Origin of the sequence: Pseudomonas pharyngis (assembly GCF_021602345.1) — a bacterium.
Taxonomy (GTDB): Bacteria; Pseudomonadota; Gammaproteobacteria; order Pseudomonadales; family Pseudomonadaceae; genus Aquipseudomonas; species Aquipseudomonas pharyngis.
Map to the genome: position 1 here is coordinate 461,374 of NZ_BQID01000002.1, position 57,671 is coordinate 519,044.

46 protein-coding genes and 2 pseudogenes (2 of these 48 only partly in view) are annotated in these 57,671 nt (G+C 55.7%); 20 read left to right on the forward strand and 28 right to left on the reverse strand.

What is annotated here, in order from left to right; all coding sequences use genetic code 11:
• The 10 genes and pseudogenes from L6D74_RS30310 to L6D74_RS05655 all read right to left on the reverse strand — a co-directional run.
• Window positions 1–263: the start of a methyl-accepting chemotaxis protein gene (locus L6D74_RS30310; protein ID WP_445009180.1), read on the reverse strand. The gene continues 526 nt to the left of window position 1, outside the view; 263 of the gene's 789 nt are visible here — the first part of the coding sequence; it begins with the start codon at window positions 261–263; its stop codon lies beyond the left edge, outside the window.
• Window positions 264–332: 69 nt separating this feature from the next.
• A pseudogene (locus L6D74_RS30315) lies at window positions 333–1,202 on the reverse strand (MCP four helix bundle domain-containing protein); the annotation flags it as partial.
• 12 nt (window positions 1,203–1,214) lie between these two features.
• Entirely contained in the window at window positions 1,215–2,771 is a 1,557-nt protein-coding gene (locus L6D74_RS05620; RefSeq protein ID WP_236184328.1) for an acetolactate synthase large subunit, read from the reverse strand.
• Window positions 2,772–2,902: 131 nt separating this feature from the next.
• Window positions 2,903–3,073, reverse strand: a complete 171-nt coding sequence (locus L6D74_RS05625) for a hypothetical protein (RefSeq protein ID WP_158275423.1) — start codon at window positions 3,071–3,073, stop codon at window positions 2,903–2,905.
• A 54-nt stretch (window positions 3,074–3,127) separates the two neighbouring features.
• Window positions 3,128–4,135, reverse strand: coding sequence for a WD40/YVTN/BNR-like repeat-containing protein (locus tag L6D74_RS05630; protein ID WP_108538191.1), 1,008 nt, complete (start codon window positions 4,133–4,135; stop codon window positions 3,128–3,130).
• Between the two features lie 9 nt (window positions 4,136–4,144).
• Window positions 4,145–6,508: an efflux RND transporter permease subunit gene (locus tag L6D74_RS05635; protein ID WP_236178712.1), complete on the reverse strand. Its 2,364-nt coding sequence runs from the start codon at window positions 6,506–6,508 to the stop codon at window positions 4,145–4,147.
• A gap of 84 nt (window positions 6,509–6,592) precedes the next feature.
• Entirely contained in the window at window positions 6,593–8,443 is a 1,851-nt protein-coding gene (locus L6D74_RS05640) for a DUF1302 domain-containing protein (RefSeq protein WP_236184330.1), read from the reverse strand.
• A gap of 39 nt (window positions 8,444–8,482) precedes the next feature.
• Window positions 8,483–9,829, reverse strand: a complete 1,347-nt coding sequence (locus L6D74_RS05645) for a DUF1329 domain-containing protein (protein ID WP_236178710.1) — start codon at window positions 9,827–9,829, stop codon at window positions 8,483–8,485.
• Between the two features lie 170 nt (window positions 9,830–9,999).
• Window positions 10,000–10,770 carry a class II aldolase/adducin family protein gene (locus L6D74_RS05650; RefSeq protein ID WP_370694802.1) on the reverse strand — a complete coding sequence of 257 codons (771 nt, stop codon included), beginning with the start codon at window positions 10,768–10,770 and terminating at the stop codon, window positions 10,000–10,002.
• 92 nt (window positions 10,771–10,862) lie between these two features.
• Window positions 10,863–11,390, reverse strand: coding sequence for a VOC family protein (locus tag L6D74_RS05655; RefSeq protein ID WP_108538195.1), 528 nt, complete (start codon window positions 11,388–11,390; stop codon window positions 10,863–10,865).
• Window positions 11,391–11,916: 526 nt separating this feature from the next.
• On the opposite strand from L6D74_RS05655, the gene L6D74_RS05660 reads away from it, so the two are divergent.
• Entirely contained in the window at window positions 11,917–13,269 is a 1,353-nt protein-coding gene (locus L6D74_RS05660) for an MFS transporter (protein WP_236184338.1), read from the forward strand.
• Window positions 13,270–13,634: 365 nt separating this feature from the next.
• On the opposite strand, the pseudogene L6D74_RS05665 reads toward L6D74_RS05660, so the two are convergent.
• The 3 genes and pseudogenes from L6D74_RS05665 to L6D74_RS05675 form a co-directional block, all read right to left on the reverse strand.
• Window positions 13,635–14,011 (reverse strand): annotated as a pseudogene (locus L6D74_RS05665) (IS630 family transposase); the annotation flags it as partial.
• A 141-nt stretch (window positions 14,012–14,152) separates the two neighbouring features.
• Window positions 14,153–15,328, reverse strand: coding sequence for a sensor histidine kinase (locus L6D74_RS05670; RefSeq protein WP_236184340.1), 1,176 nt, complete (start codon window positions 15,326–15,328; stop codon window positions 14,153–14,155).
• Between the two features lie 5 nt (window positions 15,329–15,333).
• Window positions 15,334–16,023 (reverse strand): response regulator, encoded by a 690-nt coding sequence (locus L6D74_RS05675; protein WP_236184342.1) that lies wholly within the window; start codon window positions 16,021–16,023, stop codon window positions 15,334–15,336.
• Window positions 16,024–16,120: 97 nt separating this feature from the next.
• On the opposite strand from L6D74_RS05675, the gene L6D74_RS05680 reads away from it, so the two are divergent.
• From L6D74_RS05680 to L6D74_RS05695, 4 genes are read left to right on the forward strand one after another with little or no spacing between them, the layout of a single operon-like run.
• On the forward strand, window positions 16,121–17,602 hold the full coding sequence (locus tag L6D74_RS05680; RefSeq protein ID WP_236184823.1) for an efflux transporter outer membrane subunit: 1,482 nt from the start codon (window positions 16,121–16,123) through the stop codon (window positions 17,600–17,602).
• Complete coding sequence (locus L6D74_RS05685; protein ID WP_236188135.1) at window positions 17,599–18,411, forward strand: MipA/OmpV family protein; 813 nt, start codon at window positions 17,599–17,601, stop codon at window positions 18,409–18,411. Before L6D74_RS05680 ends, L6D74_RS05685 begins: the two co-directional genes overlap by 4 nt.
• 16 nt (window positions 18,412–18,427) lie before the next feature.
• A complete protein-coding gene (locus tag L6D74_RS05690; RefSeq protein WP_236184344.1) occupies window positions 18,428–19,546 on the forward strand; it encodes an efflux RND transporter periplasmic adaptor subunit in 1,119 nt (372 codons plus the stop codon).
• A complete protein-coding gene (locus tag L6D74_RS05695; RefSeq protein WP_236184346.1) occupies window positions 19,543–22,584 on the forward strand; it encodes an efflux RND transporter permease subunit in 3,042 nt (1,013 codons plus the stop codon). Before L6D74_RS05690 ends, L6D74_RS05695 begins: the two co-directional genes overlap by 4 nt.
• A 30-nt stretch (window positions 22,585–22,614) precedes the next feature.
• Here the strand turns inward: L6D74_RS05695 and L6D74_RS30075 are convergent, their stop codons facing one another.
• The 4 genes from L6D74_RS30075 to L6D74_RS05710 are packed head-to-tail and all read right to left on the reverse strand — an operon-like array spanning window position 22,615 to window position 25,048.
• Window positions 22,615–22,755 carry an Mpo1-like protein gene (locus L6D74_RS30075; RefSeq protein WP_350404772.1) on the reverse strand — a complete coding sequence of 47 codons (141 nt, stop codon included), beginning with the start codon at window positions 22,753–22,755 and terminating at the stop codon, window positions 22,615–22,617.
• A 10-nt stretch (window positions 22,756–22,765) separates the two neighbouring features.
• Window positions 22,766–23,635, reverse strand: coding sequence for an SDR family NAD(P)-dependent oxidoreductase (locus L6D74_RS05700; RefSeq protein ID WP_236184348.1), 870 nt, complete (start codon window positions 23,633–23,635; stop codon window positions 22,766–22,768).
• Entirely contained in the window at window positions 23,625–24,380 is a 756-nt protein-coding gene (locus tag L6D74_RS05705) for an NAD(P)/FAD-dependent oxidoreductase (protein ID WP_236184350.1), read from the reverse strand. The genes L6D74_RS05700 and L6D74_RS05705 overlap by 11 nt, the downstream gene beginning before the upstream one ends.
• 38 nt (window positions 24,381–24,418) lie before the next feature.
• Window positions 24,419–25,048, reverse strand: coding sequence for a flavin-containing monooxygenase (locus L6D74_RS05710; protein WP_236188137.1), 630 nt, complete (start codon window positions 25,046–25,048; stop codon window positions 24,419–24,421).
• A gap of 222 nt (window positions 25,049–25,270) precedes the next feature.
• On the opposite strand from L6D74_RS05710, the gene L6D74_RS05715 reads away from it, so the two are divergent.
• Window positions 25,271–26,317 carry an AraC family transcriptional regulator gene (locus L6D74_RS05715; protein WP_236184353.1) on the forward strand — a complete coding sequence of 349 codons (1,047 nt, stop codon included), beginning with the start codon at window positions 25,271–25,273 and terminating at the stop codon, window positions 26,315–26,317.
• A 9-nt stretch (window positions 26,318–26,326) separates the two neighbouring features.
• On the opposite strand, the gene L6D74_RS05720 is transcribed toward L6D74_RS05715, so the two are convergent.
• The 7 genes from L6D74_RS05720 to L6D74_RS05750 are packed head-to-tail and all read right to left on the reverse strand — an operon-like array spanning window position 26,327 to window position 34,084.
• On the reverse strand, window positions 26,327–28,303 hold the full coding sequence (locus tag L6D74_RS05720; protein ID WP_236188139.1) for an SDR family NAD(P)-dependent oxidoreductase: 1,977 nt from the start codon (window positions 28,301–28,303) through the stop codon (window positions 26,327–26,329).
• A gap of 24 nt (window positions 28,304–28,327) precedes the next feature.
• Window positions 28,328–28,948, reverse strand: a complete 621-nt coding sequence (locus L6D74_RS05725) for a class II aldolase/adducin head domain-containing protein (protein ID WP_236184363.1) — start codon at window positions 28,946–28,948, stop codon at window positions 28,328–28,330.
• Window positions 28,949–28,958: 10 nt separating this feature from the next.
• Complete coding sequence (locus tag L6D74_RS05730) at window positions 28,959–30,440, reverse strand: aspartate aminotransferase family protein (protein WP_236184365.1); 1,482 nt, start codon at window positions 30,438–30,440, stop codon at window positions 28,959–28,961.
• A complete protein-coding gene (locus L6D74_RS05735) occupies window positions 30,437–31,114 on the reverse strand; it encodes a class II aldolase/adducin family protein (RefSeq protein ID WP_236178698.1) in 678 nt (225 codons plus the stop codon). Before L6D74_RS05735 ends, L6D74_RS05730 begins: the two co-directional genes overlap by 4 nt.
• Window positions 31,111–32,739 (reverse strand): xylulokinase, encoded by a 1,629-nt coding sequence (locus L6D74_RS05740; protein WP_236188141.1) that lies wholly within the window; start codon window positions 32,737–32,739, stop codon window positions 31,111–31,113. The genes L6D74_RS05735 and L6D74_RS05740 overlap by 4 nt, the downstream gene beginning before the upstream one ends.
• A 10-nt stretch (window positions 32,740–32,749) precedes the next feature.
• Window positions 32,750–33,631: a TorF family putative porin gene (locus L6D74_RS05745; protein WP_236188143.1), complete on the reverse strand. Its 882-nt coding sequence runs from the start codon at window positions 33,629–33,631 to the stop codon at window positions 32,750–32,752.
• Between the two features lie 27 nt (window positions 33,632–33,658).
• Entirely contained in the window at window positions 33,659–34,084 is a 426-nt protein-coding gene (locus L6D74_RS05750; protein ID WP_150689072.1) for a DUF2147 domain-containing protein, read from the reverse strand.
• Between the two features lie 162 nt (window positions 34,085–34,246).
• On the opposite strand from L6D74_RS05750, the gene L6D74_RS05755 reads away from it, so the two are divergent.
• The 4 genes from L6D74_RS05755 to L6D74_RS05770 all read left to right on the forward strand — a co-directional run bounded on the left by L6D74_RS05755 (window position 34,247) and on the right by L6D74_RS05770 (window position 38,804).
• Window positions 34,247–34,921: a TetR/AcrR family transcriptional regulator gene (locus tag L6D74_RS05755; protein ID WP_236188145.1), complete on the forward strand. Its 675-nt coding sequence runs from the start codon at window positions 34,247–34,249 to the stop codon at window positions 34,919–34,921.
• Between the two features lie 136 nt (window positions 34,922–35,057).
• Complete coding sequence (locus L6D74_RS05760; protein WP_236188146.1) at window positions 35,058–36,278, forward strand: amino acid deaminase/aldolase; 1,221 nt, start codon at window positions 35,058–35,060, stop codon at window positions 36,276–36,278.
• A gap of 54 nt (window positions 36,279–36,332) precedes the next feature.
• Window positions 36,333–37,769: a coniferyl aldehyde dehydrogenase gene (locus L6D74_RS05765; protein ID WP_236188147.1), complete on the forward strand. Its 1,437-nt coding sequence runs from the start codon at window positions 36,333–36,335 to the stop codon at window positions 37,767–37,769.
• Window positions 37,770–37,790: 21 nt separating this feature from the next.
• Window positions 37,791–38,804, forward strand: a complete 1,014-nt coding sequence (locus tag L6D74_RS05770) for an AraC family transcriptional regulator (protein WP_236188148.1) — start codon at window positions 37,791–37,793, stop codon at window positions 38,802–38,804.
• Window positions 38,805–38,810: 6 nt separating this feature from the next.
• Here L6D74_RS05770 and L6D74_RS05775 read toward each other — a convergent pair whose 3' ends face one another.
• Entirely contained in the window at window positions 38,811–40,346 is a 1,536-nt protein-coding gene (locus L6D74_RS05775) for an aldehyde dehydrogenase family protein (protein ID WP_236188149.1), read from the reverse strand.
• Between the two features lie 241 nt (window positions 40,347–40,587).
• Here L6D74_RS05775 and L6D74_RS05780 point away from each other — a divergent pair, with 241 nt between their 5' ends.
• The 5 genes from L6D74_RS05780 (at window position 40,588) to gorA (ending at window position 46,899) form a co-directional block, all read left to right on the forward strand.
• Complete coding sequence (locus tag L6D74_RS05780; protein WP_236188150.1) at window positions 40,588–41,841, forward strand: pectate lyase family protein; 1,254 nt, start codon at window positions 40,588–40,590, stop codon at window positions 41,839–41,841.
• A complete protein-coding gene (locus L6D74_RS05785; RefSeq protein WP_236188151.1) occupies window positions 41,841–43,424 on the forward strand; it encodes a rhamnogalacturonan lyase B N-terminal domain-containing protein in 1,584 nt (527 codons plus the stop codon). Before L6D74_RS05780 ends, L6D74_RS05785 begins: the two co-directional genes overlap by 1 nt.
• A gap of 49 nt (window positions 43,425–43,473) precedes the next feature.
• On the forward strand, window positions 43,474–44,220 hold the full coding sequence (locus L6D74_RS05790; protein WP_236188152.1) for a sulfite exporter TauE/SafE family protein: 747 nt from the start codon (window positions 43,474–43,476) through the stop codon (window positions 44,218–44,220).
• Between the two features lie 485 nt (window positions 44,221–44,705).
• Window positions 44,706–45,458, forward strand: coding sequence for an alpha/beta hydrolase family protein (locus tag L6D74_RS05795; protein ID WP_069787641.1), 753 nt, complete (start codon window positions 44,706–44,708; stop codon window positions 45,456–45,458).
• 82 nt (window positions 45,459–45,540) lie between these two features.
• Window positions 45,541–46,899, forward strand: coding sequence for a glutathione-disulfide reductase (gorA, locus tag L6D74_RS05800; protein ID WP_236188153.1), 1,359 nt, complete (start codon window positions 45,541–45,543; stop codon window positions 46,897–46,899).
• A 71-nt stretch (window positions 46,900–46,970) separates the two neighbouring features.
• Here gorA and L6D74_RS05805 read toward each other — a convergent pair whose 3' ends face one another.
• Together L6D74_RS05805 and L6D74_RS05810 are read right to left on the reverse strand one after the other, a co-directional pair.
• On the reverse strand, window positions 46,971–49,409 hold the full coding sequence (locus L6D74_RS05805; RefSeq protein ID WP_236188154.1) for a flavin-containing monooxygenase: 2,439 nt from the start codon (window positions 49,407–49,409) through the stop codon (window positions 46,971–46,973).
• Window positions 49,396–51,066 (reverse strand): GMC family oxidoreductase, encoded by a 1,671-nt coding sequence (locus L6D74_RS05810; protein ID WP_236188156.1) that lies wholly within the window; start codon window positions 51,064–51,066, stop codon window positions 49,396–49,398. The genes L6D74_RS05805 and L6D74_RS05810 overlap by 14 nt, the downstream gene beginning before the upstream one ends.
• Before the next feature lie 222 nt (window positions 51,067–51,288).
• Here L6D74_RS05810 and L6D74_RS05815 point away from each other — a divergent pair, with 222 nt between their 5' ends.
• From L6D74_RS05815 to L6D74_RS05835, 5 genes are all read left to right on the forward strand, one after another.
• A complete protein-coding gene (locus tag L6D74_RS05815; RefSeq protein WP_236188158.1) occupies window positions 51,289–52,305 on the forward strand; it encodes an AraC family transcriptional regulator in 1,017 nt (338 codons plus the stop codon).
• Between the two features lie 401 nt (window positions 52,306–52,706).
• Window positions 52,707–54,140, forward strand: a complete 1,434-nt coding sequence (locus tag L6D74_RS05820) for an NAD-dependent succinate-semialdehyde dehydrogenase (RefSeq protein WP_236188160.1) — start codon at window positions 52,707–52,709, stop codon at window positions 54,138–54,140.
• Window positions 54,141–54,221: 81 nt separating this feature from the next.
• Window positions 54,222–54,719 carry a CMD domain-containing protein gene (locus L6D74_RS05825; protein WP_008015713.1) on the forward strand — a complete coding sequence of 166 codons (498 nt, stop codon included), beginning with the start codon at window positions 54,222–54,224 and terminating at the stop codon, window positions 54,717–54,719.
• Complete coding sequence (locus tag L6D74_RS05830) at window positions 54,716–55,291, forward strand: peroxidase-related enzyme (protein ID WP_236188161.1); 576 nt, start codon at window positions 54,716–54,718, stop codon at window positions 55,289–55,291. Before L6D74_RS05825 ends, L6D74_RS05830 begins: the two co-directional genes overlap by 4 nt.
• A 276-nt stretch (window positions 55,292–55,567) precedes the next feature.
• Entirely contained in the window at window positions 55,568–56,683 is a 1,116-nt protein-coding gene (locus tag L6D74_RS05835; RefSeq protein WP_078732109.1) for an AraC family transcriptional regulator, read from the forward strand.
• Here L6D74_RS05835 and L6D74_RS05840 read toward each other — a convergent pair.
• Window positions 56,680–57,671, reverse strand: partial view of a phytoene desaturase family protein gene (locus tag L6D74_RS05840; RefSeq protein WP_236184395.1) — the 3' portion only. The gene runs 607 nt beyond the window's last position; 992 of the gene's 1,599 nt are visible here — the last part of the coding sequence; its start codon lies beyond the right edge, outside the window; the stop codon is at window positions 56,680–56,682. The genes L6D74_RS05835 and L6D74_RS05840 overlap by 4 nt on opposite strands.

Here is a 57,671-nt window from a genome sequence, read left to right on the forward strand (position 1 = left end):
TCTTGCTCCAAAGCCTGGATAGTATTGGAAGCATTCTCCACCTCTTGTGCCAACCGACGAATAGCATCGATGGTTGCACCCACGACCTCACCACCTTCGCGCGTCCGAATCTCGGCTTGATGTGCCGCCTCAGAGGCGCTTTGCGCATTACGTGCAACTTGAAACACAACCTCACTCATCTCAGCCACCGCAGTGCTTACCTGGTTGACCGCCATGTGCTCGCTACTAATCAAGTGGTCATTAGCCATCGTCATATCCGCCATGCAGCGAGCGGAGTCAGCCACCTCACCGGTAACCTGAGTGACCTCTCGAATTAGCAGTTGCAGCTTGTCGAGGAAACGGTTGAACGCTCGCCCCAGCTTACCCAGTTCATCCTGCGACAAGGCAACCAAGCGTATACGCAGGTCTCCATCACCATCGGCAATCTGCTCAATACGCTCCAACAGATTCTGCAGCGATCGTGTAACCAGCATCGGAAAGCCAATCACCAATACCAAGCAAACAATCAGACCGATGGAAATTACCAGCCCTTGTTGCCAAATATGGACTTCACCCAGCGCAATGGCCCGTCGACCTTCGAGTTTGGCTGCTTTGTCCTCTAATTTGCCGAGTTTATCTATCACCTCACGCATTTTATAAAACTGACGTTCACTGTCTCCCGCATTAATGGAGCTGGCCATTGCTGGGTCACGGCTCGACAACTCGGCAACTTCGCGCGAGGTTTCTCGCCAAAGTGAGAAGGCTTGCTCAAACTGTGCCAGCAGTTGTTTAGATTCGCCCCCAGGGTTCATGGCCGCATACTTTTGAACTCGTTCGTAGGCCAGTTGCAAACTTTGCTCATGAGCAGCTTTTAGCGAAGGTGAAAGTTCTCCACCCGCATCATCCACGAGATTACGCTCAGCGACAAAGGCTCGATAAAGATCCTGATCGGCGTTCAGAAGCAGGCTAACAGCGGGTAGATAACGGTTAGTTAGTTGTCTGCTGGAATCCGCTACCTGAGTTATGCTCTGCATGCCCATACCGCCTACAATCACCAGCAATAAAGCTAGCAATATAAACGGCAAGGCGATTTTCCAACGAAACCCTAAATCAGCAAAAAAACGTATCACGGCTCCGCTCCTGGCGCTTGATGCGTGCAACAAGCATATCGGTTCGAGAAGGTTACGAGATGTGAAGAGTCGTAGGAGACCCTTCACTACCATGACCCGCTAAGATCAAATCATTGCTTCGATCAATCTCGGCCCTCGTTGCTTCATTGCAGATTCATACTGAGCAGCAAATTGCTCGCAAGTCGTCGCGCGACTCGCTTCGACTCCTAGGCCTTCAGCTATCTTCACCCAGTTCATTTCCGGATTATGCAAATCCAGCATCGATAACGCCTTGTCCCCCGCCCCGATTACCCCTACACGCTGCAGTTCAACATTAAGGATTGCATAGGAACGATTAGCGTAGATGACTACCGTTATATCGAGGTTTTCCCGTGCCATTGTCCAAAGCGCTTGTACTGTATAGGCCGCCCCGCCATCACCATGGGGACAAATAACTTTACGGTCTGGTGCTGCGAGCGCTGCACCAACCGCCACGGGCAAGCCCTGCCCAATAGATCCACCTGTAAGTGGCAAGTGCGTATGCGGACGCGCGCGTCCGAACATCGTTAACAGCGCCATCCCGGACGTCGCAGACTCATCCGCAATGATTGCGTTCTCAGGGGTCAGCTCCGCCATTATCTGAGCCACGCTTATCGCACTTAGAAGCCCGTTAGGCATACCAGGTAATGCTAGAGGGACTCGCTCAACTAAGTGGATCGGCGCGCCCAAAGCATCTGCTAAAGAATTCAGAGCCTCGACGCTATCCTCATGGGGATGAGCTAGATAGCTAAATAAACAGCCTTCCGGGGCACACCAACTAGGCTTTCCAGGGTAGGCAAAAAAAGAAACTGGAGGCTTGGCCCCTACAAGAATGACTTGTTCAATGTCGCTTAAAAAGTCAGTGATCTGCTCAGAAAAATAAGGGATACGCTGTACCGGGACGCGCCCTGCACCTAATTCAATGTGCGGAGCGAAAGTATCACACAACAAGCGAGCCCCCGTTTTTGCCTGAACCCGACCGGCGGCCTCCAACCCCAAGCCATATAGAGCCACACCTCGCAATAAAATCGCAGTCTTTTTACCGTTCCCTAACAAGTTGGCCACATCTTCAACAGCCTTCGCACTGACGGCCGCCGGCCCAATATCTGCCAACATATCAGACGGTCGCTCAGCATCGTTCCAAGCGGTATCTGCCGGTAAAATCAACGTTGCCACCCCCCCGGGCGCGGATCTCGCTGCTTGTACTGCTCTGGCAGCATCACTCGCAACAACTCGAGCACTCGTGGACTGATGTATCCAAGATGAAACTGGTCGAGCAAAGCCGACGATGTCGGAAGTTAATAACGCATCGTACTGAAGGTGATAAGTCGCGTGATCCCCCACCACGTTGACGATCGGCGTGTTCGCCCGCCGTGCGTTATGCAGGTTAGCGAGTCCATTGGCAAGGCCGGGGCCCAAATGCAATAACGTTGCTGCAGGCTTACAAGCGATTCTCCCATAGCCATCTGCGGCACCGGTGGCCACGCCCTCAAACAAACAAAGGACAGCACGCATCTCTGGCACCGAGTCGAGAGCTGCCACGAAATGCATTTCCGAGGTACCCGGATTAGCAAAACATATTTCAATACCACAATTGACCAATGTTTTGACCAGTGACTGCGCACCATTGAGCGAGTTTTTCATAAAGCCCCTTTAACTCTTAAAACTAAAATAAAGAAAAGAAAGTTTCCTACCCTAAATGTAAATAACTTTAGGATGAATAACCGTATTCCGTAATCTTGTAGAAGCGCTTAGTTTTGTTAGCAAGCCCCTTATTAGCCCCACCAAGCATGTATCAGCCACACACCCGCCCATGCACCTAGCCCAACAGCAATGAACATCGTGCAGCAAACCCAGTCTCCAATACCTCCTTGAAAATCCTCCTTTTCTCTATCTGGCCTTGAGTCAATTGCTGTTTTAATTTTTCTTGTATTTGAATTAAACATATTGATCTCCTCCCACATTAACTCGTACCCACTGCCGACCGATCAGTGGCACGATTAGTTAGCGCCAACCAACCCTATTGGCGAGAATAAAATTGGACCTGCAGCGCTGCCGACAATCGACGTGAGAGGTAGCCTGTCAGCTCGCGTAGACATATTGAACGTCTCGCCACCGTCATAACTACTCAGCACCAGCCCCCCGGAAGCGGCAACCCAAATACTTCCATCATCAAACTGAGTAATACCGTTTAACGACTCTTGGCCCTCCACTTTTACACGGCGCCATTGCAGCCCGTTTTTTGTGCTTAAATAGAGATGTCCGCCAATGCCCCCCGCCACAAATCCGCCTTCTCGTAGTGGAATGACATTCCACAGCGAACCATTCTGCGCAGTGGAGTGCTGTTCCCAGTGTTTGCCGTTATCCATCGAGACCAGAATTAAGCCACGCTCTCCGACTATAACAAGCGGACCTCCTCGAACACCTGCAATACCGTTGAGGTGCATATCCATGCTCTCAGCGTCATCACCAGCTGGGTGGATTACGGACCATGTTTTTCCATAATCCTGTGTTTCGATTGCCATGCCAAATTGACCAACAGCAATTCCATGCGAAGGGTTCTCAAACCAGACACCAAGTAAGGGAATCCGTGCCGCATCATCTCGCCGAAGCAATCTCCAATGCTCCCCTCCGTCATCGGTCGACAGGACCACCCCATCGTGCCCAACCGCCCAGCCATGCTCTGTATCCAAGAACTGGACATCAGTCAGCGTGGATTGAACCGGCACCTCGCCAGCCTGTCGAAATGACTTGCCATCATCACTGAGCAACACCACGCCATAGTCACCCACGGCAACAATCCTGGACGCATCGCCACCACCGGCGTGAGTGGCCGATACAATATTGGCAGACACGGCCTTAGCTGCTTGCAAGGCCGGCCGATCAGCGGGAATACGTAACGGCTTGTCTAGGGCGCTCGCCTGAACCTGCAGAGACGAGCCTGCACAACTTAAAGCGATAAACAAAACAACCAAATGGAACTCAGTTCGAAATCGGAAAATTTGCATAATCAGTACTCAATGAGCCGCTATACCCAACGCACGGACAGGTCTACGTCTTGGAATCCACTTATCCAGCATCACAGCCACAGCAGGAAGCAGCGTCATGGCCATGACCATATTAATCATGAACATAAATGCCAGGAGCTTGCCCATGTCTGCTTGAAATTTAAGCTGAGAAAATGACCACGTCGCGACCCCAATAGACAAAGTTATTGCTGTAAAAATCGTAGCAACGCCCGTTTCCAGTAGTGCATGCTTTGCGGCCTGAGTAGTTGTCATGCCTTTGGATAGGTGTAATTGAAGACGGTTATATATGTAGAAGGCGTAGTCGACTCCTACTCCCACAGCCAAAACCATTACCGGCAAAGTTGCAACTGTCAGACCTATATCCAGATCCTTCATGAACCAATAGCCCACCCATGTAGCAACCGTCAGAGGTACACAGCAGACCAACATGGCACGCCAATCGCGGTAGGTCAGAAAAACCAACAAAAGAATAGTTCCATACACATATAGGAGCATCGGAGTTTCACTCTTCTCCACGACCTCGTTTATGGCCGCTTGCACACCGGCGTTTCCACTAGCTAAACGTATCTCAACACCCGCAACTATGTTATTCGTGCGAAATGCTTTGACCCGCTCAACAACCTCCTGAATTGTCGTCGCTTTATGATCTTGAAGATAGAAATTAACGGCAATGACGGAGCAATCACGAGCGCGAACACCTTGCAACTTTTGTAGATTATTAATGGCCCCCCCCAACGCCCGAGAGTCCCTTGGCAGGCTCAGCATCTTCGGGTTCGCTTCATTGAGCGCTGCGGAATATTCCTTACCTAGGGTTGCCGCTGACTCAACAGCAACTACACCAGGGGCTTGAAATATCGCCCATCCCATATCATCCGCTAATTGGAGTAAGCCTTGGCTATCACAGGAGTTAGCCGGTGCGACCAATACAACTGTCAACCAGTCCAATCCAACATTGAAGCTGCTGGCAATGGAAAGCGCGTCCTGATTGAACCGCGAGTCTGCTCTCAGCTCAGGTGCTCCTCGCTCGAGGCTACCTATATGTCGTCCAAGGCTTTGCCAGTAGGCAAGGCAAAAAACAGCCACCCCAATCATAACCACCCAGCGGGCATACTGCGGTTCAGCAAGCCGAGAGAGTCCAGTCAGCCAGCCGCTACGCCGTTCTCTATGAAACATTGCCCTACGGGCATATTCAGCAGGGACATTAATGAAGGATGCGGCAACAGGCAAAAGCACTAAGTTAGTTAATATTTTGAACAAAACACCTATAGATGCTGTGATCGCCAACTCGTGGATCATTGGAATCGGAATCATCAACAATGTAATAAAACTGACGAGAGCCGTCACAAGAGCCAGAGTTCCAGGAATAAGCAAGCCTGTAAAGCTGGCACGCGCAGCACCCATTGCCGTATTGCCGGCTGCAAGTTCTCTAACAATAAAATTTATTTGCTGTACACCATGCGAAACGCCGATCGCAAAAACTAAGAAAGGCACTAACACTGCAAGGGGATCCAACCCATAACCGAGTAAATGCAAAGCCCCTAACTGCCAGACTAAAGAGATAAGCGAGCAAAATAGCGGTAGTACAGTAAGCTTAATCGAATGACAATACCAAAATACTGCAAGCGCCGTAAGCACAAACGCCAAAATAAAAAATGGCGTGGAGGCACGACCTTCATCTGCAATGGCTCCTATTTGCTTTGCAAAGCCAATGATCTGTACCTCATAATCGTCATTCTCAAATTTGGTTCGAATCTCACCTTCTAACAACTTATTGAACGCAATATAGTCTAACTTCTGGCCTGACCCCGGCTCCTGATCGAATAAATCAGCGGTGACTGCACCACTGGTCTGATCATTCGAAACCAAGGTTCCTATATGCCCTCCTCGAGTTGCACGGTCGCGGATCTGGGCGATCACCTCATCGGTAAGACCATTTGGAGCAACATCCCCCCCCGTTACCGGCTGAGCTTCAAAGCCATTCTCGGTTACTTGCGTAAAGAAAACGTTGGGCGTCCACAACGAAGTCACCGACGACCGGTTCACACCCGGTAAAGCACTGATAGCTTCAGTCACATCAAGCAACCGCCGTAACCCATTTTCGTTCCAGATGTCACCGTGCCTGGAGTGCAAAACCACAGTTACCCGATTAGCTCCAAATAGTTGGTCCCGAAATTCATTGAATGTTTTGATGTACTCATGATCTTGAGGCAACTGCTTCTCAAACCCTGCCTCCATTCGCAGCTCCACCGCAAAAAAACCTGCAACGAGTGTCGCCAACGCGAATAGGCTGATAACCAGTGCGCGGTGCCCAAACAGCCAAGACTCCAGAATATTAATAACTCTTATTAGCATGAGGACATTACGAACTCTGTCGCACCTCTGAAAGATTATTGGGGTAATCGACCTGCCTTATCAAGCCAGGTCGAATAATACGGCCTAGAATGAACTACTAAGTGAAATACTAACGTAATCACGATCCTGCATCGGATTGGTATCCCCCCCGCCGTAGAATTGCGTGTAATCCAAACGTGCTTTCAACGGAACTTCTGTTTTGAAGTCAATATTCAACGCCGCAGTCATCTGTCCTACATCTCTTGAAAATCCAGGCATTGACTGCGCTGCGATCCCCCATAGGCCCTGGTTAACCGCGAGTTCCGGTGAAACTTTAATTCGCGTGCCAAATACGTTTGCGTAGTTCAACACTAGATCGAAAGCGAGACCTCCAGAGCTTTTTGTCGGCACCTCATAACCAATACTATTAGAATATGGTACGAGGGTGCTATTTAGAGGTGCAGACGCCAAGGGAGCCTGTAGCCGAGAACGGTCTAAATCGGGATAGTAGGCCGCCGCCATTTCAGCCAGCAGCGTACCCTCAGTCGCTCCGAGAAGACCAACTAACCCTCCCCAGCTTGACGACTGCAAAATTTCCATGCCTGACACCGTAAACTGCCACTTCTTGGTCTCTACAAACCCATGACATATAGAGCCACTTGGAAGTCCGGCACAGTCGCCAGATAAACCGGTGTTAAACAACGTCGTTGGATCAATTGCTAAAACTTGATTCGGGCGATAAGCCGCCTCCATCCCCCAGGAGAAATCACCTAATTTTAAATTATAGGAGGCGCCGAATACGTCGCGATTACCGACATATTCAGCAGCGTAGGCAGCCACAGGAAATCCACCCCCGGTATTAGTAGCAACTAGACTATTAGCGTCCATCACATACGAAACCATCGGTAATTTTTCGTGGTAGCGCATGTAATAAAGACCAAACTCGTCACCCGAATCCAAGGCGTACTTCATGCTTATGCCCCACTGGTCAGAGCCCGGCTTGATATCACGACCACGACCAACAGCGAACCCTCTGGCAAGACGCTCTTCAACTGTAAGCGGGCGACCAGTGACAGCGTCTATTGTTCCGTTATCACCACCAATTGCGCCTGGCCCTATAAAGCCGGCCAGCGCATTAGTACCAAAATATAGTGCTCGCCCCCCCGCCCCCAATAAATCTGCGGTATTGAAGAACGTACCGGAGGCAGGCAATGTTGAAGGCTTGAATCCTAGCTCATAAAACGCTTGCACCCCAAGCTTGTCAGTTAAACTGCTGCTAATACTAAACATCGGCCGCGGAATATACAGCTCCTTTAGTTGCACCCCTGCTGCAGTCGCTTTACGTATATCCAGCGGGTTCGCTTCGTTGATACCACCTTGAGTTAAAAGCGCCTCGCCCCAATTGATTACTTGATTGCCGATACGGACACTAGCTGACTGTTCTTGCCACTGAAAACCTTTATCGACGTAGGCGTCCAACAATTCTATATCTGAAACGGCATCATCATGAGCATCACCCTCAATTGATGTCCTTTCCGTATGCGTAACGGAGTAGTCTTTGAACCACGCTGCGCGCAGAAGCACTTTCAGATCGTCTGGCGCTCGTATATAAAGATCATGCACCCCTCGAACGGTGGTACTGAATGGGCGCCCTTTTTTATAATTCAGGTCCCCGTCATCTATATTGACTATGCCAGTCTGATCAAAAACGCCAGAAGCACGAGCCGATGAGCCGCTTGGACACCCCCCGTTGTCATAGCCAACATAGCGGCAACTCGGATTGCCAGTTCTAATCTGAGTCGCAATAGACAAGGTACTGTCAAAACTACCCGACACCCCATTTCCCAAATCAAATAATGCTGCATGGCCTGCCGGGGCGTACTGAAGTAAACATGCCGATGCTAACGTTGCTGCAGGCGACACGCCAAATTTTCGAAGATTAGTACTTATTTTCATTGGAGGAAGCTCCGCTAGTAACTATAAAGTTCAGTACTATCAGCGACCAATCCATCGCCGGAATGCATCAGCGGAAAAATCGCTGGCTTTCAAATCGTTCGAAAACCGAGCAGGTTTACCGGAGGCGGCAACAATACTTTGCCCGGCATACCGACCAGCTTGAACATCGTATATCGTACTGCCAGCGAGAAAACATGTACCCAATGAATACTCAGGAACCAAATACCCTTCCATAGTACGCCAGGTCTTTCCAGAACTATCATAAAGATCCTGAACGGATATAGTCCAAGTATCTTCATCGACATAAAATACTCGTTTCGGCATTGAGTGCCGTTTCCCTGCTTTGACGGTGGCCTCAACCTCCCACACCCGATGAAGTTCATAACGCACCATACTGCGCTTTATAAACTCCCCTTGAAACACATCCGTTGCTTTTAGCGTATGGTCATAAAGCGAGAAGGTATTATAAGGAATGAGCAGTTCTCGCTTTCCGATCAGCTTAAAGTCATATCTATCCATTGCGCCGTTGAACATCCAGGCCACATCGGCAGTGATGAGGTTATCCGTATTTAAAATTGGCGCGTCGTACTGATAGTTGGGTGCGCGACGCATCCTGCGTTGAGCAGAAAAATACAAATTAGCTTCTGTAGGCTTATCTATGTAAGAGATGGACGCAACGCCATCACCTGCGACCGACGGAGGTGCCAAAGTTTGCTCTCGCAACGCAGACTCGACATTGCCTACTTCGGTAGGACTTGTTACTGAGGTTGACGCCATCGGAAAATACAACTGATCCAAATAGAGCTGGACCTCACCAAAATCAGTTCCTTTCGAGCCTTTAGGCGGAATGACATTGACAACGTACGTCTCAACAGATGGTCCGTTATAGCGCAGTTTATGGTTCCAAATGATTTCCGCTCCGCTTTTGGGTAAAGGAAATGGATAACCACCACCGACTGCTGCAGTTAGACGATCTTCACCATCAAGAGAAGCAAGGCTTGCATTTTTTTTTGTTTGCTCGGCAACAACGGTCGGGATACCACAACTTCGATGAGATTCAAATACAGCCATACTATAACCAGGCAGCGACTTTACTAGAGCGTATTGTCCGGGTGAAAGCCTGTCCTTGTACTGGTCAGCGCTCCCAGCATCAATAATGTAAAGTGGCTTTTCCCTCGAGTATGGATCGACGGGTTTTGCTCCCGCAGACCACCCAGTAGGAGCATGCATTACCGCTCCACCAAATGCAGGAACTCCTCCGCTACTGCTTCCGGCCACTTCAGCGCCAATTGGCGTTAGCTCACTCCCCAGTTTGGCAATATCAGCGCTATTTGGAGATGCATACACAGCGGTCGCGGCAATATATGCGAGAGCAGTCGTTATCATTCGAATTGGTATCATTCTTGTTTCCCCGAAAGTTATCAACCACCATCAGCCCAAAATACTAAATTTTGGATAGCACAGCCCGATAGATAAACTTATTATCGTTTTCCATTAAACCTTCGCACCAAGACTCAGTAAATAGTCAGTACCTGAATGCTACTGACAAACGAATATCAATCTTTAAACCCTGGATCAAGACGTTCAAGCTTTCGAAGCAACCCAGGCCAAGCATCATTGCCCTCCCCAGAGGCCGCTCGCATAATTTCAACTGGAAACGTTTCTAAAATGGGCGTTGGAACTTCAACCAGTTCACAGCCATCCGCCCCTGCCATTACTTGAATACGGCATGCTTTTCTCAAATTATGATGTCGCAGAAACGCGTGCTTGGCAAAGTACCCCAACGTCAACAAACCATGGTTGCGAAGAATAAGGTTATTATTGGCTTTCCCCAGCGACGCTTGAAGAGAAGGCATGCGCGCCTCATAGGTTTCGACGCCCTCATAATCGTGATAAGCCAAACCATCACCAATCGCAAACGCCGCCGGTTGTGATATAGGGAGCAGCCCTCTTTTCTGGGCGGCTACGGCAGCACCGAAATCATCATGCGTATGAATAACAAAGTTAGCATCTTCACGAACCGCATGTACCGCTTTCATTACATACCACCCCCCGATGGTAATCTCAAACGGCGTATCCGAAACAATCTCACCATCAAGGGTGACTTTCACCAAACTGGAGGCAGTGATTTCTTCAAACAAAAACCCAAGTGGATTAAAAAGATAGTGCTCACCGATCCGCGCAGAGCAGTGAGTCAGAGACTGATCATCCCACCCCATCATTGGAACCAATCGATACATAGCAGCTAGCTCTACACGCGCCTGCCACTCCTCCTCCGAGACTTTACCCTTTAAAGATGGATACTCAACATCACCGATTTTTAGCATCATCACGTTTTCTCAACTTTCAGTTATATTTCGGCCTTTCAGCAACAGACCGGGCGAATTCGTTAGAAAATTAGTTATTAGGTATTGAAAATTCAGTATTCGATTAAATAAGGACTCGTGCAGTCCCAGTTTTTTGCCGCATCCTTCATGTAGCTAAACGCCGCACTCAGAACAGGGGTCGCCTGTATCAATTCGAGCATTCCACCTGGATGAAGGTCGCAGTTAAAAAATATCGCCTCAACCCCCAGCTCTGAAATGCAATGCTGTACGGGATCGACCCCTCGTGCCGCCAGCTTTAGTATTTCTTCTTCAAGGTCTTCGGCCAGGATCCCGACATGATGCATCCCGAACCCATTGCGCTCGACAAAGTCCCGAAAGACAGATGGCATGTCGTTATGTTGCTGGACAAGCTCAATCTGGTAGTCACCTGAGTAAGCAAACGCGAGACTGATGTCGCAATAGGCTTGCTCACCTTGATACGTGAGCTTGGAGTATTTTGCGTGCCGGGTGACAAAGAATGGTGCGACGCCGAGCTTCTCAGCCCAGTGCTTGACTGCAAGATCGATATCCTCAACGACATAGGCGATCTGCATCAGGGAACCTGTTGTACATTCAGTCATTGCTTTTCTCCTGTGGGCAGCCTTGATTGTGGCAAAGCTCAGCGACCCATATTTTTATTTTAGTCAGATAATATGGCCGCAAATCTGTTGAAGCAAACGAATTTTTGGGTGTAATCCACATAAATCGTCCTTGACCAGGAATTTTAGCCGTGTAAAGCTAACTTACGCCAGGTTAATGCAAAAAAAATGCCATCTCCAAGCGTGCATGTAAAGGTACATCGAATCTGGGTTTGCCTACGGATAGCGGGCACACAAAAAGCATGAAACGCTGCCTTCCACGAACGATTTTTCTTTCGAAAAGGGAGCAACTTGATGAGTCGATGTAGTTTTTTGCACTATTACAGTGCAAGAACTTAACAGAGAAAGCGTTCATCCAGGTCAAAGCAACCAGGTATGACGCAACGAGCAATGCCTGAGCGCTAACAAGAAGAAAATGGAGCTACGGCGAGCACTTAGCGACCCCATCCTCCACAAACAATTGCCTGCCCCCTTCACAAAAATCACAATTTTTGGTGGCCTTACTGACATGAACACTCAAAAACCGAAAAACCTTGTCTGGTATCCGATCTATACCATTGGAGACCTTGCATCCGGCATCTACTCGGTCACCCCTAGCATTTTGCTGATGTTCTATATGACGAACATATTGGGTATTCCAGTAGCACTGGCAACAGCTGCGGCGTTTCTACCCAAAGTCATCGATCTATTCGCCAATCCATTTATCGGCGCACTGTCCGACCGCACCACGACCCGACTAGGAAGACGGCGCCCTTACATGTTGTTTGCTGCGTTGACAATCCTGCCAAGTTTTGCCTTGATCTGGGTATCGCCATTCTCTTCGGCAACGGTCTCTGCTTTCTTTGTGATCGGTGCCTTCAGCATCTGCACTGTCTGTTTTTCTTGTTTTCCCGTGACGTTCCTGGCGCTTAATTCAGAAATCGCAACCGATTACCATGATCGAACATCGCTGAACTCCTACCGGACGATGTACTCGATGGTGGGATGTCTTCTAGCGGGTGCTGGTGCTCCCCTCATTGTGGAGCATTTTGGTGGAGGCAAAGATGGTTATGCCGCTATGGGGATAGCGATGGGAGCAGTAATGGCCGTTGCCACGATGATTACTTTCGTTACCGCTCGTGAGCCAGCTCGAAAAAATACAACTACCCCACCTTCTTTTCGTCAGATTTGGACCTCAATCTCAAGTAACCGTCCTTTTCTTCTGCTTTTATCTGCGTATTTCCTACACATCGTCGGAGCAGGAGTTACTGGGGCTGCCTTAGCCTATTTCGTAGCCTACATCCTGCAACGTGATACCGACTTCCTTGCACTTCTGTTTCTGCTCTCATTTGGTACATCAGTGCTAGTGATACCACTTTATGTCTGGCTGGGGAGGCTGGTCGGAAAATTTTACGCTTACATTACTGGCTTATGCTTGATTGTCATCTTCTCCACTGCCTATTTTTTTGTGGGCGCCACCACTCCACTTACCACTCTTCTAGCAGTAGTGACCCTTGCAAGTATGCACGAGGGAGGCATTCAAGTTTTTACCTTCTCAATGCTGGCAGACTGCATTCGAGAAAACACTACATCAGACACTGAGCTAACAACGGAAGCTATGTACAACGGCATTTTTATTGCGGGAGAAAAGCTAGGATTCGCCACAGGAGCCCTTTTGAGCGGCGCGATTTTCATGGCCACCGGTTTGGTCGAAACGACTGAAGGCTTCATCGACCAGCCGGGAAGCGCACTTTCAGGGATTAGCATGTCTGTTTCACTTATTCCCGCGGCGTTGAACCTCATAGCAGCCCTGATTTTCATTTTTTACAAAGCATTTGATCAACGAGTCGTAAAATTAAACGCGTGCATCACAACTTCTTAAAATTGTCATCGCAGCCTGGATCATGCAACCAATGACAACCCTTTGCCTGTTAGGGAAAGGGTTTTTAATCATTAACACCTCTATTGAAAGTTTTTTCTTCAACCTATAAATCTCACTAGTGCATTGTTCTCGAAATGATTTACTTAGTATTTACTATATCCGCCCCCTCACGCACTAGTTGAGCTTTGCTCAGTTGCTACGCTCCCTTAGCACTCCAAACGCAGAGGGTCGGCTCAGCGTCGCCTGACGCCAAGAACGTTGTAATGGATCTCTTCAGCTCAAGCACAGAAGCAAATTTGCCATCACGGATGTACGCCGCAGTGTCTTGAGAGAAGCGCTTCTCCACGCTCATACATGAGCAGCACGGCCCATGGTTTATGGGCGGTGGTCGAGGAAATGCCCGCCGCCCTTGCCATGCTCTGATAGCTCCAGCACGGTTTCCCGATGCAAGGTCGCTTGACCTGTTCCAAGACACCGCGGACGGCCGCCGAAGGCAATGATGATTTGCGTCCCAACTTGTCGTCCAACGGTTGATGTGCCTGGAAACACTGAACGACTGAGTAATTGTTGTGCAGGAGAAGCCGCTCAGCCGCGCAATGTTATCTCGGGTTTCGCTTTCGGCGGCCAATAGGATTATGCCTACACGCCCACCCTCCCTGTACGCGACGGTCGCAGAGCGGACTCGCCGTTTCAGCTTAATTGTTTCTTCGGTGGAAGCGTTATGTCCGGAGCGCCACTGCAGGCTCCCCAAGGCAAGGATGACGGTTAAAGTTTAGAGGAGATTATCAATAACTTATTTCGAGAACGGCACACTGGCTTGACCATCGGACCGGGTCAACAGGGAAATCAACCGCCAATACACGATAAACATATAACTGGAGGCCTACATCGGAAATTCCGCGCTGATCAGCGTGCCACCCTGTGCGCGATTGCTAGCAGCAATGGTGCCGCCATGAGCCTGGCAGATCGCACGGGCGATGGACAGGCCTAACCCGCTACCGCCCGAATAACGCGCCCTGGAGCGCTCCGCCCGCCAGAAGCGGTCAAATACACTGTCCAGGTGCTGTGTTTCAATACCCGGCCCTCGGTCACCGATCTCAATCACAACGCGCTCTTCGAATTGACGCGCCATGATGTCCAATTCCCCGCCCCCTGCAGCATAGCGCAACAGGTTGTCGACCAGGATATTCAGCACCTGGCCAAGTCGATCGCGATCGGCATGGATACGAAACCCGTCCGCAATACTTACCTGCGTTTGCACGCCTGCCTCATCCAAATACGGCTGGAACCAGGCCAGCCGTTCGCTCACCAAAGCCGCCAGGGAAAAGTCGCTGCATTCAAGCACTAGCCGCCCCGCCCTGGCCATAGACAACAGATGCAGATCATCCACCAGTTTCCTGAGTTGATCGAGTTGTCGCTTGACCATGCCCAACTGCGCAGCGTTACTGGGGAAGACCTCATCAAGCATGCCCTGCACGCGCCCCATGGCGGCATTCAACGGTGTCCGCAGTTCGTGGGCGATGACCGCGCTGGACTCATGCACATCCCGCTCATAACGCTCCAATTGCGTCGTCATGCTGTTGAAGTCGCTGACCAGCCGTTGCAGCTCGTCGGGGGTGTGTGGATGACTCGGCAGCCGCGTGAAGAAATCACCGCCGGCGACCCGACGCGCGCCCTGGGCTATTGCCGAGAACTGGCTGGACAAGGGGCGCGAAAACCACAAGCCACAGACGATGATGATCGGGATGGCGGCCAGCACCAGACCGACCAAGATCAGCCAGTCACGATTGGCGATGTTCGGCTGGAAGAACTCCACCGGGTAATATTCGGCAACCAGCTGGCGCAAGCGTACCTCGTTGAGCTGCGGCTCGGCGCGCAGTTGTAGCAACTCCTTGCGCGCCGCCGGCGGCAAGTGTTGCAAAAAATACCGGTCAGACAGTTTGAAGTTGATCCACATGCACAAGGCGATAGCCACCACGGCGCCGATCGCCAACAGGCTCATGCGCATGCCGACCCAGCGCCACAAAGGTTTGTCGTTGACCCGTGATTGCTCAAGCATGCTGCTTACCGGAACCGATAGCCAATGGAGCGCACTGTCACCAACACCCCGGCGATGCCATGGGTTTCGAGCTTGCGCCGAAGGTTATGCACGTGGGCGTCGACGACGCGGGCCAGGGCTTCGCTTTCCGGCAGGCAGATTTCCAGCAACTCATCGCGTGTGAAGGCCTTGGAGGGAGTCTTGAGCAACGTGACCAGCAGCTTGAATTCAGTCGGCGTGAGGTCCAGCAACTGCGATGGCATACCACAGTGCTCAATGGCCGCAGTAAAAGCGGCAAGGTCCACCCGCAGGTTCTCATGGCGCAGCAGTTGTTCTACCGGCTGGCTGCCCGCGGTACGCCGCAACACCGCATGCACCCGCGCTACCACCTCTCGCGGGCTGTAGGGCTTGACCACATAGTCGTCCGCGCCATAACGCAAAGCGCCGAGCTTTTCCGGTTCGTCGCCCATGGCCGTGACCATGATCACCGGCGTGTCACTGCTGCGACGCACGGCGGACAGCACCTCAGTGCCACTCAAGCGCGGCAGCATCACGTCGAGCAATATCAGATCGGGGCACCAACTTTCGTGCAGGTCCAACCCGCGTCGGCCGTCTTCCGCCAAGGCCACCTCAAAGCCATCCCGGCGCAGATAGGCCTCCAGAATATTGGCGCTGTCAGCGTCGTCTTCGACGATAAGGATACGTTTTCCTGACACAAAGAAGCCCCTTGATGAAACCTTGATAATTCACGAACGGTTTATTGAAAGTCCACTGCCAGTATTGCCTTACGCCAAACTTTCGCGAACCGATCCTATGCCGACAAGTGCACCGCTGTCCAAGCCTATCAAACTGCCTGAACGCCTCGGCGCGGTTTTGCTGCTGGTCGGCATGCTGGCCGGCTGTTCGCTGGCTCCGGCGTACCAGACGCCAGCGCTGCCGGTGCCAGACAACCTGCAAGGCGCACCCACTACCGGCGTGCCTTCGACCATGACCCACGAAGTAGAAAAGCTTTCCGAGGAAGAAAAACAGCTGCTGGCCGGGCTGGATTCATCGGCGCAGTTACCCCAGTTGGTTGATCAGGCCCTGAACTACAATCGCGACCTGCGCCTGGCGTTATTGCGTGTCGAACAGGCTCGTGCCCAGTACGGCATTTCCCGCGCCGACCGCTGGCCCACGACGGCACTAGGGCTGCAACGCAACCGCCAGCACTTGCACGACAAGGCTGCCGACGAGCGTTATGGGCAGGACATCGCAGTGGCCTCCTTGGGGGTATCGGACTTCGAGCTGGATTTTTTCGGCAGGGTCCGCAGCCTGGCCGACGCTGCGCAGCATGACTACCTGGCGACGCGCTACGGCGCCCTGGCCACGCGCAAGGCGCTGATCGTCGAAGTAGCCCGACTGTATTTGCAGGAGCGCTTGCAAGCAGGCGTGCAGGCCGACACGCAGTCCATTTCCGACAACCAAAACCAGCTGCTTAGCATGCTCGTCGGCCAGCAAAAGGAAGGCCTGGTAGCCCAGGACACCGTCGACACCCAACACATCGAGGTTCGTCGCGCCACCCAGCAATTGCAGGATGCAAGCGCTGACCACGAGCGCGCATTGCAGGCGCTGTCGTGGGTCACCGGTTATCAGGCCGCCCCTTCGACAGAGACGGCGCAAATCTCCGTCATCTACCTGGAAACCCCATCATGGCTGGTCGAACTGTCCTCACAGCGACTGTTGCAGCGGTTCGATGTGCGCCAATGCGAAGAGGCCCTGCGCGCAGCGAATGCCAACATCGGTGCCGCGCGTGCAGCGTTCTTTCCCTCGATCACCTTGAGCACCGGTGCCGGCATCGCCAGCCCGCACTTGAGCAGCTTGTTTTCATCCGGCAGCGGCGCGTGGCTGTTCACGCCGCAACTGAACCTGCCGCTGTTCGACGGTGGCCGCAACCAGGCCAACCTGGACCTGGCCACAGCTCGCCGCCAATCAGCCGTCGCCCAATACGAAAAGACCGTACAGGACGCCTTCCGCGAAATCGCCGACCTGTTGAGCCAACGCCAACGAGCCTTGGCCAACGCCACCACGCAAATCGATCTGGAGGCGTTTACGGCACTGAAGGCCAAGCGCCTCGACCAACAGATTACCGCCGGTGCGGCCGCGCGCTCGGAACACCTGGCCGCTGCAATTCGCCTGGCCGAATCCGCCATAGAGGTACGCAAGGCGGCCCACCAGTTGCTATTCAACCGCCTGGCGCTATATCGCGCGCTGTCCGGCGCACCGCTGTTTTCCTCCGCAGAAAGGGTTTCACCATGAACTTGACCACTCCCCCTACCCTCCACGTGCTGTGGAGCGCCGCCCTGCTAACCTGCAGCACACTCATGAGCAACGTCCAGGCGGCCGATGCCACTCCGGCAGCCGACAAAACCACGGCTACCCTCGGGCTTGGCATGGGCGTCACGCCTCGCTACATGGGCGCCGACCGTTACCGCGCACTCGTGTTGCCGATGTTCAGTCTCCAGCACGGGGTACTGTTTGCCGACACCACCCGTGGCGTGGGCCTGCAATTTCAATCCGACAGCGGTTTCGGCGCCAGCATGGCGATCAACTACGACCTGGGCCGCAAGGAAAAGGACAACACCACACGCCCGGGCGGACGCGAGTTGAATGGCCTGGGTGATATCAACGGCGCAACCGTCGCCGACTTCACCCTCAGCCAGCAACTGTTCGACTGGCTGTCGGTCAGCGGCGAAGCCGAACTGCGCATGGCCGGCGAGCATCGCGGCAACCGCTACCGATTCGGCCTGGAAGGCATCCTGTTCCACTCTGACAGCGATACCCTGGCCCTGGACGTCGACGCCCATGCTGGTGATGGCCGCTACAACCAGACCTTCTTCGGCGTCACCCAGGCACAGAGCCAACGCTCGCTCTACGGGCGATATGACGCCGACGCCGGGATCTATGCCTACTCCGCCGCCTTGAACTGGCAACACACCCTGGACGCGCACTGGTCGACGCTGGTAAGCCTCACGCTGACCCATTACGCCGACCAGGCCCGCAAGAGCCCGTTGGTCATGCGTAATAATGCAGGCCTTGGCATGTTCGCAATCAACTACACCTTCTAATATCGAGGTCCCAGGCATGCGTGGTTTTCCTCAGCTGTTTTATCCCTGGGCCCGTCCCCTGCTGCTCGGCCTTGCCTGCCTGATTGTGGCGGCTTGCTCGCGCGAGGAACCGCCGCCGGAGCCGGCCGTTAGATCGGTGAAAGTCGCCAGCGTGCACGCCGCGGAGGCCGACGGCGCGATCTTGAGCGGTGTCGTACGGCAACGCGAGCGTGCCGCGCTGGCCTTCGAAGGTGCGGGCCGCCTGGTAGCGTTGAACGTTGACGTTGGCGATGCAGTGAAACAAGGCCAGGTGCTGGCGAGTCTGGACACGGCGGCCGTCAGGTTACGCTTGAAACAGGCGCAGGCCAGCTTGTTCGCCAGCGTGGCGCAGACCGCCGAACGCAAGCTCAACAAGGTCCGCCAGCAACAGCTGTATACCCAGGGCAGCGTCGCCGCCAGCGCCGTGGAGCAAGCCGAAGCGGCGTGGCAGGCGGCCGTTGCGCAGCAGGCCACCGATGAAGCGGCGCTGGACCTGGTGCGACGCGATCAGCGCCAGGGCCAACTCATTGCGCCGTTTAACGGTCGCGTCGTGGCAAGACCCGCGCAGTTGTACAGCGAGCTGTCTCCCGGCCAAGTCGTGATGGAGCTGGAGGCCGTCGGCGCGTTGCAAGTTATCGTGCAAGTGCCGGTGGAACAGGCCACCGCCCTCAAACCTGGGGACCACGCCGTTGCCGTCGACCCGGCCGCGCCCGCCTCTATCCTGCCGATGGTATTGGAAGGTCTGTCGATGCGCGCGCAGAACGGCTTGCTGCAAAGTGCGCGCTTTCGCCTGATCGCCAACGAACTCGCGCTGCCCAGCGGCGTGAACCTCAACGTGAGGCTGGCACGCACTGCCCCGCTCTCGCTGTCTATCCCGACGCAGGCCCTGCGCATGGGTGGCGACGCCAACCAGGTACAGGTGTTCGTCTATGACCCGGCCCAGGGCAAAGTCGCCCTGCGTGATATCACCATTGGCCTGATCGACCAGGGCCGCGTCGCCATCGATAAAGGTCTCAAAGATGGCGAACAAGTCGTGGTCACCGGCGTCGCGTTTCTCAACGACGGCCAGCCCGTCAACCTGCTTCAGTCCTCCAGCCGTTTGAGCGCGACCGAATGATCAATCTGACCCGTCACGCATTGGGTGCGAGCCGCCTGACATTATTCACCGCCCTGTTGATCCTGCTTGCAGGCGTGGCAACGTTCCTGAACTTCCCGACCCAGGAAGAGCCCTCGGTGACCATCCGCGACGCACTGGTGAGTATCCAGTTCCCCGGGTTGCCCAGCGAACGCGTCGAAGAACTGCTGGCCCGCCCCACGGAAGAAAAGCTGCGCGAGCTGTCGCAGATCAAAAACATCGTGACCACCATCCACCCCGGCAGCGTGGTGATCCAGGTGACGGCTCGCGACGAAATCAAGGACCTGGGGGTGCTGTGGCAACAAGTACGCAATAAAGCCGCCGAGGCAGGTGCGAACTTTCCAACGGGCACCCAGGGCCCATTTGTCGATGACAATTTCGGGCGTGTCGCTGTCGCCTCCATTGCCGTCACCGCGCCCGGCTACAGCATGAGCGAGATGCGTGGACCGTTGAAGCGCCTGCGCGACCAATTGGGCGGGTTACCCGGCATTGGCCAGGTCACCTTGCACGGTATCCAAGACCAACAACTATCGATCGATTTCAACCCGCAGCGCCTGGCTGGCATGGGTTTGTCCCCGCAACAGTTGTTCCAGCAATTGCAGCAGCAGAATGTGTTGGCGCCTGGCGGCATCGCCAACATCGGCGGGCAGATCACGACCCTCACCGTGACCGGCGAACTGCTCAGCGTGGATCAACTGCGCGAATTGCCGATTACCACCGGCGCCGCGCAAACCATTGCGCTAGGCGCCATAGCGCAGGTTTCGGTGATGGCTACCGACCCGCCACAGACCGCCGCGGTGTACCAGGGCCAGGACGCCGTGGTGCTGGCTGTGTCCATGGCGGCCGGGCAGAACATTCATCAGTTCGGCGCAGCCCTGCGCGCTCGTTTGGCGCAGTTGGAAAAGCAACTCCCACTGGGCTTTGCCGCGCATGTGGTGACGTTCCAAGCCGATGTGGTCGATCAGCAAATGGCCAAGATGAAGCATGTGATGATCGAGACAGTCGTCATCGTCATGGCCGTGGTGATGCTGTTTCTGGGCTGGCGCACCGGGCTGGTGGTAGGCGCCATCGTGCCGCTGACCATTCTGGGTACGTTGATCGCCATGCGCATGCTGGGGGTGGAGTTGCAAACGGTATCGATCGCCGCGATCATCCTCGCGCTCGGCTTGCTGGTGGACAACGGTATTGTGATCGCCGAGGACATTGAACGCCGGTTGCAGGCCGGTGAAGAACGGCGCCAGGCCTGCGAAGAGGCAGGACGCACCCTGGCGATTCCGTTGTTGACCTCATCACTGGTGATTGTGCTGGCGTTCTCGCCGTTCTTTCTGGGCCAGACCAGCACCAATGAATACCTGCGCTCATTGGCCATCGTGCTGGCGCTCACCCTGCTCGGCTCCTGGTTATTGAGCATCACGGTTACGCCATTGTTGTGCCTGTATTTCGCCAAGGCTGCGCGTCACGCGGCGTCGGAGGGTAACTACGACAGCGGTTTTTACCGTGGCTATCGGGCCGTCATCTGCCGTGTGCTGCAGCACAAGGCGCTGTTTCTGATTGCCATGCTGGTGTTGCTGGGCGCCGCCGTGTTCGAACTGATGCGCGTGCCCTATGACTTCCTGCCTCAGTCGGACCGCTTGCAGTTTCAGGTGCCCATCACCCTGGAGCCCGGCAGCGGCTCGCGCAAAACCTTGCAAAAGGTGCATGAGATCAGCCTGTGGCTGAGCAGGGAACCGCAGGTGGTCGACAGCATCGGCTACGTGGGTGATGGCGGGCCGCGCATCGTGCTGGGCCTCAACCCGCCCTTGCCGGCACCGGAAACCGCGTACTTCACGGTCAGCGTCAAGGCTGGTACGGATATCGACGCGGTCATCGCCAATATGCGTCGCTACCTGCTCAAAGAACACCCTGAACTGCGCGCCGAGCCGAAACGGTTTTCCCTGGGCACCACCGAGGCCGGTGTCGTCATCTATCGCGTGCTGGGTCCGGACGAGAACGTATTACGCACCCTGGCCGGCCAGATCGAGCAGGCCTTACGTAACGTGCCTGGCACACTGGATGTGCACAATGACTGGAGCACGCGACTGGCGCGTTATACCGTCGAGGTCGATCAGCACAGTGCTCGCCGTGCCGGTGTAGACACCCAAGCGATTGCCCAGGCGTTGCAACTACACTTCGGCGGCATCCAGATCTCGTCGTTGCAGGACAACGAAACACGCGTCCCTCTGGTGGTGCGCGAACCCGCCACGGCCAACCATGACTCGCCCGATCTGCGCGGCATTCTGGTCTACCCGGCCGACGGCTCGACCCCGCTGCCGCTGACGGCCATCGCGAACATCGTCGCGTCCAGCGAACCCTCCACACTGGTGCGCCGCAATCAGGAGCGCTGCATCACCGTGGTCGGGCACAACCCTTCATTGACGGCGACCTCCATCGTCGAACAGCTGGCCCCGCAGGTGGCCGCACTGGCCTTACCGCCGGGCTACCGCGTTGAGCTGGGGGGCGAAATCGAAGACTCGGCAGACGCCAACCAGGCGCTGTTGCAATACCTGCCCCACGCGCTGATCGCCATGCTGCTGTTGTTCGTCTGGCAATTCAATTCGTTGCGCAAGGTGCTGATCGTCATCTCCGCAATCCCCTTTGTATTGATCGGCGTTGCGATCGCGCTGCTGATCACAGGCTACCCGTTCGGCTTCATGGCCACGTTCGGCCTGTTGTCCTTGGCGGGGATTATCGTCAACAACGCCGTGTTGCTGCTGGAACGGATTGAAGCGGAACTCCACTATGGCCTGCCGGTGTACGAAGCGGTGGTGAATGCTGCCGTGAAACGCCTGCGCCCCATCGTCATGACCAAGCTGACCTGCATTATCGGGTTGATCCCGCTGATGCTCTTCGCCGGCCCACTGTGGGAAGGCATGGCGATCACGCTGATGGGTGGCCTGGCGCTGGGCACATTGGTGACCCTTGGGTTGATTCCGGTGCTCTACGTGGTGTTGTTCAATAAAAACCAGAGGGCTTTGCGCTAAGGCAATTCGGGCAGTGCGAGTGAGTGACAGTCATACGCAGGTCACGACCAGCAAGTCGACTGCATTAGGCGACCCGACAAAATGCAGTCGACTTGCTGGCCTATTCAGATGCTCACTCAAATAAGCCCTGAAGAACTCATCGACTGCTTTGTCCTTGCCTACTCTGTTCATTCTCCTCAGGTCATTTCAGACGCCAGCCTTCACCATTTCTGGTTATCAACCCTCGCTGCTCGAGCGATACGACGTAGTTGCGATGGCCCTTTTCGCTCTTGCGCCGGAACAAGGGCAATACGTACGGTAAAACTCCCGGCACAAGCATGACTAAACGCGCAGTCCAGGACTCACTGGGACGAACGAACAGTTCAAGCCGAGGTTTTTCCAGCGCCTTGATGACGGTTTCAGCCACGTCTGCGGGCATTTGGGGCGGGTCCATAAACTGCATCTTGTTGCCATTTTCAATGGCCTCGCGCATCAACATCGGTGTTTCCGTCGCCGACGGATTCACGATGGTGAATTTTACGCCCAAGCGTTTTCCATCCAACCCCAAGCACAGCATGGCGCCACGCAGGCCAAATTTTGTTGCCGAATAAATGCATGTTTCCAGCATGGGAAATAACCCGCCCAAGGAAACAATTGAAATAACCCGTCCGTCACTGGCTTGTTGCAACAAGGGTAGAAACGCCTGACACAGTTCCAAAGGAACCATCATATTGAGCTGGACTTCACGCGCAATCGATACAATTGGCCTGATCTCGAATGGAATATTGCTTAATATCCCGGCGGTATTGACCAGCAGATCGAGGCGACCGATCTCACTACTCACATAGTTTACCAGCCCCCCAAGCGCTTCACGATCAGTAAGGTCGGCCTGATAGGTCAATGCCTGGGGCCCGAGGGCAGTGGCGGCCTCGGCCAGGCGCACCGCATCAATATCTACCAGCACGCATTTGACACCGCGGGCGATCAGCGCCGCCGCGATCGCCCGCCCCAACCCACCGGCGCCTCCCGTAATCAGCGCTGTCCAGCCCGTAAATAACGTATTACTTGCCATGCAGACTCTCCCCCAGCACTTCATGAACCACAGGAGCAGCGCTCTTTGGAAAAGGCTGATCGAGCTTCATGGCTGCATACATATCTTCAGTCAAGCGCGGCCAATGCATGCGTGTGCGAAGCGTCTCCAGGTAAGCAGTGAAGGACCGAGCATCCATATAAACCGCATGCCGGTCCGATTGAACAAACTGAATCCCGCCACTGAGGTCCGGCTCGTCGCTCTGAATCAATTGATCGAATTGGCGCGCGGTGTCGAGCCCATCCAGCTGCGCCCGAAAATACGCAGCCAGGGTGAGCGCCTGGGTATCGAAAAGCTTGAAAGCACTGGAGTTCTGGTCGAGGTAACCGATGGCGCAGAGGTTACGGTGAGTGCGGCTGAACATCGACAGATAAAGCAGGGGCCTGCCATGCTTCCATTCGAAAAACTGCGCAGCGCATTCAGCGCCCCATTTGAATCCTGTGGCACAAAGAATCAAGTCGATTTTTTCGTGTGCACCATCTGAAAAAATGACGAAATCACCCTCCAGCCGGTCGACGTTTTTACGCACCGCAATATTGCCGTGCTGAAGATGATGCAGCAGTTGCGAGTTCACGATCGGGTGCGTCTCGAACAAGCGATGATCAGGCTTTGGCAGGCCCCAGCGGGTCAGGTCGCCCACAAGCAGCTTCAAAAAAAACTTGAAGACGGGCCTGGCCAACCACAGTGGCAGGTGCGGCCCACTTTCACCAAACACATCGGCAGGCACACCAAACACGTGCTTAGGAATGAAATAGTAACCGCGCCTCATGCTGATAAAGGCGCTTTTGCGTGGATGGCGGCTTCGCAGGAAATATCTGCGCCGGAGTTGCCCGCCCCCACCACTAACACGTTCTTACCGTGAAATTCCGAGCCGAATTGAAATGAATTGGAGTGGCGAACTTCCCCGTTAAACTCACCACGCAACGATGGCAGGTTGGGCTTCCAGTTTGTCCCGGTGGCCAACACTATCCAACGGTATCGGCGCGTGGAACCATCACTGAGGCTGACGGACCAGTGTCCATCGGGTTCCTTGTCGATCCGGGTCACCGTTGTACTGAACTGAATAGACTCACGCAGCCCGAAGGCAGCAGCGAAGCTCCTGAGGTAGTGAGCAATTTGACGGTGGGAGGGGTATTCCGGAAGGTCCTTGGGCATTGGAAACCCGACGAAGCCCGATAGATCCCTGGAGGAGATAAAATGCGCCGAGTCGTACATCGGTGTGCCGACATTGGTGATGTCCCAAATCCCTCCTACATCCGAATGCCGCTCAAATTGGTCATAGACGATTTTCTTGGCTTTGAGTGCGCGTGCGGCACTCAGCCCACCCGGCCCGGCACCAATAATGCAGGCGGCGTTTCCACGGTCGATAATCGCTGCGTCTTGTTCTGATTCCATAACGCTTTCCTTGGATATTCAGTTCAGTGTTAAACCGAAATCTAAAGCGAAGCCGGTGCGTTCGATGAGCCTTTCTCGGCCATTTAGGGGACCATGGAGGACAGATAGGCTGCGCACTCAGGAAACCAGCCCGTCATGCCCGCAATAGCAGAAAGGGAGGTGTTAGATTACCGGCTCAAAGCTATCGTCTACAGACTCATTCCGATGGAGAGCGTGTGATCTATGTTAGAGCCCGCAGCCGCTGCCCAGCACTGGACGCAGCATCCCCAGCAGAATGAAACCGTGGTGGTTCCCAACGTCGCGCGGGCCTTGTTCAGCCTGTTGATGGAAAGCGGGCTGTCGACGCAGCGCATTTGCCGCGGGCTAGGCTTCGGTTATGCCGAGCTGCTTGACCTGGACATGCGCTTGTCTTATAGGCAGACCCGGATGCTGATTATTCGAACGCAGCGCGCGATCAATGACCCAGCGTTGGGGCTCGCTACCGGCATGCGTCAGACGCCCGTCTCCTGGGGACTAGCAGGCCTGGCCATGCTGACCTGTAGAACCCTGGGCGAGGCCATTACCTATGGCCTTGAACATCAAGGTGATACCGGTGCGTTACTGGAGCACCGTGCCAGCGTTCACCCCAACGAGTTCATCATTGAGGTCACCCCCAAAGTGTTTGATCTTGAAATTGAGCCCTTCTTGATCGAAGAAGCCTTTTCAAGTGCCGTATCCGTGGTAAGGCGGCTTATCGGGCCAGCCTTCAATCCCCTCAGGGTAGAGTTGGCGTACGCCCGCCCGGATTACGCCCAAGCCTATCGGCGCGAATTTCGTTGCCCGATAAAATTCATGGCCGGGAAAAATCGCTTGATCTGCGAAGCCCATTGGTTGAACGCACGCCTGCCGGATTATGACGACATGGCGTGTGGACCATTGCGGGCGAAATTGGATCAGCTGATGAACAGAGTTGGTTCACGAAATGATTTGATCGAAACCCTCTCCAGTCATATCCGCCTCAACCTCGACGATCCTGAAGCGCTACAGACATTTTCCAAGGCGCTCAACATGAGTGAGCGTACCCTGCGTCGTCGCCTGACGGACCTGGGCGTGACGTACAGCGGGCTGTTGGATCGAGTCAGGCACGAGCGTGCTTGTGACTTACTGCAAAACACCCGTATGTCGATAGCTGACATTGCGCACACTATTGGCTTTAGCGACGCCCGGGGCTTCAGGCGCGCCTTCAAACGCTGGACGGGTGCGTTGCCGAATACGCAGCGCACCACCTGATGTCTGACTTTATGCCGAGGTGTTCTTGAAGGCGATCACGGGTGAAGACGCGCTGCTGTCATTGGCCAGCACCGGCAACTCTCGACGCAATACCCAGAGCGTGATCGGTTTGGGCAGAACTCTGGCCAAACGGATCAGCCACCTCATCGGCCAAGGAAACAAGTAGTCCCAGCGCTGGCTGCGCATCGCGTAGAGCATGTGATCGACGGCTGACGCTTCGGAAATTTCCAGCGGTGCTGGCATGCCATCGTTTGCGGTTTGCGCGGTGGCGACAAAACCTGGATAGAGCGATAGAAAGCGAATACCTCGGTTACCAAACTCAATGCGACAGGTATCGATCAACAGGCGCAGCGCGCCCTTCGCGGCGCTATATGGCCCCTGCAAAGTCACACCCAGGAAGCCCGCCAGGGAATTGGTGTGCACAACAAAGCCATGCCCCTGACGGCTCATTTGCTCAAGCGCCGGGAACAGGTAGTTGACCACCACGTCGTAGTTTGAGCGCATATAAGCCGTGACGTCTGCAGCTTTCATCTCGCGCATATCCAGCGCGGGCGCTCCGCCGGCATTGAGCACGACCACATCCAGACGACCATATAGCTCGACAATTTCATCCACGAGACCGGCCGCAGCATGCGCATCCAGGGCATCGACTGCCGAGACCATGCATTTCCCCCCCTGAAGCGTGATTTCCAGTTGAAGATCATTCAACAGCTCCTTGCGCCGGGCCGTGGCCACTATCCAAGCGCCTTCCTGCGCCAGACGCACCGCCAGCCCGCGCCCCATGCCGGAGGAAGCGCCCACCACCAGCACCACTTTGCGCGCAAAGCTGACGGGCTTACTCGCGGGGCATCGGCGCAGCAAACCCACCAGGGTCAGTGCAATCAGCGAGAACGCGGCACTGACCAGCAACACGTACTCGGCGTTCTCCCCCACTACCCACTGCGACGACATCAAAGGGCCGAAGGCGCACCCCAGTAGTTGCATGCCTGGAACTAGCGCCGCTATCCGCCCCGAGCGATCCAGTTGCAACGCGATACGCACCTGGAACGGCGTCAACATCAACCAGATCAAGCCAAACGCGCCGCACAACACCAGGAATACCTTGACGCCCATATCAGCCGAAAAATACATCCCCAGCGCGATGCCACCCAACAGCAAAGCGGCGACCGCCAACATTGAATAGTCCGAGACTCGACGCACCAGGACAATTCCCAGGCACCCGCCCAGCACTTGCATCAGCAACGTCCCAGAGATAAGCAACTGTGCGCTTTGCGCATCCATTCCCACGTATTTGCTCAATGGCTCTAGGTAAGCCCAGAGCCCACCAATGGCGCTGAGCTGCATAAAAGCCAGCCCCAGCAATAGCACGTGGTTAAGGCCCCAACCGAACTTGGCATTTTCCGCGTGCCCTGCGTGCTGATTCGCCAGTCGAATGGGTTGCCAGCGGACTAAGAGCAACGAAGCGGCCGTCAGCGCTCCCAGAAACACGAAACCGTAAGACGATGTGCTCTGAATCGGCAGCACCCAATATGCCAACACTGCGGCTACCGCCGCCTGGCCAAGTGTCTGCACCACCATGAACACACCCGCCACACGATCAGGCGCAGCCCCCTGGACAATCAGATTTACGGTACCCCATAACAGCAAACCCTCGGCCAACCCGGCCAAACCACGCGTCAATGCCAGTGCGCCATCCCCGGTGGTGTTGGCCGTGACCAGGTCCATACCCGATGCCGCCAGGATGGCGACGACCGTAAGCAGGCGCAGGCTAAACACGGAGCGCAATAAATCGCCCAGGACGACACCCAGCCCCAACGAGAGAATTTCGCCCATTGCAACCAAGCCGACGCCCTCAAGTGACAGGCGGTTTTGCGCCAGCAACTCTCCCAGCAACAAGGGTTGCAGCCCCACCATCAGCACGGCGATCGAGCCCAGCGCCAAGGCGACACTTAGGTGTTTACGGGAAACAGCGGACGACATGTGCATGGCGTTACACCTCTTGAAGGGTTTTCAGTAACCACGGTTTTCGGGCGGAATCTCGCCTCGGGCAAAACATTGCGTCGCGCGTTTTTCATCTTTCATCAGTCGGCCGTTGGCGACGAGCACCACCCACCAGGGCAACAGCGTCATCTTGGCGCCGGACGCTTTGGCGAGGGTGAAGGCCTTGGCGCACTTTTCAAACAGCTGCGCATTCATCGCCATCCGGGTACCGGTGGTACCCAGGATGACGGGCACACCCTTGATCAACACCGCGTTACCACCGCGCTGCAAGGCTGCAGCAATGTCCTGGACTGATGCAGCCGGTCCGTCCATATGACCAATATGTCGAGCTTGCTCATCAAATAAAATCGGCATCACCCCCCCAAAGTCCCCCAGGCTCCGGGCGAAATCACCTCCGCCCAGCAGAACGGCCCCCACATCGGCCCGCGCGTGATAGATCGCATGATGGGTCTGGCTTTCACCCATCACGTGCACCGGCCAGTCGATACAGATGGGGGCCGCATCATCGAGCCGTCCCCACCACATGCGTTCCTTTCCCGGTATGCGCAAGGAAACGCTGCTTCTCGACTCCACCAGGCCGCTCAGCCGTTGCCGAAGTTCCAGCCACTGTTGTCTCAGTAAATCTTGCATCGCGCTCACCTCACACCAATTGAAAAACGGCGTCGAAACGCTCGAGCGCGTCGTCGATGACTTCGTCGGTATCGGCCAGGCTGGTGTAGATCCGACTGCCTGCCAACGTGATCAAACCGTGCGCCGTATAAGCGGCTCCCATTTCCTCCATCATGTGCTTGCGCGACTTGGCTTCATTGCGTGCTCGTAGCAGCTTGAGCGGATTACTGGTGTCCAGCAACAGCACACCCGACGTTTGCAGGTGCACGATCGAGCCCATGTTATAGGCCACGTAGGGCAACCCACGACGGTTGATGATTTCTTCAAGCCCCTTACGCATACGGTCGCCGGCGCGTCCCGCCAGGGCTGGCGCATTCAGCTTGCGCGCCTCGATCAAGGCGTAGTAGCCCGCCACGCAGGACAACGGGTTGGCCGACAACGTGCCACCGACAAAGGCGCGCCGCGCTGAGGTACCGATACCGCCGGCGAGCAGTTGCATGACATCTCTACGCCCACCGATCGCCCCGGCCATGGGGTAACCACCGGTCAAGCATTTGCCCAGCACGGTAATGTCGGGCATCACGTTGAAATAACCTTGCGCGCCACCCAAGCCAGCACGGAAACCGGTGACCACCTCGTCAAAAATCAGCAGTGTGTCGAACTCGTCACAGAGCTTGCGTAATTGGCGGTTGAAGTCCGGGTGCACCGGGCGCGTGCCGCTTTCCGGACCAAAGGGTTCCACCATGATTGCTGCCGTACCGCCGCGCAGTCGATTGATCTGCAAGCGCCGACGCAACGCATCGAGGTTATTCGGCGGGCTCTCCTGGGTGTTGGCCGTGGCGCCCCGAGGAATACCGACCGCCTCCATACGCCCGGTGCCTGGCAAGCGCATGCCATACACCAATTGATCACTCCAGCCGTGATACGCCCCGCCGATCTTGATCACCCATTTCTTGCGGGTGTAGGCACGCGCCAAACGCACTGCGGCCATGACCGCCTCGGTGCCGGAGCCGAGCAGGCGCACCATGTCGACGCCGGGCATCACTTCGCAGACCAACTGCGCCAGCTTCACCTCATACTCATGCAGCAGGCCGGTGACCGGGCCACAGTCGTCGAGAATCCGATTGACCTGTTCACGAATGGCCGGATGGTTGGAGCCCAACAATGTCGGCCCACCGGCTTGCAGGAAATCGATATAGCGGTTGCCATCCACATCGGTCAGGTGCGCGCCCTTCGCCTGGGCGATGGCGAGCGGAAAGGGATGGTTGAACGCAAGGTTATGCTGGACACCCCCCGGTATGAATTTCTTGGCCTCCTCAGCGAGCCGTCTCGAACCCTGGCAGCGCTCGTCGAAATAGCCCATGACTTTGTTCAGCGCCTCACGCTTCAAGGGGCGAATCGGCTGCTTGACCAGCGCATCGAAACGGCGATACAGCGAGTCGACATCAGGCCATTGCGAAACCGCTGAATCTGCTGGTACAGGTAATGTGACGGGATCAAGAGGCTTGTTCATGATGGGGTCTCGGAAGAAGGGTGAGCGTCGACAGCACTGGAACGCATCAGGGCGTCGACCAAGCGCGCCACGGCGGCGGGTGACTGTGCTTTATGACGGGACTTTTCGGTGATTTGGCGCAGCAAGTAGTCACGACAAAACGTCTCGAGATCCTCGAGGCGCGACAGGGTCGTCTCGACATCCGGGCCACAACACAGCACACCATGGTTACGCATCAGGTAAGCGTTGTAATCCCAGCGAATGGCACGGCCGAATTTGCCGGCCAACCAATTGGAGCCGGAGGGTGCGTACCCCACCAGGGGAATGTGTTTGCCCAAAGACTCCCACAGCTGCGGGTCCGTTACATCCAGAGGCTCACCGAGCAAGGTGCAGGCACTGGCCACGGGCTGGTGGGTGTGGATGCTGCACTGCACGTCCGGGCGAGCACGCAGGATTTTTGCATGCAAACCGCTTTCGACCGTTGGCGCGCGGTCACCGGAGAGCTGTGCCAAATCCTTGAGGCGCAGCACGCAGACATCCTCGGGGCGCATGGTGAAATAGTCGGTGGCCGACGGCGTAACAGCGATGTGCTGCGCATCGATGCGCAATGCGAGATTGCCTCCCGTCGCCGCAAAAAAACCGCGGTGGCACAGATGCTGTGAAAGCTCGACGATTTGTTGTTGCACATGACTCATGAGGCAGTCTCCTGTGTGGGGTTCAGGCGTCGATACAGAGGCGCGAGGCGCTTGCGGACCTCCTGGAACGTTGCGAATTGATCGTCATATAGCGCGCGAGTGACCCGGGACGGCTCAAACAGGCGGTGGGGGCGTTTGAGACTCGGAAGGTCGTGAAACTGCAACTTGCCCAACGCCACCGCCGCAATAAATGCAGCCCCGCGGGCGTTGGTCTGGATCGCGTTCTGCGGCTGCTGGATAACGCGCCCGCAGACGTCGGCCATGATCTGGCACCACACCTCGGACTGGGCGCCGCCACCGGTCGCTACGATCACGTCGCTGGGTTGGCCGAGAAAGCGCGCGAACGGTTCGAACATCCAGCGCGTATTGAGCGCGACTCCTTCCATGAAGGCGCGAATGATGTCTTCCCGTGAGTGCTCCAACTTCAGGTTGAACAAGCCGGCGCGCAGGCTCGGATCACTGATTGGCGAGCGTTCGCCACACAGCCACGGCGTGTAGATCAACCCTCTCGAGCCCGGCGGCACCCGTGCCGCGATCCGGTCGAGCAAGGCGTAGACGTCCGGCTGCTGTTCATCACTGAGCAGCTCATCCGGGTGGTACAGCACCTTGTCGCGTAAAAACGAAAGGTTCGCCCCCGCAGCCGACTGCATGGCCATCGCCAGGTAGCGGCCATTAACGGCACTGGGCACCGCAGCAATGTGGTGACGCACGCTGGTTTTTTTGAACGGGACGTGTGCGCCCACCCACGACGAGGTGCCCAGGTACAGGTGCGGGGCAAAGTCACTGACAGTGGCACCAACGGCCACCGCCGAGGTGTCGACGGCGCCCGCTACCACTTGCGTGGTGCGCGCCAGTCCGAGCATTTCGGCAAGCTCCGGGCGCAGCATGCCGATAACATCCGTGGAGCGGACCAGCTCAGGCAGTTTGCCAGCCTCGATTCCCAGCGCCTTGACCAGGCCGTCGTCGTAGCGGATGCGATGGGGGTCGCGGTTGTCGGTGATCCATGCTGTCAGCATCGAGTCGCTGGTGGCGCAGTAGCGACCCGACAGGCGCAGGTTCATGTAGTCGAGCACATTGAGAAACTTGTGGGTTCGCTCGTAGCGCTGCGGCTCGTGATCAAGGATGTAAGCCATGTGCCCGGCGGCATCCATGCCGGACAACGAGGCCACGCCCCCGGTCAGGCGCAACGAACGCCAGAGTTTGAGCGGCCCGTACCCGGCCAGGCTGAACCGCCCTCCTCCCATGCGCTTTTTGACCGCGCCTGCGCCCCGCTTGTCCAGCCACAACATCGCACGCCCAATGGCAACGCCGTCCTGATCCACACACACCGTTCCTTCGCCCTGTGTCGAACAACACACCGCGATCACCTGGCGCCGCCGGACGGGGTCGGCGCTGAGCAGTTCGTTGGCACCGCGCAGAAAGGCATTCCACCAATCCTGCGGTTCCTGCTCGACGCTCAACCCGCTCACATGCAACGGTACACTGTGAAACGCCCACGCCCGAATCTCGCCTTCCAATGAAACCAGCGCGCACTTGCAACCAGAGGTGCCGAGGTCCACCGCGAGGACGAGTTGCTCCAGACCGGTGGCCGCCTGAGGCGTCCGGGATAAGAAAAGCGAAGTCATAAAGGTCTACTCAGAAAGTACGTGAAATCGATGCGACCCAGCGGTTCTCATCCGTGGCGCGTACATGCCCGTTGTCCTCGGCCATATACAGCTCACGCGCCCGTGTCTTTGCGGTCACCCAGTCGAGCCCCCAGTCGAAGCCCCACAAGTGATGGATTAGGCCAACGCCGTAGTCAGCCGCATTGGCTTCGGAGAAATTAACGATTTGCTGATAACCCGCATGCAGCTTCAGCGTGGTGTTCATGCCGAGTGCGTATTTGTAGTCCAGGTCATAGAGCATGCTGCCACGGGAGTTGCGGTCGCCCTTGGCGTAGCATTCCAAGCCCTTGGTGGGATCGTCGCGGAACTGCAACTGGGCCCCGCACACACCGCCGGTGTTGGCACCACGGTAAGTTTTGGACAATACCCGCGCGACTCGACCTTCAAACGCGCCGTAACCGATTTCCAACACGGCGAACTGGCTGTTGTAGTTGGTCGTACGCTCATCGGTGGGCGTGAAGGTGTCGAAGTCAAATTTGTAGGGTGCCTTGAACTGCGCACCGGGGAACATCTCTGCCGCCAAACCCACACCGTAATGCCAAGCCTCCGGATCGCCGAAGCGATAACCGCCCGCGAGCAGGACGCCAAGGCCGTCACCTTCAAGAAACTGCTTTTTGTTGACAGTGGTGAATTCGGCCAGTGCCACCAACCCTGATTCATGGGCGACTTGAATGGTGACTCTGGCACCCGGCCGATTCAACGAGTCCGAGACGCCCCGGGTCCTGACATCGGATACGGCCTTGGCCGTGACATCGATTGCATAGCTGGCCATCTCGTCGGCAAACGCCAAGGAGGGGCTGACGACAGGCCACAGCAAAGCAGCCATCAGATAATGGTGTGTAGTTGCACGCATGAGGCTCTCCCACAAGAAAGGTCGGATTTACAAAGTGCAAACCGGAGTAGGAGGCAGTGAGGCAATGCGCTCGAATTGCTCTGTCTTACCGAGGATCTCGGTACCGACAAAAGCCCGGACATTGAGGTACCCCTCTTTGACCCGAACGACGCCTTTGTATTTTTTATGATCGCGGGGATCAAACACCCAGCCATCGCGCCACGCTTCCTGGTCGAAACGATCCAGTTGCATGATCTGTACGCCGCAATCGCTGGTGGTGGAGGCCACGTCCTTGACCCAGACGACCTTTCCACACAGCGCGCCGGGTTTGTCGGCGCATTCGTCTACCTTGACCACCGCATCCTTTTCCGACGTGAGCCACAGGCCCTTGGCCTCCTGTGGGCCCGCCGCCGCATAACCGCTGGAACAGCACACCAGTGCCAGTGAAAGGAACAGCCATTGCCGCGCGTTCATAGTCGTCACCTGTATTTTTTGTTTTAAGAGACCGTCACACTAACGACGCATCGGTTATGATAGTCATCGCTACACGATAGTTATAACTACCATTAACAACCTCAGCAACATTTTTTTTCATTTTGATAAGCTGATTCTTTAACCTTTTTTTGCTAGGTACCTATGGCCAAGCCCAACACCGCCAGCGCCCGCGCCGCTAACGCCGGGAAAACACAGGAATACAAGAAACCGCCTGCACAGCAGCGCAGCACTGAGACCTACGAGCGGATTCTCGTCGCGACCGCGCAAACCCTGTGTGATGTGGGAATAGAACGTCTGTCCACCAACCTGGTCTGCGAATGTGCCGGGCTGACCCCGCCAGCGCTGTACCGCTACTTTCCGAACAAGTACGCGCTGCTGACGGTATTGGGAGAGCGCCTGCTGGAAAAACAGAACGGGCTGATCGATAACTGGATCACTCCGCAGCTGTTGTCCGGGCCGCCAGAGGCGTTGGAGTTGGCGCTCGCCGATCTGATCCTGGAGACCTATCGGGTCACCGAGGCAACGCTAGGCGGCATGTGGATCCTCAAAGGGCTGCGCGCGGTACCGGCGCTGGAGCATGTGAGGATTGACTCGCACCGAATAGTGTCCGGCGCACAGGCAGAAATCCTCGCGGCCGTGTTTCCCCAGGCGGATCCTCAAGAATTGGCCACTGCTGCCCGTGTGGCGGTGGAGATGATCCACGCGACGATCGAACTGCTGTTTGACGAATCCATGGACCCCAGGAGCGTCTGCGCTATGGTCGCGTCGATGATTGTCAGCCATCTGGATCGGTTGGCACCTGTCACGAGAGCGTGAAGTGGAATGCGAGCATGGCCGGTGAGCACCTGTTGCCCGGCCGGATCGCACCTTCGTCGACACCCACGGGCGCTTTACCCTCTTAACAGCGAGACCACACGCCTCCTTACCTACCGCTGAACTCATTAGGTCCTTCATGCGCCGTGTCGAAACCGCCCCACAGCCACCTGTTCGCGATTATGCCTATTACCATCAGGTACTGGCCGGGGTGCAGTTGCCCGCCGCATTGATTGACCTGGATGCACTGACGATCAACCTTCAGTGCCTGGGCAAACGGGCCGGGCACCTGCCCGTGCGACTAGTGACAAAATCCATACGCTCGGTGGAGATGATTCGCACGATCATGGCAACGGGGTCGTTCATGCAGGGCCTGCTGTGCTACAGCGCCGCTGAGGCCGCCTGGCTGGCTGGCCTGGGTTTCGACGATATCGTAGTGGCTTATCCGACGGTGGATGAGCGCAGCCTGGTCAAAGTCGCCTGCCAATTGCGGCGAGGACGCTCGATCACGCTGATGGTCGACAACCGGACCCAAGTGCAGGCGATCAACGAGATAGCCGTAACCGAAGGTGTGGTTATACCGTTGGCGATCGATCTGGATATGTCGTCTGATTTTCCTGGGCTGTACTTCGGCGTGCACCGCTCTCCGATCAACGACGTGGCGAGTGCGCTCGGACTGGCCGCCGATATCGCCTCGAACCAAGGCGTCATGTTGCAAGGGCTGATGGGTTATGAAGGGCAAATTGCCGGACTGATGGATGCGGTGCCAGGCCAAACCGTCAAGAATAGAATTATCCGGTTTCTCAAAAGCCGCTCCATAGCCGAAGTTAATAAACGCCGGGAACAGGTTGTGCAAGCCTTGCGCAAAGCCGGCCACACCCTGCAGTTTGTGAACGGCGGCGGCACGGGCAGTTTTGAAAGCACCCGCCAGGATCCTTCGGTCACCGAATTGGCAGCCGGCTCCGGCCTGTACGCACCGACCTTGTTTGACCATTACCAAGCCTTTGAGTTGACGCCCGCAGCCGGGTTTGCCTTGCCCGTGACACGCACCCAGGCCCCCGGCGTGATGGTGTGCTCAGGCGGTGGTTACATCGCCTCTGGGCCCGCGGGCAAGGACCGATTGCCCCAGCCCTGGCTACCCAGCGGCTGTCGCTTGATCGACAACGAGGCCGCTGGCGAAGTCCAGACCCCACTGCAACACCCCCTGAGCCAAGCATTAAACCTCGGCGACCCGGTGCTGTTTCGTCACGCCAAGGCGGGCGAGCTGTGTGAGCGTTTCGATGAACTGCTGGTGATCAGCAATGGGCGCGTGGTGGATCGCGTGCCGACTTACCGCGGCGAGGGCAAAAATTTCTTCTGACGACTCGCGCGCGCTCACATCCCCTCTCTGGCATTTTGCCCAAGGATTACCGTCATGAATCAGCCTGTCAGCAGCATGCCCACGTCGCTTGAGCCTGTGCCGTTACTCAATGAACTGTTCACTGCCCAACAAGCCGCCGTGCATGCCCAGGGCGCCCCGACCTACGCGCAGCGCATCGCCGCCTTGAACGCGGTGTTACGCCTGGTCACCGATCATCATGACCAACTGCTGGAAGCGGTGTGTGCGGATTTCGGCAATCGCTCGTTTGCCGAGACCCAACTCAGTGAGCTGATGCCCATCGTCAATGGCATCAAGCATATACGCTCGCACCTCAAAGCCTGGATGCGCCCCAGCAAACGCAAAGTGGGCATAGCCTTCAAGCCCGCCACTGCGCGGGTGATTTATCAACCGCTGGGCGTAGTGGGCATCCTGGCCCCATGGAACTACCCGTTGACGCTGACCCTGGCGCCATTGGTGCAAGCCCTGGCTGCGGGTAATCGCGTGATGATCAAACCGTCCGAACTGACCCCGCGTACGGCGTTGCTGCTGCAACACTTGCTGGCCCAGACCTTTCCTGCCGACCAGGTCACCGTGATCATCGGCGACGCGCAATTGGCCAGCCGCTTCAGCGAACTGCCGTTTGATCACTTGTTGTTTACCGGTTCTACTCAGGTCGGGCGCCTGGTGATGGCGGCCGCGGCGCGCAACCTGACCCCGGTGACCTTGGAGTTGGGAGGCAAATCACCGGTTGTGCTCGCTGCGGATTTTCCACTGAAGAAAGCGGCGCGGATGATCGCCATCGGCAAGCTGTTCAACGCCGGCCAAACCTGCGTCGCACCCGATTATGTGCTGGTGCCGCGGTCTTTGGTCGAGCGCTTTGCCACTGAATGGCTGGCGGCAGCCAAGCAGCTGTACCCCAGCATCGATGGTAATAAAGACTACACCTCGATTATTTCGCGGCGTCATTATGAGCGCCTGCTGAACCTCGTGGATCAGGCGATCGTTGCCGGCGCCAAAGTGTGGCAGAACACTGAGTTCGATCAGACCACCGAGCGCAAAGTCCCACCGACCCTGCTGACCGACGTGCCATTGAGCACCGATATCATGCGCGAGGAAATTTTTGGCCCACTGTTGCCGGTTGTCGCCTACGACACCCTTGATGAGGCGCTGGCGTTTATCAATGCGCGGCCTAAACCGTTGGCGCTGTATTGCTTCTCCAATGATCGGACCTGTATTGAGCAGGTGGTGCAGCAAACCCGCTCAGGCGGTGTAACGATCAATGGCACCATGCTGCATGCCACCCAGGACGACCTGCCCTTCGGCGGCGTCGGTGAAAGTGGCACGGGGGCCTACCATGGCTACGAAGGGTTTGTGCGCCTGTCCCATGCCCGTGGCGTATTCAAGCTGAGCCCCTTCAATATGTCCGACAAAGCCGCGGCGCCGTATGGGCGGTTTACCCGCCTGGTGACCCGCCTGATGCTGGGCAAATAACCGCATCACAGGGAGCAGACCATGCTCGGTGCTACACGGCACACCGCCGATTTACCGGTCAACCTGCTGCGCAGTCTGGCAGACCTAATTGTGCAACTGGGCCTGGACCCAAATCGACTGTGCCTGGGTTTAGGCTTCAACATCGCTGACCTGGCCAACCCGCAAAGTCGCGTCTCGATTCGTCAGGCATGCCTGATGATCAAGCGCGCTCTGGACATGACCAAGGGGCGCGACAGAGGACTGGGCCTGGACATGAGCACGACCGAGTCCATCGCCTCCATGGGCCTGGTGGGTTATGCCATGTTGACCAGCGCTACCCTCGGTAGCGCGATAGCACTGGGCATCGACATGCAGAAACAGACCGGCGCGCTATTGAGCTTCGAGAACCTCGAATCTCCAGGGCATATCACGCTCCAGGTCACCTGCCCATTTCATGAGCCCGAGATCCTGACCTTTCTGGTGGAGGAAGCCTTCGGCGTGTTCTTGAATGTCGCGCGTACCCTGGCAGGCCCGGCGTTCAGCCCGTCGTCGATCGAGCTGAGTTACCCACGGCCCGCCTACGCCGCCCACTATGAAAACCTGTTCAGATGCCCGGTGCACTTTGACCGCAAGGACAATCTGTTTGTCTGCGCCAAGCACTGGGCCAATACCCCCATCGGCACCCACAATGCGTTGAGTAATCGACAAGTCATGGAGTTGTTGGAAATGAGTGACGGCCGGGGCGGCGAAATTGAGTTCGTCGAATCCGTCGAGCGCATCCTGCGTCGTGATCTGCGTACACCCCTCAATTTGTCAGCGGTCGCCTCGCAACTGTGCATGAGCGAACGCACCTTGCGCCGTCGTCTGGCGCAGAACGAGATGTCCTATCAAGCCATTCTGGATGATCTGCGCAAACAGCGTGCCCTTTCATTATTGGGCAATGTACGCATGACGCTGGATGAGGTCGCTTTTGAGGTGGGCTTTAGCGACGCGCAGAACTTCCGTAAGGCGTTCAAGCGCTGGACCGGGCACGGCCCGCGACAAACGCGCGCTTGACTGCCGTCACTTTCGTGGCTTTTGACTGAACGCTTCTAACCGCAAGCCATGCCATGCGATCGCCAGCAGGCGTAAACGACGCGGCCCATACAGCGCCTGAATGAAGCGTTCGAACAACTTGAATTTGCGCGGTGTGTAGGGGTACCAATTGGCCTCGATCTTGCTCCCGGCCTTGTCAATCAGTACGGCCTTGCTACGGGTGAACCCAAGCAGCCCTTCCGGTCCACGCAGTTTGCCGAAGCCACTTTTCTTCGCACCGCCAAATGGCAAGCCTGGGTTGCCTTCGCTCATGTTGACGTTGTTGATCGACACTCCGCCGACCTCCAGTGCGCCGGCCACCCGCAACGCGCGCTGCTTGTCTGCGGTAAACACACTGGCACACAAGCCATAGTGGGTGTCATTGGCCAGCTCAATGGCGTGCGCTTCGCTGGTGAAGGCCATGACCGGCAATACCGGACCGAAGGTTTCCTCGTTCCACACCCGCATCGCCGGCGTGACACGGTCCAGAATGATCGGCTGTACAGTCAGGGAGTTCGCGCTGGGTACGGCACCGAATCTCAGGCGCGCGCCAAGGTTCAGGGCGTCCTGCACATGCTCGATGACCTTGTCACGCTGAAAGCCGACGGTCATGCGCCCGACGTCGGCGTCGCCTTTATCGCCAACGCGCACGACGAGCTTTTGCGCCTCCTTGACCAGGCTATCGACGAAACGATCCTGCACGCTATGCTCTACCAACAGGCGCTCCACACCGCTGCAGGATTGCCCGGCATTGGTGAAACCGCCCCACAGCGCGCCGGCCACCGAGCGCGCCATGGGTGCATCGGCAAACACGATCATCGGATCTTTGCCACCCAGCTCCAACTCCACCGGAATCAATTCACGACTGGCCTGAGCCATGATCTTGCTGCCTGTGGGGCCACTGCCGGTAAAAAAGATCTTCGCCGGCTGCTGCTCGATCAACGCCGAGCCCAGGCTACCAGCACCGTACACCACCCGGACCAGGCTCTGGAGTAGCGGCGAACACGCCAGGACCTGTTCGATCAATCCCTTGCAGGGAGCGTGTTCGGAGGGTTTATACACCACTGCGTTGCCCGTTACGAACGCTGCGGCGATGCCGGTAATTGCGTTGTGGAAGGGGTAATTCCAGGGGCAGATGATCAGGACGACGCCCAGGGGCTCATGCAGCAGTAACGACTGCTTGCCCAACAAAGTAATCGGCGTTTTGACCTTTTCAGGCTTCAGCAGACGCTGGGCATTTTTTTCCAACCAGTTGAGCCAATCAAGGGTGCCGAGAATTTCCGCAACCAGTGCGTCCGTTCGACACTTGCCCACCTCCTCCATGACTCGCGCGATGATCATTGAGCGATGGGCCAGAATCGTTTGTTTAAGCTTGGACAGTTCGGCCAGGCGCTCCTTGGTGGACAGCTGTGAGTGAGCGCGCAATGCCGTGCGGGCGTTTGTGAATGCCATCCGGGCAACCTCGGCCTCATACGGCAGCACGTTGTCGCGCGGGCGGGGTTTGAATTCATCGGGAGTGTTCATTCAACGTTCCTCGGAATCATCGGCCAATCTTCAAGGTAACTGGCCGCAAGCCTCTGAAGCAGGGTTGAGACGGACGAAAACCGGTTAAATACGGCTATTTGCCAGCGCCCAACTGAACCTCAGCTGAAGACAATCGCTATCGCCGTTAAAACGTTTGATTAATACCGATGGGTATTCAGATCATGGCCAGCCTGTTTAACAAGGCTTGGCCGCCTGTAATGAAACACTCAGGACCACACCATTGACGTTCCGGAATCCATTTGTGCAGTGCCTGTCAGCGTCCGTGCTATATGCCTTTGTGCTGGTACCGCAGTTGTCCCAGGCGGCAAACCATCCCGAAGGTTTTGCCAAGGGCGTGACCGGTGGTGGCGAGGCTGCGGCTGTGCACCCCGCCACACCCACTGAACTGAAAAATGCCTTGTGCGCGCGCTTCGACACGCGCGGCAATTGCACCGATGACACGCCACGCGTGATCGCCTTGGACCATACCTTCGATTTTCGCGGTTCGGTTGTTTCCGACGGCAGCGCCCAAGTAACGGAGGCCGGATGCATGGCCAACGCCTGTGCCCATGGCGGTGGGCAATGGGCGATCGACGGCGCCAACCATTTCTGCCAGTCAAAACCGCCGACCACAGTGACCTACGACAAGGCAGGGCTGCAGCGCCTGAAGATTGGCTCGAACAAGACGCTATTGGGAGTAAGTGCCCATGCCGGTATTCAGGGCATGGGGCTGTTTATCGGGAGCGGTGCGCACAATGTCATCGTGCGTAACTTGGCCCTGTCGGACATCAACCCCCGTGTGGTCTGGGGCGGTGATGCACTCACCCTGGACGATGCAGATGGCGTGTGGATCGACCATGATACCTTCGCACGTATCGGCCGGCAGATGATCGTGACCGGTTGGGGTAGCGCGACCCATGTGACGATCTCTAACAACGAGTTCGACGGCCGCACGCCCTACTCGGCGACCTGCGATGGTCACCATTATTGGGTATGGTTGTTTCTAGGCCATCACGACACCCTGACGCTGCTCAAAAACTACGTGCATGACACCTCGGGGCGCGCTCCCCATGCCGGCGGAATGGGCAACGCCGAGATTCGTGCGCAACTGGTCAATAACGTATTTGCCCATCTCACCTATCAGGGCGCGATCATGTCCCGCACCGTCAGCTCCCATCTGCTGGTGGAGGGCAATGACTTCGAAGACGTATCGCACCCGCTGTTCAACGATACCCGGCAACCCGGCACGGCATTCGCCCTCTTCGCCCCAATCCCGCAGTCGGCCAACGACACCTGCCAGTCCGCGCTAGGCAGGCCCTGTGTTGCCAACCAGCAACACCTGAGTGGTGATGACTATCGTCCCCAGGATGCTCCTGTGCTGGCGGCGTTCAAGGAATACCGTCAATACCTTATTGCACCGCAGCCAGCCGAAACGGCGCGAATTGAAGTCCCCAGCAACGCCGGTGCTGGTCACGTCAATCCGGGGAGCCAGTGATGCGACGCCTCCTGCTGATCATGTTTTGCACACTTGCGGCCCATGCACACGCCGCCGGCTTCGGCTTCACCCGCACCGACTCCCGGATCGTCGTCGACACCGGTGCAAACTTGCTGTTCAGAGTGGACACGCGCAATGGCGATTTGACTTCCATGCGCTATCGCGACAGCGAATTGCAGACCACCGAACCCAAAGCCTCGCAGATTGCTTCAGGCCTTGGCAGCGCACAGGTAGACGTGCACACGGTAGGTGACGTGATTGTGATCAGTGCGCGGGCGGGAGAGTTGATCCACTACTACCTGGCGAAAAAAGGTCGCGCTGCTATCTACATGGCGACCTACGCCCCAGCCTTGCTACCCGTGGGCGAGCTGCGCTTTGTGGCCCGGCTCAACGCCAACAAGCTGCCCAAGGCCGACCGCGGCACCGACTCCAACGTCGGCACAGCGATCGAAGGCAAAGATGTGTTTTTGCTACCCGACGGGCGCACCAGCTCCAAGTTCTATTCGGCACAACCGATGATCGACGACCCACTGCACGCGGTCAAAGGCCCCGGTGTGGCGGTTTACATGCTGATGGGCAGTCGTGAACTCAGCTCTGGAGGTGCCTTTTTCAAAGATATTGCCACCCAGAAAACGCCAACCACCCATGAGCTTTACAACTACATGTTCTCCAATCACACCCAGACCGAGCCCTATCGCGGCGGCTTGCATGGGGTTTACGGGCTGTTATTTACCGACGGTGGCACCCCTGACGCAGCCTTGATCGACGTGGGTTTCGTCAATAACAGCCTGGGCCTTGCCGGGTTCGTGGACAGCGCTGGGCGCGGCGCGGTAGCCGGTCAAGTTTCCGGCGTGACCAGCGCACTGCCGGCGGTGGTGGGTTTGAGCAATGCCAACGCCGAATATTGGGCGCGCGCCGATGGCAGAGGGAGATTCCAATTGACGGCGGTACGCCCGGGGCAATATCGGATGACGCTCTATCAGAATGAACTGGAAGTCGCGCAGCGCACGGTTGATGTCAAAGCCGGCACCACCACCCAGGCGAGCTTGCAGGCGCAACCGCTTCCAGGCCAGGTGAAATGGCAAATTGGTGTGCCCGATGGCACTCCAACTGGCTTTATCAACGCGCACCTGGTGCTATCGGCACACCCCAGCGATTCACGCATGGCGTCATGGGGCCCCGTCACTTACACCGTAGGCACCAGCACTGCTGATGAATTCCCGGCGGTGCAATGGCGCGACGTTAACAGCCCCACGCGCATTCAATTCGTATTGGCCGCCAACGAGCTGAGCGCTTACCGGCTACGCCTGTTTATTTCGCTGGCCCAAGCCGGAGGGCGCCCAGCAGTGAACGTCAATCAGCACTGGACCGCGCCAGTGCCACCCGCTTCGAAGCAGCCCGACAGCCGTGGCATCACCCGGGGCACTTATCGCGGCAACAACACCGTGTTCGAGGTCAGCATTCCGGCCACAGCGCTGCAGGTAGGCGTTAACACAGTGGAGATCGGCGTGGCATCAGGTAACACGGGGAAAGGCTTTCTAAGCCCAGGCATTGTGTTCGATAGCGTGCAGTGGGTGCAGTAATGATCACTGGGACCCGATCGGCCCACTCACCATCGGCAAGCACGCCGAAATGATAGCTAGCCAGTGGCTGACAGGGGCCGGCCTGGTCATTCTAGGTATCGTAACCGGCTTTGTCGGCACCAATACGGGAGGAAGCGTGTTTTTCACAGTCCCGGTCATGATTGGGCTAGGCATTGCACCGCAGTCGGCGGTAGCCACTGCCCGCTTAGCGTCACTGGGCACGATGCTGGCTGGACTACGTCATTTCCACAAGCACGGAAAAATCGATTATGCCGCTGCTTTCCCAGCGGCGCTCCTAGGTCTGCTTGGGGCGCTGGCGGGGGCGAGTCTGCTGATTGAAATCGATCCTCTGCTGCTGCACAAAATAATTGGAGCACTGACGTTATTACTTGTAGCGCTTTCGCCAATCAAAAAGCCGCTTGCCGGAGAGCCACGCCCTTCCTGGACAAGGCGACTCACAGGCTATTTGCTATTCATCCCAGTAGGCGCAATTGGGGGTTTATTTGGCGGGCAGGCAAAACTGTCGACGTACATCTACATTATTTTTTTTCGCAAAACGATCAGCGAATCCATTGGCACTCGAAAGGTCGGAGGGTTGGTGCTGTCAATCGGATCGCTGATGGTCTTCGGCATCAACGGCATTATCAACTGGCAATACGGCGGATGCCTATTGGCCGGCACAGTGCTTGACGCAAACGCCGGGGCACGATTTGCGTTAAGCAAAGGCGATGAATGGATGGAGTGGGTATTCAATATCGTGGTGATTGGCTTGGCGTTGAAGCTGCTTTTTGAGTAATCGATAGGGATAGGTGCCGCCAAGCCGAAATTTATCATATCGTGTTGAACCTGCAGCCGGTCCGGTAATTGGATATACCTATCGTTGCGCAACCTTGAAGCCGTTACCGACCAGAGATACTGACCGCGAGCAACGATACGGCGCAAAACCAAGTTATGACCCAGCCGTAGATTTCAAAATCAGCCCAACCCCAGACTCATCAATTACTGTTTTGTTGGAATCAAGATGGACGGGGCTGCGATGAGCGCGATACCACGAGAACGCCAGAGAGGAAATAATCAAATACGATGAATTGCAGATCGCTCGCAACAGAGCGGCTACGCCCGGCCCCTCCTCTCTCCAAACCGAACCAAGACGCTCACAATCGAGTTTATTGTAGCAAATCTTTGATAATCTACCTTCTGGATGGTAGCTTTGTTAAATTCACTGCTCACTCATCCGGTTCGCACTGGGCAAGGAGCAGAGCCATTTGAGAGAGATTCACGATGAGCAAAAAGAAGATAACGTTCCAAAACCCTCAAGGTATGAGCCTGTCTGGTTTGCTCGAGACGCCAGAATCTCCTAAAGCCTATGCATTGTTCGCCCACTGTTTCACGTGCGGTAAAGATATCAAAGCTGCCGCAAGAATTGCTAAAGCGTTAGTCAACAACAATATCGCGGTGCTCAGATTTGATTTCACGGGCCTGGGCAGTAGTGAAGGCGACTTTTCCAACAGCAATTTCTCCTCCAACGTTGCCGACCTAGTAGCGGCTTCGGAATATCTGCGTGAAATGTACCAGGCTCCCTCCATCTTGATTGGCCATAGCTTGGGTGGAGCCGCAGTCATAGCGGCGGCGAAGCACATTCCTGAGGCCAAGGGCGTAGTCACAATCGGTGCACCCGCTGAAGCCGCCCATGTCATGAAGCAGTTCAGAGGTCATGTTGAGGCAATCAGAGACATTGGCGAATACAACGTGATGCTCGCCGGCAGAGAGTTCACGATAAAAAAACAGTTTCTGGATGACATTGAGGCCCAAAAACAGGATGCGAATATCGCTAACCTTCGACGCGCACTGCTTGTTTTTCATTCCCCAATAGACACCACCGTATCCATAGAACAAGCCCAAAAAATTTATCTGGCAGCTAAGCACCCCAAAAGCTTTATTTCGCTCGACTCAGCAGATCACCTCCTTACTAACAGTCAGGATGCAGACTATGTCGCTTCCTGCATTACTGCTTGGAGCTCCAGATACCTCTGACCTAAGTCCACCTCCACCCAACCCAGAACACATTCGACCCCTTAACAGCGCGCTGCCATGTTGGATTACGAGGAAATTGAAAATGACTTACGATTTTGACCTATATGTGATCGGTGCAGGTTCCGGAGGTGTTCGGGCTGCGCGCTTCTCCGCCGGTTTCGGCGCCAAAGTGGCTGTGGCCGAGAGCCGATATTTAGGTGGTACCTGTGTAAACGTTGGCTGTGTCCCGAAAAAACTGCTGGTTTACGGAGCGCACTTCTGCGACGAATTCGAGCACTCGAAAGGGTTCGGATGGACTCCAGGGGACGCCAAGTTCGAGTGGGCAACACTGATCGCCAACAAGGATCGCGAGATCAATCGACTGAACGGTATCTATCGCGATCTGCTGGCCAACAGCGGCGTGACCTTGCATGAAGGCCACGCCAAGATCGTCGACCCGCATACGGTCGAGATTAATGGTGAGCGTCACACCGCCAGGAACATTTTGATCACTACCGGTGGCTGGCCGCAGACTCCGGAGATTCCGGGTCATGAGCATGCGATCAGTTCCAATCAGGCATTCTTCCTCAAAGAACTGCCAAAGCGTGTTCTGGTGGTGGGTGGTGGTTACATCGCTGTTGAATTCGCCGGTATCTTCCACGGGTTGGGCGCCGAGACCACATTGCTGTATCGCGGCGATTTGTTCCTGCGCGGCTTTGACGGTACGGTGCGCAAACATTTGCAGGAAGAGCTGAGCAAGCGCGGCATGAACCTGCAATTCAATGCCAACATCGAGCGCATCGACAAGCAAGCCGATGGCAGCCTGAAAGCAACCCTCAAGGATGGTCGTCAGCTTGAGGCGGACTGCGTGTTCTACGCTACCGGTCGGCGTCCGATGCTCGACAACCTGGGCTTGGAAAACACTGGCGTCAAACTCGACAAGAAAGGTTTTGTCGAGGTCGATGAACTGTATCAAACCGCTGAACCGTCGATCCTGGCTCTGGGCGATGTGATTGGTCGGGTGCAACTTACACCGGTCGCGCTGGCAGAAGGCATGGCCGTAGCGCGGCGCTTGTTCAAGCCCGAGCAGTATCGCCCTGTGAATTACAAGATGATCCCGACGGCGGTGTTCAGCCAGCCTGACATCGGCACTGTCGGGTTGACCGAAGAAGAGGCGCGAGAGGCCGGGCACGAAGTGGTGATCTTTGAAAGCCGTTTCCGTCCGATGAAATTGTCGCTGACTGAATGCCAGGAGCGCACTTTGATGAAGCTGGTGGTGGACGCCAAGACCGACAAGGTCTTGGGCTGTCACATGGTCGGCCCGGAGGCCGGCGAGATCGTGCAGGGTTTGGCGATTGCGCTGAAGTCGGGCGCGACCAAGCGCGATTTCGACGACACCATCGCCGTGCATCCGACGTCCGCTGAAGAGTTCGTCACCATGCGCACACCGGTCGCGGGTTAACCGCTCTTCGGTTATCTGACGCGTCTAGCCCTGTCGCAACGACAGCAGCTAGACGCACGCTTTCACCATCATCACGAACTTGTTGGCTCCGCCTGTGAAAGTTGCTCACGGGCAAACTCAGCCACTGTGTTCAGCGCTTTGGCCGCTGAGCGCAGGTAAAAGGCTTGAAGCTGAAAAACGTGCCATCGTGCTGCGTACACCTCCAGCCAGCAATTCACCCCACTGTTGACTGCGTGTTCGGCCAAACGTATGGAATCGGATAACAGCAGTTCATGGTCGCCAACCTGAACCAGCATCGGAGGCAGTCCTTGCAGATCCACTCGCAATGGACTGGGCGTCGCCTCATCGGAGGCATACCAACCCAATCCCTGCTCAAGCCAACCGCGACGAATCATGGGGTCTTCCTTAAGTCGCGAGATCATTGAGGCGCCGGTCAAGTGCTCGTCGGTTACCGGTGACATCAGCAGCAGCCCAGCGGCAAAAAGCTTGTAACGATCTCGAAGCTTGAGGGCCAAGGCCAATACCAACGCAGCGCCCGCCGAATCGCCTGCGAGAAAAATCCGGTTGGCGGCATAACCTTGAGCGCGCAAGGCTTCATAGCATGCCAGCGCATCTTGCAGTGCTGCTGGACAGGGATGCTCTGGAGCCAATCGGTAATTCGCAACCCATACCGACATCCTGGATGCCTTGGCCAAGCGACTGGTGATGCTCCAGTGCGTGTCCGGGGAGCCGAGGCAAAACGCTCCGCCGTGCAGGTACAAAATGACACCGCCGCTCTCACCTTGCTTGGGAGCAACCACCTGTACGGGAACACCATTGACCTGCTGGCAATAACGGATCACGCCAGTGGTGCCGGGCATCAGCCGGGAAAGTCCCCTGACCACCCTTCTCTGCGCGACGACACCCAATCCCGGCCCGATCAACGACCGAAATGTGGTGCGCAAGAAGCCTCGCAAAAAACGAGTTTTCATCACCTCAAGCCAATCTGGTGATTCCGCTATCGTGGTGCCTCCTTCGAACTGACGGCTAAAGCGGTAGGCGTGCAAAGCCGAGAATCGCGTTAGCCAGCGATAGCTTAGGGTGAAGCCTGGCCAATTTGTGCTGTTGTTGCCGGCTTCATCGACGTACCAGCTCTTGCATCCGTTCCACACCGTGTTGGCCAGGCGGTTCTGGGTCTGTTGGTGGAAACGGTCATACGCGCTTTGATCGATCTCAACTGTGTTCGTCTCCGTTGCATTCAAAGTGCGCAAGCATCGCATGATGTGGGCAATCTGGCTTTCAAGCATATACACGATCGAGTTGTGGCCAAGGTTGGTGTTTGGGCCGTAGAGTATGAAGAAATTGGGGAAGTTCGGAACCGCTAGTCCAAGATAAGCCCGGGTACCGTCGCGCCAAGCCTGATTAAGGTTTATTCCGCCACGCCCGACAATGCGCATCGGAGACAAAAATTCAGTGGCCGCAAACCCGGTACCGTAGACGATCGCATCGACCTCATGCTGTCTGCCGTCAGCGGTTTCAATTCCGTTCTCCGTAATACGGACAATACCGTCGGTGACCAATTCCACGTTGGGCCGACTCATGGTCATGAGGTATTCGCTAGACAGCAAAATGCGTTTGCAGCCGAACGGATAATCAGGAGTAAGTTTCTGCCGTAATACGGGATCAGTCACTTGCTCGGTCAGCAGCTTGCGAAATGGAATACCGACCGCCCATTTCATCAAAGACTTGAACCGGGTAAACGCCAGAGCTCGTGATTCATACCGTAGATATATTGATGCACGGTAAGCCTTCATCAACCAGGGAACATTGCGTAGCAGGGCTTTTTCTCGTTCGGAGTAAGCGCGGTCGGGACGTGGCATCACGTGCGCGGGGGAGCGCTGGAAAACCTTCAAGTGTTCCACCTGTCCGGCAATGGCCGGGACAAACTGGATCGCAGAGGCCCCGGTGCCGACTACCGCTACCCGCTTACCAGCTAACGAGTAGCTGTGATCCCAAGTGGCCGAGTGAAAGATGTGGCCCTTGAAATTATCCATGCCCGCCAATTTTGGAAATGCCGGGCGGCTCAGCTGTCCGGTGCCGCTAATCAGCAACGAAGCACTCAGTACAGTTCCGTCCCTCTGAATGACCTGCCACAGCGAGGTCGCTTCATCGAATTCAGCGGAGGCGACTTCGACGCCAAAACGGATGTATTTACTCAACCCATATTTGTCGGTACAGCGTTGCAGGTAGTTATGAATTTCACCCTGCGGAGCGAACACTCGGCTCCAGCCCGGATTGGGCTCAAACGAAAACGAATATAAGTGCGAAGGTACGTCGCACGCTGCGCCGGGATATGTGTTGTCCCGCCAGACACCGCCTACGTCATGTTTTTTTTCCAGGATGACGAAGTCCTCGACGCCGGCCTTTTGCAACGCAACGGCCATGCCGATGCCAGCGAAGCCGGTTCCAATGATGATCGCGGTCAGAGGCATTGCGGACTGAAGGTCCACATCAAATTCATGCAACGACATAAGGTGCCTCATTCTTGTTATTGGCAATGGTCGAGTCTTCCGGCTCCACGGACAATTTCACCCGTTGAATACCCCGAATAAGATCAGCGGCTTTCTCAGCGATCATGATTGTCGGCGCGTTAGTATTGCCGCCGATGAGGGTTGGCATAATGGAAGCATCGACAATCCGTAAGCCCTGCAACCCATGTACGCGCAGCTTCGAGTCCACCACAGCAAGTACGTCAACGCCCATCCGGCAGGTACCCACTGGGTGATAAACGCTGTCGGTGCGACGTTGCAGGATGGCGCGGATCTGCTCATCGGTGCCGATTTCTGCGGTATACAGATCTTGAGTGATCCAACTGGCAAGAGCGGGAGCCTGCATCAACTGACGGGTGATTTTGAACGCCGCGACCATGTCTTCAAGATCTTGTGGATCCTGAAGAAAGGCCGGATCAATCAATGGCGCCGTTTGCGGGTCATTACTGGCCAGCGACACCGCACCGCGACTGCGTGGTCGCAGAAGGCAAAAATGGCAGGAAAGTCCATGGCCGAGTCGCAATTTGCGGGCATGATCCTCGACCGGCGCAACGACGAAGTGCAGTTGAATATCCGGTTTGTCCAAAGCCTCGCGAGTTTTAAGAAACGCCCCGCCTTCGGCAAAGTTCGAGGTCAACATACCCCGACGTACATTTCGAAAACGGACTGTCTCTTTCAGCAGCTTGACGCCGCCGCCCATGGAGACGCCCATTGCGTCGAGGCTGGGTGTTTTGTAAACGAAGACAAAATCCGGGTGATCCTGCAGGTTCTGGCCTACCCCTGGAAGATTCAGCAGGACTTTGATGCCGTGGCGTTCCAGTTCTGCCTCCGGCCCCACACCAGAAAGCATCAACAGTTGTGGCGTCTGAAAGGCTCCGGCAGCAAGGATTACTTCCCGATGTGCCCGTAACACGTGAATCTGGCCGCGTTGAAGAACTTCCACACCTACGGCGCGGGTACCTTCGAACAGGATGCGTTGAACCTGTGCCCGGGTTTCCACCGTTAGATTGTTGCGTACACCGATATGAGGAAGAAGATAGGCTCGCGCTGCACTACAACGCTCACCATGCTTTTGCGTCACTTGGTAAATACCTACGCCTTCCTGCTCGACACCGTTGAAATCGTCGTTGAGCGGCAACCCGGTCTGACGGGCCGCGTCCAGGAATCGCTGCTGAAACGGGTTGTCGGAACGCAGATCGCTTACCCACAAAGGCCCGCCTCGACCGTGCCATTCGTTATCGATTCGCTCGTTGTGTTCGCTGAGGCGGAAGTAAGGCAGCACGTCTCTGAACGCCCAGCCGGTATTACCCAACGAAGCCCAATGGTCGTAATCCCATTGATGTCCCCGTACATAAATCATGGCGTTGATCGCTGATGAACCGCCCAATGTCTTACCGCGAGGCTGGTAGCCTTTGCGGCCAGCTAGAGATATTTGCGGAACGGTTTCGAACGACCAGTTGTTCACCGAAGTCGGCACCATGGACACCACGGCGGCTGGGATATTTATCAGACTTGATTGACCACCTCCCCCCGCCTCCAGCACACAAACGCTGACGTTCGGATCTTCGGTCAACCTGCTCGCAACCACACACCCACCGGAACCACCACCCACAACGATGTAATCGAAGGTCTTTTTCATTATTGTTTTCTCACGCACAGGGCAGTGCGAGGTCCCAAACGTCTAATCAGAAACGTTTAAACGCGATTTCTGATTCGCGCCAAGCACCGCGACAGCCTTTATTGTTGTTGAAACGGCTAGCCGAACACGGATGATGTTGACGCCCATCAGGGAAGAGACCAATGCTGGAAAGGGCCAACTGCTTTATTATTTGGGCCAATATTTTGCAATAGGCAAAGAATCATGAGCTTTCGGGATTTTACGCGCGGCCCCGCCAGCGCCTTGTTACAGCTCGAATTCGGTCGTGAGAAAGGCCTGTCGGTCACTAAAGTTCTTGCGGGCTCTGGACTGACTCAGGCGCAATTGGGCGATCCGAACGTCGAGTTGACCGCCGACCAGGAGCTACGCGTGATCAGCAATTTGCTGACACTTCTGGGGAATCCATCCGGCTTGGGATTTGAAGTTGGTACACGCTATCACTTCTCCACTTATGGCCTGTTCGGTTACGGCTTGATTAGCAGTGCGACTACAGGTGATGCCTTGGCACTGGCGTTGCACTTTCTGCCGCTCACCTACGCTTTCACCGTCATTTTGTATGAAGCGCAAGGCAATGACGGCGTGTTGACCTTTCAAGCACCTGGGCTAGCGTCGGACTTGCGTGATTTTGTGCTGGCTCGGGATATGGCTGCAGCAGCAGTGCTCCTGAACGAGTTGGCTGGTGAACACTTCGCACTGTCGCGTTTTACCCTCAGAGCTACTGCACCAACGCTACCTGGCATCGATCATCTTTTGGGCACCACTCCGACCTACTCGGCCAGCTGCAATAGCCTATCCTTCAATCGCGCGTTCCTGTCTCACCCCTTGCCCCAGGCCAATGCCGTCACGGTAAGCATGTGCGAACAGATGTGCACAAAGTTGATGCAAAGCAGAGTCGCCCGCTCGGGCATGACTGCCCTGGTGCAGCACTACCTAACTAGCTCCGAAAACACACCAAGGGATCTTTCCGAAATTGCCCGTCTGACCCATATCAGCACGCGCACCCTGAAGCGCCGACTGAGCGATGAAGGCACCACGTTTCGAACACTGCTGGCAGAAGCCCGCAGCAGCAGCGCCATCGAAATGATCAACGACTCCCGCTTGAGCCTGACCGAGATCGCCGAGCGACTAGGCTTCAGTGATTTATCGAGCTTCTCTCAAGCATTCAAGCGATGGCATGGGGTGGCACCGAGCAATTTCCAAAACTCAAAAAAACAAAAGTGATCACCGGAAAGGATTTTCGGGTTAATGAATCCCTGCTTTGCCAAATACAACCAATAGCGCTCACGCGCCCTTCACCAGAATAAGCGACTCGTATCAGCAGTGAGGTCTTGAGGCTGGTTGAAACGATCCTTGCGTTCGCCTATGGACAGAAACTTCCATGTAGTAGAGGCAAAATCGCTCCCCGCCATCCAATTGGATAATACTTTTACTAGCGCCATATTTTTTAGAAGAAAATTCTAAATTTGATGTGTTTTCTGAAAAAGAACAGAAAATTTTCCGTTGAGAAATGCCCTATATTTTATTGAAGCCCATGTGTCGTAGATAGCTTGTAGCTAAGCACCACAATGAGTTTTTAGCCAAGTCGTGGGATGTCAAAACCATAGCAACTATGAGAGGTGATCATGGAACAAATACCATTGTTTATTGGCGGTGTATGGCGTAACACGCATCCCACTGAATCGATCCCCGTAATCAATCCGGCAACTGAAGAGCAGATCGGACTCATTGCAAAAGCTAGCTTGGCTGATATTGAAGATGCGGCTATCGCAGCTGAGAAAGGCTTTGCGACATGGAAGCAGGTTTCCGCGCTCGATCGTGCATCGATTATGCACAAAGCGGCAAATTTGATTCGTGAGCGTGCTGAAAATATCGCTCTGGTGCTCACTGCCGAGCATGGAAAGCCCTTGGCGGAAGCAATGGGTGAAGTCGCAGCAACTGCTGATACCATCGATTGGCATGCTGAAGAAGGAAGACGCGCGTACGGGCGTGTTATACCTTCGCGCGCACTAGGGATTCATCAATTTACTCTGATGGAGCCTATCGGGCCTGTAGTGGGTTTTGCCCCATGGAATTTCCCGCTCATTCAAGCAGTGAAAAAGGTCGCTGGTGCGCTGGCCGCCGGCTGTTCGATCATCTTAAAAGGCGCAACCGAGGCACCTACGTGTGCTGTTGAGCTTGTGAAAGCATTCGCTGACGCTGGCGTTTCTCCGGGAGCCGTCAACCTACTGTTTGGCGACTCGAGCCAGATTTCTGAGCATTTGATTGCTCATCCCTCGATCCGGAAAGTGACCTTCACCGGATCAACGCCAGTGGGCAAAAAGCTTGCAAGCCTCGCCGGGCTGCATATGAAGCGATCCACAATGGAGCTGGGTGGCCATGCGCCGGTAATCGTTATGGACGACGCGGACATCGCAACCGCAGTTAAGATTTCTGTAGCCGCTAAATATCGAAATGCGGGCCAGGTCTGTGTCTCCCCTACTCGCTTTCTTGTTCACTCTAAAGTGTTCGACGAGTTTGTTTCCCGTTTCGTGGAAGGCGCACGCGCAATCAAGGTAGGCGACGGTCTTGATCCGACGGTAACAATGGGCCCGATGGCTCATTTGGGCCGGCTTAAGGCAACAGAAGAACTCGTGGCAGATGCTGTATCCCATGGAGCGAAGCTGGAGATTGGCGGCAACCGCGTGGGCGACAAGGGTTATTTCTTCGAACCCACCGTTCTCACGAATGTACCGGTGACCGCCCTCGCCATGGTTGATGAACCCTTCGGGCCGATTGCAATAATCAACCCATTCGACGACATCGACGAAGCCATCAAAGAAGCGAACAGACTGCCATACGGTCTTTCTGCCTACGCCTATACGCGATCGCTTTCCTCGGCCAATAAGCTGTTTAACGGCATCGAGTCTGGCGCCATCTCGATCAACCATCACAGCGTTGCCCTACCCGAGCACCCGTTTGGCGGCGTGAAAGATTCCGGATACGGAACCGAAGGAGGCCCTGGCGCACTGGATGCTTTCATGACCACGAAGTTCGTTTCGCTTGCGAGCGTTCTTTAACGTTCGGCGAACGTGTTTTTTAGTCGCTATCGAACACGGCTGCATCCAGGAAATAACGTGTCGCTAACTATTGGAACTCATATGCTTACTCCGAACATTATCGAGCGTCTTGTCGGCGCAAACGAAAACTCTCCGCTCGCGATGGCCATTGCTGAGCGGGCAGAAATTATGGCGCTGAGCCAAGCGAGCCATGATGCCGTGATCATTCCGAAAGATCCCGGTGGTCTGTCACATGCAGAACGTGCAGCTCTTGCTGAACGAATCGCTCGGTTGAGCAACTCTGAAGAATTGGCTGATCACTACCATGCTTGTCTTGAGACAGCAGGTGGCGAAGAAGGCCTTTATGTTGCTGCCAATCCTCAGCAGTCCGCGTACGGGGATGAACGCTTTATGGCGATTATCCGATTCACGGATCTGGTCACTCAAAAGCCGCGAGAAGCTACAAAGCAAGATATCGATACCTTAAAGGCCGCTGGGATTTCAGAACCGGACATCGTAAGGCTCACGGAAGTCCTCGCTTTCGTGAACTACCAACTCCGGGTCGTAGCAGGATTCAAAATTGCAGGAGAAATGAAATGAGCCAGGTTGTGCATAATTTCACCGTATCGGTGCCTCACTGGTCGCCGTACATCAAGCCTGTCGAGTTAGAAAGTGCGAGCCAAGAGCAGCTTGATGCGATGAAAGTGACCCCATCGAGCAAAAAGATCTCGGAGTATGTGCTCACTCTCGCTCATGACCCTGAATCGCTCGCGGTGCGATCCCCTTTGTTCAACGCTATTATGTATGGCCGCGCTGGCTTGCCTCCAGCTGAGCGTGAACTGGGGGCGATTGGTTCTTCAATTGTTAATCGATGCGTCTACTGCGCTGCAGTACACGGCGCCCGATACAATCAGCTGACCAAAAGTACAGAGCTGGTCGCAAAAATCTTTGCAGACGAAACCGAAGCACAATTGGATGATCGCTCTCAGGCGTTGTTTGACTTTGCGGTTGAGTTAGCCAAGTCACCCCCAGTGCTGAATACACGGCATGCCGATGCCTTGAAAGAACTCGGCTTTGACACGCTTGGTGTCGTTGATCTGGTATTGGCTACAGCCATTTTCGGATGGGCAAATCGCTTGATGCACGTTCTAGGAGAACCCGTAAGAATCTGACCAGCACATCGCACACTAACGGGTAGCCACGATCTGCCCGTTAGTAAAAATCAACAGATGCATTGCACAATTCCACTCCTCTCCTTCGTCCCCCTAATTCGCCGGATTTACTCCGCTGCGAAACGCGTCCGCGATAGCCTTGGAATATTCATGCCTGTCGTGCTAGATATTCGTCATATTGCCTTGCTGAATTCTAATTAAAGAGAGCAATGCTGCGCATATATAGCGGCGTTTCCCTTTCTAACCAAGCATCGCACTGTGGATAAAGGACGTAAAATGACCCGACCTCTCACCGTCAGTGCCACTTGGCTTGTAGGCGTCATCGAGGAACTGACTCGTCAAGGTATCGAGCCTTCCCGTCTGGGCGCTTCATGGGCTAAACACCTGGAAGACGTGGCGCCGACGCGGCAACTACAACTCGTACAAGTGAGAAGGCTTTGGCAGCGGGCAATGCAACTCTCCCAGGATCCGCTGCTCGGCTTGAAGGTTGGCGTAGCACTGCCACTGCAATCGATGAACGTCGTAGCGCTGGTGTTGATGCACAGTAGCTCCTTACGCCAGGCGCTCGCCCATACGGTCAGGCTGCAGCAATTGGTCAGCAACTCTGGTCGTTTTTTAATTGAACCTGCGTCCAACAATGGTGTTCATCTGGTTTACCACGTAACACCCAGCCCAGTTGCCATGCATCCGGCCCAGATAGATTCGCTGTTTGCCGCGTACATACGCCTTCTCTATAACTGTATGCCGGCTGATCGTAGGCCATCCAGAATTGAGCTACCTGGTACTGACGCGTGTTTAGCCGACCGCTATCAAGTCTATTTTGAATGTCCGGTCATTCTCGGAGTCGAGCACGCTCGTGTCGTATTTGGCGCTGAACTGCTGGACTCACCCTGGCAGGCTGCTGATCCAACACTGCTTCGCATCGTACTCGGTCGCGCGGAGACGTTGCTTAAAACCCAGGGTCGCTCCGACACGCTCGTTGATTACGTGACAGCAGCCATTGCCGCGCAGGGATTTTCAGAAGCGAATTGCGACAGCGTTGCGAGTTCGCTGGATCTCAGCAGGCGTACTCTTCAGCGTCGATTGGCTGAGCGCGGTTCATCCTTCCGCCAATTACTGGAAGCGGTGCGTATGAGCGAGGCATTGGAAGGCCTGGCTGATCCCGATCTGCCGCTTATGATGCTGGCAGAACGGCTGGGCTATGCAGAGCCCAGCGCTTTTTCGCATGCTGTGCGAGGTCATTTCGGTAAAGCACCTAGTGCGCTGCGCCTTGAATTAGTAAGCAGCTTCTCTGCAGGAGGAAAGGCCCTTGCAATCAACAATACTGAGGGTTCTGACCACCAGAGGGCGCCTTGTAAAGCCGATTCGACCCGGTGCGAACTTGAGGTCTAAAGCTCACGAAAAAGGTCACGTTCGAGAACGGCACTCGCCGCGACCAGCCCACTGACCATCGCACCACTGACTCCGGCAGCGGTCACATCCTGTCCACCGAAGAATAGACCTTTAACAGGGCCGTGCGCGCGCATCCAGCGCTGTGCAAAACGAAGCGGCGTTTGTTCATATCCCATGAAATTGCCGCGACTACGATTTAGAAAGTGATTGAAAGTTAGAGGTGTAGCCAACTCGGCATGAGCAATGCGTCCGCTGATTTGAGGATAATGTTTTAAGGCCACGGCCAAGAGGTCTTCGCTCAGTCTTGCCGTCATATCCTCGTACTCTGCGCCTCTGTGCTTCCACTTCGTGCCAGTGAAACGCTCGAACACCGACCAATCAGTTAAGCCGCAAATATCCATCGTGCTCTGCTTAGGGTGGCGCTCGGGCCAACTCGGATCCCGCAGTGATGGATGGGCAATGAAATGCAGGGGCATGGGCTGTCCCTCTGGATCAGCTTTGTACCGTACAAGGTTCGCCGGGAGATCATTGCTTGGGTGCACCCACAGATTGGCTGGATGAATGTTCAGATCAGCGTTTGCGATGTCGATGCCTAGGTTCAGCACAGCAAAACATTGAGTTGTACCAATGCTCTTAGTTACCTCACCCAATGGTTGCGCCAGTTCAGGATTTGCATGAGCCAGCAACGGTACGGTCTGAGAGATACCAATCGCACTGACGACTCTGTCCGCGCGAATCTGGCTTCCGTCAGCGGTTTGCACACCTACTACGCAACCATCACTCATCTCGATGCTCACAACCTCTGCCGCCACCAGACAAGCTCCTCCTGCCGCACGTACAGTGTCGGCCATTGCTGTGGCGATGCGTTGCGAACCGCCAACGGGGTAGCTCGCACCATCGATGTAATGGCTGAAAACCATGGCATGGATCGCAAAAGAGGCCTCCGCAGGGGAATTGCAGTAGTCGCCGTAGTTCCCACACCAGACTG

Bases quoted from the DNA above. Each gene is read 5' to 3' on its own strand.
- L6D74_RS05720 (WP_236188139.1), bottom strand. From the start codon at position 28,303: ATGCACATGTCGTCCGCTGTTTCCCGTAAACACCTAAGTGTCGCCTTG.
- L6D74_RS05680 (WP_236184823.1), top strand. From the start codon at position 16,121: ATGCCGACAAGTGCACCGCTGTCCAAGCCTATCAAACTGCCTGAACGC.
- L6D74_RS05745 (WP_236188143.1), bottom strand. From the start codon at position 33,631: ATGCGTGCAACTACACACCATTATCTGATGGCTGCTTTGCTGTGGCCT.
- L6D74_RS05685 (WP_236188135.1), top strand. From the start codon at position 17,599: ATGAACTTGACCACTCCCCCTACCCTCCACGTGCTGTGGAGCGCCGCC.
- L6D74_RS05790 (WP_236188152.1), top strand. From the start codon at position 43,474: ATGATAGCTAGCCAGTGGCTGACAGGGGCCGGCCTGGTCATTCTAGGT.
- L6D74_RS05805 (WP_236188154.1), bottom strand. From the start codon at position 49,409: ATGTCGTTGCATGAATTTGATGTGGACCTTCAGTCCGCAATGCCTCTG.
- L6D74_RS05760 (WP_236188146.1), top strand. From the start codon at position 35,058: ATGCGCCGTGTCGAAACCGCCCCACAGCCACCTGTTCGCGATTATGCC.
- L6D74_RS05650 (WP_370694802.1), bottom strand. From the start codon at position 10,770: ATGCTAAAAATCGGTGATGTTGAGTATCCATCTTTAAAGGGTAAAGTC.
- gorA (WP_236188153.1), top strand. From the start codon at position 45,541: ATGACTTACGATTTTGACCTATATGTGATCGGTGCAGGTTCCGGAGGT.
- L6D74_RS05635 (WP_236178712.1), bottom strand. From the start codon at position 6,508: ATGCTAATAAGAGTTATTAATATTCTGGAGTCTTGGCTGTTTGGGCAC.
- L6D74_RS05755 (WP_236188145.1), top strand. From the start codon at position 34,247: ATGGCCAAGCCCAACACCGCCAGCGCCCGCGCCGCTAACGCCGGGAAA.
- L6D74_RS05730 (WP_236184365.1), bottom strand. From the start codon at position 30,440: ATGAACAAGCCTCTTGATCCCGTCACATTACCTGTACCAGCAGATTCA.
- L6D74_RS30075 (WP_350404772.1), bottom strand. From the start codon at position 22,755: ATGAACAGAGTAGGCAAGGACAAAGCAGTCGATGAGTTCTTCAGGGCT.
- L6D74_RS05630 (WP_108538191.1), bottom strand. From the start codon at position 4,135: ATGCAAATTTTCCGATTTCGAACTGAGTTCCATTTGGTTGTTTTGTTT.
- L6D74_RS05620 (WP_236184328.1), bottom strand. From the start codon at position 2,771: ATGAAAAACTCGCTCAATGGTGCGCAGTCACTGGTCAAAACATTGGTC.
- L6D74_RS05835 (WP_078732109.1), top strand. From the start codon at position 55,568: ATGACCCGACCTCTCACCGTCAGTGCCACTTGGCTTGTAGGCGTCATC.
- L6D74_RS05690 (WP_236184344.1), top strand. From the start codon at position 18,428: ATGCGTGGTTTTCCTCAGCTGTTTTATCCCTGGGCCCGTCCCCTGCTG.
- L6D74_RS05815 (WP_236188158.1), top strand. From the start codon at position 51,289: ATGAGCTTTCGGGATTTTACGCGCGGCCCCGCCAGCGCCTTGTTACAG.
- L6D74_RS05655 (WP_108538195.1), bottom strand. From the start codon at position 11,390: ATGACTGAATGTACAACAGGTTCCCTGATGCAGATCGCCTATGTCGTT.
- L6D74_RS05710 (WP_236188137.1), bottom strand. From the start codon at position 25,048: ATGGAATCAGAACAAGACGCAGCGATTATCGACCGTGGAAACGCCGCC.
- L6D74_RS05725 (WP_236184363.1), bottom strand. From the start codon at position 28,948: ATGCAAGATTTACTGAGACAACAGTGGCTGGAACTTCGGCAACGGCTG.
- L6D74_RS05765 (WP_236188147.1), top strand. From the start codon at position 36,333: ATGAATCAGCCTGTCAGCAGCATGCCCACGTCGCTTGAGCCTGTGCCG.
- L6D74_RS05775 (WP_236188149.1), bottom strand. From the start codon at position 40,346: ATGAACACTCCCGATGAATTCAAACCCCGCCCGCGCGACAACGTGCTG.
- L6D74_RS05750 (WP_150689072.1), bottom strand. From the start codon at position 34,084: ATGAACGCGCGGCAATGGCTGTTCCTTTCACTGGCACTGGTGTGCTGT.
- L6D74_RS05785 (WP_236188151.1), top strand. From the start codon at position 41,841: ATGCGACGCCTCCTGCTGATCATGTTTTGCACACTTGCGGCCCATGCA.
- L6D74_RS05715 (WP_236184353.1), top strand. From the start codon at position 25,271: ATGTTAGAGCCCGCAGCCGCTGCCCAGCACTGGACGCAGCATCCCCAG.
- L6D74_RS05830 (WP_236188161.1), top strand. From the start codon at position 54,716: ATGAGCCAGGTTGTGCATAATTTCACCGTATCGGTGCCTCACTGGTCG.
- L6D74_RS05625 (WP_158275423.1), bottom strand. From the start codon at position 3,073: ATGTTTAATTCAAATACAAGAAAAATTAAAACAGCAATTGACTCAAGG.
- L6D74_RS05820 (WP_236188160.1), top strand. From the start codon at position 52,707: ATGGAACAAATACCATTGTTTATTGGCGGTGTATGGCGTAACACGCAT.
- L6D74_RS05645 (WP_236178710.1), bottom strand. From the start codon at position 9,829: ATGATAACGACTGCTCTCGCATATATTGCCGCGACCGCTGTGTATGCA.
- L6D74_RS05660 (WP_236184338.1), top strand. From the start codon at position 11,917: ATGAACACTCAAAAACCGAAAAACCTTGTCTGGTATCCGATCTATACC.
- L6D74_RS05735 (WP_236178698.1), bottom strand. From the start codon at position 31,114: ATGAGTCATGTGCAACAACAAATCGTCGAGCTTTCACAGCATCTGTGC.
- L6D74_RS05670 (WP_236184340.1), bottom strand. From the start codon at position 15,328: ATGCTTGAGCAATCACGGGTCAACGACAAACCTTTGTGGCGCTGGGTC.
- L6D74_RS05795 (WP_069787641.1), top strand. From the start codon at position 44,706: ATGAGCAAAAAGAAGATAACGTTCCAAAACCCTCAAGGTATGAGCCTG.
- L6D74_RS05740 (WP_236188141.1), bottom strand. From the start codon at position 32,739: ATGACTTCGCTTTTCTTATCCCGGACGCCTCAGGCGGCCACCGGTCTG.
- L6D74_RS05770 (WP_236188148.1), top strand. From the start codon at position 37,791: ATGCTCGGTGCTACACGGCACACCGCCGATTTACCGGTCAACCTGCTG.
- L6D74_RS05640 (WP_236184330.1), bottom strand. From the start codon at position 8,443: ATGAAAATAAGTACTAATCTTCGAAAATTTGGCGTGTCGCCTGCAGCA.
- L6D74_RS05695 (WP_236184346.1), top strand. From the start codon at position 19,543: ATGATCAATCTGACCCGTCACGCATTGGGTGCGAGCCGCCTGACATTA.
- L6D74_RS05700 (WP_236184348.1), bottom strand. From the start codon at position 23,635: ATGGCAAGTAATACGTTATTTACGGGCTGGACAGCGCTGATTACGGGA.
- L6D74_RS05810 (WP_236188156.1), bottom strand. From the start codon at position 51,066: ATGAAAAAGACCTTCGATTACATCGTTGTGGGTGGTGGTTCCGGTGGG.
- L6D74_RS05825 (WP_008015713.1), top strand. From the start codon at position 54,222: ATGCTTACTCCGAACATTATCGAGCGTCTTGTCGGCGCAAACGAAAAC.